General features: G+C 61.5%; 58 protein-coding genes and 2 pseudogenes (1 of these 60 cut by a window edge). 27 read left to right on the forward strand and 33 right to left on the reverse strand.

What is annotated here, in order from left to right; genetic code table 11:
- Window positions 1-111: 111 nt before the first annotated feature.
- The 4 genes from AC1DUP_RS22350 to AC1DUP_RS22365 are packed head-to-tail and all read right to left on the reverse strand — an operon-like array spanning window position 112 to window position 2777.
- Complete coding sequence (locus AC1DUP_RS22350; RefSeq protein ID WP_477834508.1) at window positions 112-687, reverse strand: DoxX family protein; 576 nt, start codon at window positions 685-687, stop codon at window positions 112-114.
- Window positions 680-1501: an HvfC/BufC family peptide modification chaperone gene (locus tag AC1DUP_RS22355; RefSeq protein WP_477834510.1), complete on the reverse strand. Its 822-nt coding sequence runs from the start codon at window positions 1499-1501 to the stop codon at window positions 680-682. Before AC1DUP_RS22355 ends, AC1DUP_RS22350 begins: the two co-directional genes overlap by 8 nt.
- Window positions 1488-2414 carry an MNIO family bufferin maturase gene (gene bufB / locus AC1DUP_RS22360; protein ID WP_477834512.1) on the reverse strand — a complete coding sequence of 309 codons (927 nt, stop codon included), beginning with the start codon at window positions 2412-2414 and terminating at the stop codon, window positions 1488-1490. The genes AC1DUP_RS22355 and bufB overlap by 14 nt, the downstream gene beginning before the upstream one ends.
- A 48-nt stretch (window positions 2415-2462) precedes the next feature.
- Window positions 2463-2777 carry a BufA1 family periplasmic bufferin-type metallophore gene (locus tag AC1DUP_RS22365; RefSeq protein WP_113299292.1) on the reverse strand — a complete coding sequence of 105 codons (315 nt, stop codon included), beginning with the start codon at window positions 2775-2777 and terminating at the stop codon, window positions 2463-2465.
- 235 nt (window positions 2778-3012) lie between these two features.
- Between AC1DUP_RS22365 and AC1DUP_RS22370 the strand changes: the two genes are divergently transcribed.
- The gene (locus AC1DUP_RS22370; protein ID WP_477834515.1) at window positions 3013-3345 is read left to right on the forward strand and encodes a low molecular weight protein tyrosine phosphatase family protein; all 333 of its coding nucleotides are present in this window, start codon (window positions 3013-3015) and stop codon (window positions 3343-3345) included.
- A gap of 74 nt (window positions 3346-3419) precedes the next feature.
- Here AC1DUP_RS22370 and AC1DUP_RS22375 read toward each other — a convergent pair whose 3' ends face one another.
- Window positions 3420-4160, reverse strand: a complete 741-nt coding sequence (locus AC1DUP_RS22375; protein ID WP_477834517.1) for a carbon-nitrogen hydrolase family protein — start codon at window positions 4158-4160, stop codon at window positions 3420-3422.
- A 248-nt stretch (window positions 4161-4408) separates the two neighbouring features.
- Between AC1DUP_RS22375 and AC1DUP_RS22380 the strand changes: the two genes are divergently transcribed.
- Window positions 4409-5314: a LysR family transcriptional regulator gene (locus AC1DUP_RS22380; protein WP_113299382.1), complete on the forward strand. Its 906-nt coding sequence runs from the start codon at window positions 4409-4411 to the stop codon at window positions 5312-5314.
- Here AC1DUP_RS22380 and AC1DUP_RS22385 read toward each other — a convergent pair.
- Window positions 5303-6253: an alpha/beta fold hydrolase gene (locus tag AC1DUP_RS22385; RefSeq protein WP_477834519.1), complete on the reverse strand. Its 951-nt coding sequence runs from the start codon at window positions 6251-6253 to the stop codon at window positions 5303-5305. The genes AC1DUP_RS22380 and AC1DUP_RS22385 overlap by 12 nt on opposite strands.
- A 261-nt stretch (window positions 6254-6514) precedes the next feature.
- On the opposite strand from AC1DUP_RS22385, the gene AC1DUP_RS22390 reads away from it, so the two are divergent.
- The 3 genes from AC1DUP_RS22390 to AC1DUP_RS22400 all read left to right on the forward strand — a co-directional run bounded on the left by AC1DUP_RS22390 (window position 6515) and on the right by AC1DUP_RS22400 (window position 9194).
- Window positions 6515-6955: a VOC family protein gene (locus AC1DUP_RS22390; protein ID WP_113299289.1), complete on the forward strand. Its 441-nt coding sequence runs from the start codon at window positions 6515-6517 to the stop codon at window positions 6953-6955.
- Window positions 6956-7039: 84 nt separating this feature from the next.
- On the forward strand, window positions 7040-8353 hold the full coding sequence (locus tag AC1DUP_RS22395; protein ID WP_477834521.1) for an epoxide hydrolase family protein: 1314 nt from the start codon (window positions 7040-7042) through the stop codon (window positions 8351-8353).
- An 85-nt stretch (window positions 8354-8438) separates the two neighbouring features.
- On the forward strand, window positions 8439-9194 hold the full coding sequence (locus tag AC1DUP_RS22400) for a hypothetical protein (RefSeq protein ID WP_477834523.1): 756 nt from the start codon (window positions 8439-8441) through the stop codon (window positions 9192-9194).
- A gap of 69 nt (window positions 9195-9263) precedes the next feature.
- Here the strand turns inward: AC1DUP_RS22400 and AC1DUP_RS22405 are convergent, their stop codons facing one another.
- From AC1DUP_RS22405 to AC1DUP_RS22415, 3 genes are read right to left on the reverse strand one after another with little or no spacing between them, the layout of a single operon-like run.
- The gene (locus AC1DUP_RS22405; RefSeq protein ID WP_113299287.1) at window positions 9264-10016 is read right to left on the reverse strand and encodes an ABC transporter ATP-binding protein; all 753 of its coding nucleotides are present in this window, start codon (window positions 10014-10016) and stop codon (window positions 9264-9266) included.
- On the reverse strand, window positions 10010-11080 hold the full coding sequence (locus AC1DUP_RS22410; protein WP_113299286.1) for a FecCD family ABC transporter permease: 1071 nt from the start codon (window positions 11078-11080) through the stop codon (window positions 10010-10012). Before AC1DUP_RS22410 ends, AC1DUP_RS22405 begins: the two co-directional genes overlap by 7 nt.
- A 5-nt stretch (window positions 11081-11085) precedes the next feature.
- Window positions 11086-12222 (reverse strand): ABC transporter substrate-binding protein, encoded by a 1137-nt coding sequence (locus AC1DUP_RS22415; protein ID WP_477834526.1) that lies wholly within the window; start codon window positions 12220-12222, stop codon window positions 11086-11088.
- Between the two features lie 115 nt (window positions 12223-12337).
- Between AC1DUP_RS22415 and AC1DUP_RS22420 the strand changes: the two genes are divergently transcribed.
- From AC1DUP_RS22420 to AC1DUP_RS22430, 3 genes and pseudogenes are all read left to right on the forward strand, one after another.
- The gene (locus tag AC1DUP_RS22420; protein ID WP_113299284.1) at window positions 12338-13126 is read left to right on the forward strand and encodes a class I SAM-dependent methyltransferase; all 789 of its coding nucleotides are present in this window, start codon (window positions 12338-12340) and stop codon (window positions 13124-13126) included.
- A gap of 377 nt (window positions 13127-13503) precedes the next feature.
- Window positions 13504-14436: a hypothetical protein gene (locus AC1DUP_RS22425; protein ID WP_477834528.1), complete on the forward strand. Its 933-nt coding sequence runs from the start codon at window positions 13504-13506 to the stop codon at window positions 14434-14436.
- A gap of 24 nt (window positions 14437-14460) precedes the next feature.
- A pseudogene (locus tag AC1DUP_RS22430) lies at window positions 14461-14637 on the forward strand (SAM-dependent methyltransferase); the annotation flags it as partial.
- Window positions 14638-14660: 23 nt separating this feature from the next.
- On the opposite strand, the gene gstA reads toward AC1DUP_RS22430, so the two are convergent.
- Complete coding sequence (gene gstA, locus AC1DUP_RS22435) at window positions 14661-15296, reverse strand: glutathione transferase GstA (protein WP_477834530.1); 636 nt, start codon at window positions 15294-15296, stop codon at window positions 14661-14663.
- Window positions 15297-15420: 124 nt separating this feature from the next.
- Between gstA and AC1DUP_RS22440 the strand changes: the two genes are divergently transcribed.
- Complete coding sequence (locus AC1DUP_RS22440; RefSeq protein ID WP_477834532.1) at window positions 15421-15747, forward strand: winged helix-turn-helix transcriptional regulator; 327 nt, start codon at window positions 15421-15423, stop codon at window positions 15745-15747.
- 217 nt (window positions 15748-15964) lie between these two features.
- On the opposite strand, the gene AC1DUP_RS22445 is transcribed toward AC1DUP_RS22440, so the two are convergent.
- The 4 genes from AC1DUP_RS22445 to AC1DUP_RS22460 all read right to left on the reverse strand — a co-directional run bounded on the left by AC1DUP_RS22445 (window position 15965) and on the right by AC1DUP_RS22460 (window position 19427).
- Complete coding sequence (locus AC1DUP_RS22445) at window positions 15965-17824, reverse strand: ABC transporter ATP-binding protein (protein WP_477834534.1); 1860 nt, start codon at window positions 17822-17824, stop codon at window positions 15965-15967.
- A 153-nt stretch (window positions 17825-17977) separates the two neighbouring features.
- Entirely contained in the window at window positions 17978-18394 is a 417-nt protein-coding gene (locus tag AC1DUP_RS22450; protein ID WP_113299279.1) for a GFA family protein, read from the reverse strand.
- Window positions 18395-18648: 254 nt separating this feature from the next.
- On the reverse strand, window positions 18649-19122 hold the full coding sequence (locus AC1DUP_RS22455) for a VOC family protein (protein ID WP_477834537.1): 474 nt from the start codon (window positions 19120-19122) through the stop codon (window positions 18649-18651).
- A gap of 95 nt (window positions 19123-19217) precedes the next feature.
- Window positions 19218-19427: a DUF1127 domain-containing protein gene (locus tag AC1DUP_RS22460; RefSeq protein ID WP_477834539.1), complete on the reverse strand. Its 210-nt coding sequence runs from the start codon at window positions 19425-19427 to the stop codon at window positions 19218-19220.
- 99 nt (window positions 19428-19526) lie between these two features.
- Here AC1DUP_RS22460 and AC1DUP_RS22465 point away from each other — a divergent pair, with 99 nt between their 5' ends.
- Entirely contained in the window at window positions 19527-20399 is an 873-nt protein-coding gene (locus AC1DUP_RS22465) for a LysR family transcriptional regulator (protein ID WP_477834541.1), read from the forward strand.
- Between the two features lie 19 nt (window positions 20400-20418).
- Here AC1DUP_RS22465 and AC1DUP_RS22470 read toward each other — a convergent pair whose 3' ends face one another.
- The 3 genes from AC1DUP_RS22470 to AC1DUP_RS22480 all read right to left on the reverse strand — a co-directional run bounded on the left by AC1DUP_RS22470 (window position 20419) and on the right by AC1DUP_RS22480 (window position 25078).
- Window positions 20419-21411, reverse strand: a complete 993-nt coding sequence (locus AC1DUP_RS22470; RefSeq protein WP_477834543.1) for an SDR family oxidoreductase — start codon at window positions 21409-21411, stop codon at window positions 20419-20421.
- A 117-nt stretch (window positions 21412-21528) separates the two neighbouring features.
- The gene (locus tag AC1DUP_RS22475; RefSeq protein WP_477834837.1) at window positions 21529-23601 is read right to left on the reverse strand and encodes an ATP-binding protein; all 2073 of its coding nucleotides are present in this window, start codon (window positions 23599-23601) and stop codon (window positions 21529-21531) included.
- Window positions 23570-25078, reverse strand: a complete 1509-nt coding sequence (locus AC1DUP_RS22480) for an ATPase domain-containing protein (protein WP_113311069.1) — start codon at window positions 25076-25078, stop codon at window positions 23570-23572. The genes AC1DUP_RS22475 and AC1DUP_RS22480 overlap by 32 nt, the downstream gene beginning before the upstream one ends.
- 170 nt (window positions 25079-25248) lie before the next feature.
- Here AC1DUP_RS22480 and AC1DUP_RS22485 point away from each other — a divergent pair, with 170 nt between their 5' ends.
- Complete coding sequence (locus AC1DUP_RS22485) at window positions 25249-25950, forward strand: class I SAM-dependent methyltransferase (RefSeq protein ID WP_477834545.1); 702 nt, start codon at window positions 25249-25251, stop codon at window positions 25948-25950.
- On the opposite strand, the pseudogene AC1DUP_RS22490 reads toward AC1DUP_RS22485, so the two are convergent.
- From AC1DUP_RS22490 to AC1DUP_RS22520, 7 genes and pseudogenes are all read right to left on the reverse strand, one after another.
- Window positions 25922-26717 (reverse strand): annotated as a pseudogene (locus AC1DUP_RS22490) (ABC transporter ATP-binding protein). The gene AC1DUP_RS22485 and the pseudogene AC1DUP_RS22490 overlap by 29 nt on opposite strands.
- Before the next feature lie 8 nt (window positions 26718-26725).
- Entirely contained in the window at window positions 26726-27760 is a 1035-nt protein-coding gene (locus tag AC1DUP_RS22495; protein WP_477834547.1) for a FecCD family ABC transporter permease, read from the reverse strand.
- Complete coding sequence (locus AC1DUP_RS22500) at window positions 27757-28761, reverse strand: FecCD family ABC transporter permease (protein WP_477834549.1); 1005 nt, start codon at window positions 28759-28761, stop codon at window positions 27757-27759. Before AC1DUP_RS22500 ends, AC1DUP_RS22495 begins: the two co-directional genes overlap by 4 nt.
- A gap of 19 nt (window positions 28762-28780) precedes the next feature.
- Window positions 28781-29698 carry an ABC transporter substrate-binding protein gene (locus AC1DUP_RS22505; protein WP_477834839.1) on the reverse strand — a complete coding sequence of 306 codons (918 nt, stop codon included), beginning with the start codon at window positions 29696-29698 and terminating at the stop codon, window positions 28781-28783.
- A gap of 138 nt (window positions 29699-29836) precedes the next feature.
- A complete protein-coding gene (locus AC1DUP_RS22510; RefSeq protein WP_477834551.1) occupies window positions 29837-31000 on the reverse strand; it encodes a M20 aminoacylase family protein in 1164 nt (387 codons plus the stop codon).
- 3 nt (window positions 31001-31003) lie between these two features.
- Window positions 31004-32242, reverse strand: a complete 1239-nt coding sequence (locus AC1DUP_RS22515) for a hydantoinase/carbamoylase family amidase (RefSeq protein ID WP_477834553.1) — start codon at window positions 32240-32242, stop codon at window positions 31004-31006.
- Entirely contained in the window at window positions 32239-33438 is a 1200-nt protein-coding gene (locus AC1DUP_RS22520) for a diaminopropionate ammonia-lyase (protein WP_477834555.1), read from the reverse strand. The genes AC1DUP_RS22515 and AC1DUP_RS22520 overlap by 4 nt, the downstream gene beginning before the upstream one ends.
- 101 nt (window positions 33439-33539) lie before the next feature.
- Between AC1DUP_RS22520 and AC1DUP_RS22525 the strand changes: the two genes are divergently transcribed.
- Both AC1DUP_RS22525 and AC1DUP_RS22530 read left to right on the forward strand, forming a co-directional pair.
- A complete protein-coding gene (locus tag AC1DUP_RS22525; protein ID WP_477834557.1) occupies window positions 33540-34004 on the forward strand; it encodes an Lrp/AsnC family transcriptional regulator in 465 nt (154 codons plus the stop codon).
- Window positions 34005-34197: 193 nt separating this feature from the next.
- On the forward strand, window positions 34198-34719 hold the full coding sequence (locus AC1DUP_RS22530) for a P-loop nucleotide/nucleoside kinase family protein (protein ID WP_477834559.1): 522 nt from the start codon (window positions 34198-34200) through the stop codon (window positions 34717-34719).
- Window positions 34720-34781: 62 nt separating this feature from the next.
- Here the strand turns inward: AC1DUP_RS22530 and AC1DUP_RS22535 are convergent, their stop codons facing one another.
- The gene (locus tag AC1DUP_RS22535) at window positions 34782-35372 is read right to left on the reverse strand and encodes an SMI1/KNR4 family protein (RefSeq protein ID WP_477834561.1); all 591 of its coding nucleotides are present in this window, start codon (window positions 35370-35372) and stop codon (window positions 34782-34784) included.
- Between the two features lie 143 nt (window positions 35373-35515).
- Between AC1DUP_RS22535 and AC1DUP_RS22540 the strand changes: the two genes are divergently transcribed.
- Complete coding sequence (locus AC1DUP_RS22540; protein WP_113311062.1) at window positions 35516-36325, forward strand: pirin family protein; 810 nt, start codon at window positions 35516-35518, stop codon at window positions 36323-36325.
- 11 nt (window positions 36326-36336) lie between these two features.
- Here AC1DUP_RS22540 and AC1DUP_RS22545 read toward each other — a convergent pair whose 3' ends face one another.
- Window positions 36337-37098 (reverse strand): sulfite exporter TauE/SafE family protein, encoded by a 762-nt coding sequence (locus AC1DUP_RS22545; RefSeq protein WP_477834563.1) that lies wholly within the window; start codon window positions 37096-37098, stop codon window positions 36337-36339.
- Between the two features lie 237 nt (window positions 37099-37335).
- Here AC1DUP_RS22545 and AC1DUP_RS22550 point away from each other — a divergent pair, with 237 nt between their 5' ends.
- Together AC1DUP_RS22550 and AC1DUP_RS22555 are read left to right on the forward strand one after the other, a co-directional pair.
- Window positions 37336-38064 (forward strand): carbonic anhydrase, encoded by a 729-nt coding sequence (locus AC1DUP_RS22550; RefSeq protein WP_477834565.1) that lies wholly within the window; start codon window positions 37336-37338, stop codon window positions 38062-38064.
- 57 nt (window positions 38065-38121) lie between these two features.
- A complete protein-coding gene (locus AC1DUP_RS22555; RefSeq protein WP_477834567.1) occupies window positions 38122-38928 on the forward strand; it encodes a class I SAM-dependent methyltransferase in 807 nt (268 codons plus the stop codon).
- Window positions 38929-39065: 137 nt separating this feature from the next.
- Here the strand turns inward: AC1DUP_RS22555 and AC1DUP_RS22560 are convergent, their stop codons facing one another.
- Window positions 39066-39575: a hypothetical protein gene (locus tag AC1DUP_RS22560; RefSeq protein WP_477834569.1), complete on the reverse strand. Its 510-nt coding sequence runs from the start codon at window positions 39573-39575 to the stop codon at window positions 39066-39068.
- A 321-nt stretch (window positions 39576-39896) separates the two neighbouring features.
- On the opposite strand from AC1DUP_RS22560, the gene AC1DUP_RS22565 reads away from it, so the two are divergent.
- Complete coding sequence (locus AC1DUP_RS22565) at window positions 39897-40106, forward strand: DUF805 domain-containing protein (RefSeq protein WP_477834571.1); 210 nt, start codon at window positions 39897-39899, stop codon at window positions 40104-40106.
- A gap of 109 nt (window positions 40107-40215) precedes the next feature.
- Here the strand turns inward: AC1DUP_RS22565 and AC1DUP_RS22570 are convergent, their stop codons facing one another.
- Complete coding sequence (locus tag AC1DUP_RS22570; protein ID WP_477834573.1) at window positions 40216-41559, reverse strand: NAD(P)/FAD-dependent oxidoreductase; 1344 nt, start codon at window positions 41557-41559, stop codon at window positions 40216-40218.
- A gap of 278 nt (window positions 41560-41837) precedes the next feature.
- Here AC1DUP_RS22570 and AC1DUP_RS22575 point away from each other — a divergent pair, with 278 nt between their 5' ends.
- The 5 genes from AC1DUP_RS22575 to AC1DUP_RS22595 all read left to right on the forward strand — a co-directional run bounded on the left by AC1DUP_RS22575 (window position 41838) and on the right by AC1DUP_RS22595 (window position 47240).
- Window positions 41838-42572 (forward strand): glycosyltransferase family 25 protein, encoded by a 735-nt coding sequence (locus AC1DUP_RS22575; protein ID WP_113299378.1) that lies wholly within the window; start codon window positions 41838-41840, stop codon window positions 42570-42572.
- A gap of 312 nt (window positions 42573-42884) precedes the next feature.
- Window positions 42885-44027 (forward strand): glycosyltransferase, encoded by a 1143-nt coding sequence (locus AC1DUP_RS22580; protein WP_477834575.1) that lies wholly within the window; start codon window positions 42885-42887, stop codon window positions 44025-44027.
- Window positions 44005-44937, forward strand: coding sequence for a glucosamine inositolphosphorylceramide transferase family protein (locus tag AC1DUP_RS22585; RefSeq protein ID WP_477834577.1), 933 nt, complete (start codon window positions 44005-44007; stop codon window positions 44935-44937). The genes AC1DUP_RS22580 and AC1DUP_RS22585 overlap by 23 nt, the downstream gene beginning before the upstream one ends.
- A gap of 120 nt (window positions 44938-45057) precedes the next feature.
- Entirely contained in the window at window positions 45058-45822 is a 765-nt protein-coding gene (locus AC1DUP_RS22590) for a sugar phosphate isomerase/epimerase family protein (protein ID WP_113299256.1), read from the forward strand.
- 170 nt (window positions 45823-45992) lie between these two features.
- Window positions 45993-47240: a glycosyltransferase gene (locus AC1DUP_RS22595; protein WP_477834580.1), complete on the forward strand. Its 1248-nt coding sequence runs from the start codon at window positions 45993-45995 to the stop codon at window positions 47238-47240.
- A 14-nt stretch (window positions 47241-47254) separates the two neighbouring features.
- On the opposite strand, the gene AC1DUP_RS22600 is transcribed toward AC1DUP_RS22595, so the two are convergent.
- The gene (locus AC1DUP_RS22600) at window positions 47255-47521 is read right to left on the reverse strand and encodes a hypothetical protein (protein WP_477834582.1); all 267 of its coding nucleotides are present in this window, start codon (window positions 47519-47521) and stop codon (window positions 47255-47257) included.
- Complete coding sequence (locus AC1DUP_RS22605; RefSeq protein ID WP_113299376.1) at window positions 47518-47757, reverse strand: hypothetical protein; 240 nt, start codon at window positions 47755-47757, stop codon at window positions 47518-47520. The genes AC1DUP_RS22600 and AC1DUP_RS22605 overlap by 4 nt, the downstream gene beginning before the upstream one ends.
- 217 nt (window positions 47758-47974) lie before the next feature.
- Between AC1DUP_RS22605 and AC1DUP_RS22610 the strand changes: the two genes are divergently transcribed.
- On the forward strand, window positions 47975-48376 hold the full coding sequence (locus AC1DUP_RS22610) for a GFA family protein (protein ID WP_113506777.1): 402 nt from the start codon (window positions 47975-47977) through the stop codon (window positions 48374-48376).
- A 191-nt stretch (window positions 48377-48567) separates the two neighbouring features.
- Here AC1DUP_RS22610 and AC1DUP_RS22615 read toward each other — a convergent pair whose 3' ends face one another.
- Together AC1DUP_RS22615 and AC1DUP_RS22620 are read right to left on the reverse strand one after the other, a co-directional pair.
- Window positions 48568-48729: a RagB/SusD family nutrient uptake outer membrane protein gene (locus AC1DUP_RS22615; protein WP_162747189.1), complete on the reverse strand. Its 162-nt coding sequence runs from the start codon at window positions 48727-48729 to the stop codon at window positions 48568-48570.
- A 225-nt stretch (window positions 48730-48954) separates the two neighbouring features.
- Window positions 48955-49161: a hypothetical protein gene (locus AC1DUP_RS22620; protein WP_113318943.1), complete on the reverse strand. Its 207-nt coding sequence runs from the start codon at window positions 49159-49161 to the stop codon at window positions 48955-48957.
- Window positions 49162-49699: 538 nt separating this feature from the next.
- Here AC1DUP_RS22620 and AC1DUP_RS22625 point away from each other — a divergent pair.
- Window positions 49700-49855: a hypothetical protein gene (locus AC1DUP_RS22625; RefSeq protein ID WP_477834585.1), complete on the forward strand. Its 156-nt coding sequence runs from the start codon at window positions 49700-49702 to the stop codon at window positions 49853-49855.
- Between the two features lie 465 nt (window positions 49856-50320).
- Here the strand turns inward: AC1DUP_RS22625 and AC1DUP_RS22630 are convergent, their stop codons facing one another.
- Window positions 50321-51109 carry a class I SAM-dependent methyltransferase gene (locus AC1DUP_RS22630; RefSeq protein ID WP_477834587.1) on the reverse strand — a complete coding sequence of 263 codons (789 nt, stop codon included), beginning with the start codon at window positions 51107-51109 and terminating at the stop codon, window positions 50321-50323.
- A 454-nt stretch (window positions 51110-51563) separates the two neighbouring features.
- Between AC1DUP_RS22630 and AC1DUP_RS22635 the strand changes: the two genes are divergently transcribed.
- The 3 genes from AC1DUP_RS22635 to AC1DUP_RS22645 all read left to right on the forward strand — a co-directional run.
- The gene (locus AC1DUP_RS22635) at window positions 51564-53381 is read left to right on the forward strand and encodes a methyl-accepting chemotaxis protein (protein WP_113311170.1); all 1818 of its coding nucleotides are present in this window, start codon (window positions 51564-51566) and stop codon (window positions 53379-53381) included.
- 187 nt (window positions 53382-53568) lie between these two features.
- Window positions 53569-53871: a UBP-type zinc finger domain-containing protein gene (locus AC1DUP_RS22640; RefSeq protein ID WP_113299248.1), complete on the forward strand. Its 303-nt coding sequence runs from the start codon at window positions 53569-53571 to the stop codon at window positions 53869-53871.
- An 8-nt stretch (window positions 53872-53879) separates the two neighbouring features.
- Window positions 53880-54253, forward strand: partial view of an FAD-dependent oxidoreductase gene (locus AC1DUP_RS22645; RefSeq protein WP_113311051.1) — the start only. The gene runs 1321 nt beyond the window's last position; only the first 374 of its 1695 coding nucleotides appear in the window; it begins with the start codon at window positions 53880-53882; the stop codon falls past the right edge of the window.

A 54253-nucleotide genomic window follows, 5' to 3' on the forward strand; every position in this document is an offset into this window, starting at 1 on the left:
TTTGCGTTCCGTTGTCCAGCGTCGCCGCCGGACGTCACCGATCATCAAGTCAACCTGTCGAAACTCGTTAGACATAAGCTTATCCTCAAGCCTGTGCTTGAGCCTTCCTGCTTATGCTGAGTGTCCGGTCGAAAATGGGGGCAGTTCAGACACCGATTGCTGTTTCTGGGCAGCGCCTGAGATTCTCGCGATCAGATGGTCGAGTGACAGGCGGCCTGGCCCATAGCGCATGATGGCCAGCGCCATCGCCGCCCAAGTGATGTGGATCGGCCAGCCGTCGGGAACGGTAAGCTCGACCACCAACGTCATGAACAGCAGGCCGAGGCCGGCAAAGCGGGTGGCGAGGCCCAAGACGAGAAGCGTCGGGAAGATGATCTCGCCGCAGCCGGACAGGAAGGCCATGACGGCGGGTGCGGGGAAGGGATAAGGCCCGCCCGGCAGATGCAGCATGAATTCCTGGGTGAAGAGGTCGATTGCCGTATCGTTCAGCTGCAGGAAGCCATCCCATTTCAAGATGCCGGAGCGCCAGAACGGAACGGCGAGCGCCACGCGGATGACGGCCTGGACAAGATCGGGCTGGGCGACGGCCCGGACAAGTCCGTCAGCCGTCGCCACAAGCCTCGCCAGCGGGGAGAGAGCGCCGTTGCGAGGCCCATTGCGAGAAAGCGAGCCAAGCGTATCAGACATCGGAAATCTCCAGTTCGATGGCGGAAAAGGCTCTGATATTGGAAAAGGCATGGGCCTCAATCATCTCGCCGATGGCGGCAGAGAGATCGAAAGCAGGCCAGGCATCGAGGCCTGCCGCGACGGCGGCCGCAAGGCATTCGCCCGATAGGAGCGCGTTGAAAAAGGCAGCTCCGCCTGGCGGCAGAAGACGCACGGTCACCTCGTCGTCGATGCGCGTGATCAGCCCGTCTTCCGGGCGATCCTCGACGCGGCCGACCGGTTCTGAGCCGCGGTTCATGGCGAAAATGGTGACGGCGGGATGAACCGATGAAAGCATCCGCGTTGCCGGATGCGGCCGGAATGTCACCGCGCCCAGATCCTCCTGCGGCACGGCCGCGAGCGCGGCGGCGCTCAGCGCCGGTGCATCGGCGGCGTGATAGGCATCCAGCCAGGCGCGCTCGATGCGCGCCACATCCGACAGCCAGGGCATGTCGGCCGCATATTCGTAGTGGTCGATGAAATCAGGGAAGTCCCGGCCATATTCGAAGAGCAGTCGCGAGGCGGGCGGTGTTTCGCGCACATGAAAGCGAGCCATGGCGCGGAAGAAATCCGTCCCGGTGATGCGCTCGACCGCCGGAAAGATTGATGACAGCGCCGCAATCAGGCTGACGGTGACATTGTTGCGGTAGACATCGTAGCGTTTCTCCACCCGCTTGCCGCGCGGGCCGGTGACCAGATCAGGCGCCGGGGCATCAGGGGAAAGCAGGGCTGCCGAGAACTGGCCGGCGAAATCGGGTTTGGACCGGCGCATGGGCACTATGTCAGCCGAGCGCATGGGAGGTCTCCCGGTCGAGAGCGTGCCGATCGAGGATCGCCTGCGCGGCCAGCGCTTCGGCGCGCAGTACCGGCCAGTCGGGGATCCTGCTGTCCCATTCGATGAGCGTCGGGATCGGCCCGCATCTGGCAATGACGATCTCATAGAGCTGCCAGACGGCATCGGCGACCGGTCCGTCATGACTGTCGATCAAGAGAAGCTCGCCCTCGTCATCCTCCTGTTCGGCATGGCCGGCGAGGTGGATCTCGCCGACTTTGGCGAGCGGAAAGTCGCGCAGATATTCCAGCGCCGAAAAGCCGTGATTGGTGGCGGAGACGAAGACATTGTTGATGTCGAGCAGCAGGCCGCAGCCGGTGCGCCGCGATATCTCGCGAATGAAATCCGTCTCGCCAATCGCCGATTCCGCAAAGAGCACGTAGGTGGAGGGGTTTTCCAGCAGGATCGGCCGGCCGATGGCATTCTGCATCTCATCGACGTGATCGCAGACATGGGCAAGCGTCCGAGCCGTATAGGGCAGCGGCAGCAGGTCGTTCAGGTAGGTATCGACATGCGTCGACCAGGCAAGATGTTCGGAGACCAGCGCCGGCTCGTAACGGTCGACGAGGGCCTTGAAGCGCTGCAAATGCTCCTGGTCGAGCGGCTGCGGGCCGCCGAGCGACATGCAGACGCCATGCAGCGAGACCGGGTGGTCGCGGCGCACGCGTTCCAGCATGCGATGCGGTGGGCCGCCGGCGCCCATGTAATTCTCGGCGTGGATTTCGAAGAAGCCCTGCGGGCCGGTCTCCGCGGCAATGGCTGCAAGATGCTCCGGCTTGAAGCTGGTGCCGGCCTGGCCGGCTACGGGAAGTGTCGGAAAGCGGAGGGGGCTTTCCGTCGCCATGGGAAGGTTGGTCGTCACGGTGACGTTGGCCATGTTTGCCTCCGCTTTCCTGATTTGGTTTTATGCTCTGGTTTCGGGTGCTTAGATGTCGCGCGTCAGCGGCTTCAGCGAACCATGACGATCGCCCGGCAGATCAAGCGAGGCGCAGGTGCCGCCCTGGACGAATTTCCACGAGTTGCCCTGGAAGTCCTTCACCGAAGTGCCCTGGCATGTCGTGCCCGGGCCGCCAGCGCAATCGTTCTGGCCCTTCAGGGCGACGCCGTAGCACTTCTCCTTGTGGGCAGCGGTCGCAGCCGCGGCCTCGGCCTTTGTCAGCGGGGCAGCACTTGCCATCGTGGCGAGTGCTGAGGTGATTGCGCCGGCAAGAAGGGCGGTGCTGATGGAAGTCTTCAACATTGATAGTCTCCGTTGCTCGTAATGCCCCTGTTTCAGCGGGGCACGTCGGGGTATTCGCAAGGAGAGGGCTGGTTGTTACAGGCGGGGAGGTAACGAACGCGTGATGGCGTTTGGGCGCGCGGAGGCGGCCTTTCCCGCGCTATTCCGGCAACGGAATCTGCTTTGCCGGGCGCGATGATGGTGCTTATGCTGGTGCAATCATGCGTTCGATCCTACTTTGCGGACAGGCTTCGATATGTCGATCAAACCTCGAAACGTGCTGTTCGTGTGCAGCCAGAACAAGCTGAGAAGCCCGACCGCCGAGCAGGTGTTTTCCGTGCGCGAGGACATCGAGGTATCGTCGGCAGGAACGAATAATGATGCCTGCAATCCGCTCGATGCGGAACAGGTGGGGTGGGCCGACATCATCTTCGTGATGGAGAAGGCGCATCGCGCCAAACTCACCCGCAAATTCCGCAAGTCGCTGAATGGCAAGCGCATTATCTGCCTCGACATTCCCGATGATTTCGAGTTCATGGACCCGGTGCTGGTCAGCCTTCTGGAGCGCAAGGTTCCGAGGTATTTGTGAACGCGTTGCGCCGGCAAGGCGCATTGGTGCGAAGTATATTCCGCTTGAGGTCGGCACCAATTCTGCTGTGGCGACTACAGTTCGCCGGCGATATCGAAGACCAGGAGGCCGGGAGATTCAAGGGGGAGTTGGGCTTCCACTTCGCCCGCCGGGTTCAGGACCGCCGTCGGCCCCCACGAAATGCGCCCATCGCGTTCTCCCGTCACGTCAGCGGATATGAGCCAAAGTCCGGTTTCCCGGCAGCGCTCGCCTCTGGCGGCATTGTGCATGTCCCGGAATTTCTCGGCATTGGCGCGCGGCATCATATTGTTGGCGCAGCAGACGAGGAGAGATGCGCCTGTAAGTGCGACCTTGCGGGCGGCCTCGGGGAAGCCGGTGTCGTAGCAGATGTTGATGCCGAACCGCAGGTCATCGACCGTGAAGACAGGCGTCTCGGTGCCCGGCTGGAAGAAGCTTTCTCCCTTGAGCAGATGCGCCTTGCGATATCGGCCGATCAGCTTGCCTCTTTCGATAACGACCGCAGTGTTGAACAACGCTTCGCCTTGCACCTCGATCATGCCCATGACGATCATGGGGCCGGCATCTGCGAGCCTGCTCATGACGGCTGCGAATGCCTGAGATCCGAGATCCATCGCAGCTCGTCGTGCCGCTTCGTATTCCGTCAGGTAGCCCTGCAGAAAACCTTCCGGAAAGCAGAGGAGGCGGGCGCCTTCCGCTTCGGCCTTACGGATCATGTGGAGCGCGCATGTCAGGGCGGCCTCGACATTTTCGCGATATTCCAGGGTTTGGGCGGCGGCGATGCGGACGGTTTTCATTCAGGGTTCCGGTTGCTCTCGCTATTATCCGTAGCCGAGCAGATGAACATTCGTCCACCACGATCATCCATGATCGCCTCGTCGAAATAAACACCGGCCGCGCCACAGAGCAGGCCAGGCCGAGGGGGATCGTTTCCGGGGAACGGGTGAAGCTGGTGGCTTGGCCGCGATGGACATGGATCATCTATCGGTCAGAGTTTCGAAGGTTTAAGATTCTCCGCGGGAAAAGCGGGATGAAGGCGGCAGGGATGGATCGGCTGGATGCCATGCGCGTGTTGCTTGCCGTTGTCGATGCCGGCAGTTTGTCGGCGGGCAGCAAGCGGCTGAATGCGCCGTTGCCGAGCGTCAGCCGCAAGGTCGCGGAGCTGGAGCGGCTGCTTGGCGCCAGCCTTATCATCCGCACCAGCCGGAACCTGCAGCTGACCGATGCCGGGCGTGACTATGTCGAGGCTGCCCGCAAGATCATTGCTGACATGGAGGAGGCGGAGCGGCGAGCCTCCGGCGAATATCAGCGGCCGAGGGGAATGCTGACGATCACCATGCCGGTGGAGTTCGGCAATCGCTATGTGCTGCCGATCGCGCTTGGCTTTCTGGCGGAGCATCCGGAGGTTTCCCTGAACATGCTGTCGCTCGATCGCACCGTGCATCTCGTCAGCGAGCAGGTCGATATCGCCATCCGGCTAGGCGCGCTGGCGGACAGCTCTCTCTATGCGGTGAAGGTTGCCGAATTCCGGATTCTGACCTGCGCGAGCCCCGATTATCTCAAGCGCTGCGGATCTCCGCAGCATCCGGGCGAACTGGCCGATCATGACGGGATCATCTTCAACAGCAGGACTTTCTTCTGGACCTTCGATATCGATGGCCGGCCGTTCGAAGTGGTCCCGCGCCGTCGCATCGAGGTCAATACGGCGGCGAACTGCGTTGCTGCCGCCGTGGGTGGGGCGGGCATCGCGCGGCTCTTCGACTACCAGATCCCCGACGAGCTTGTATCGGGTGCTCTGGTGCCTGTTCTCGGTGATTATGCGGGAGCGCCGCAGCCGATCCATATCGTCTATCCGCGGCAGGGCTTTCTGGCGCTCAAGGTGCGCTCCTTCATCGACTGGACGCTGCCGCGGCTGAGGGAGGCCTGCCGCAGCTACTGCTCAATCGAGTGAAGCGCGGATCTCCGCGACGACGCGTTCCGGCGCCTGCAGATGCGGATAGTGGCCGATGCCGGGCAGTATATCGAGCGTGGCGCCGATCCTGCCTGACAATTCCAGGCCCATCCGCTTGTCGATATAGATGTCCTTCTCGCCCCAGACGATCTTCACCGGCGTCGTGAGCCTGCCGAGGTTGGCCTCCAGGAAATCCTGATCCCGCGTGAATTTCGAATAGTAGTGGTAGAAGGCATCGGCGGGGGTGAGGGTGCCGTGGCTCCAGCCGCGGATCATGTCTTCCTTCACGTCGGCAGCGAGATCGAACTGCTTATCGTCAGGCAGGCCGCGCCTGTAGGTGTTTTCGAGGATCTCGTCGCTCGTCTGGTTCATATAGGCGCGGGTTCTGGAGGCAGAGGGCTCCGTCTTCAGGTTCTGCAGGCTCTCATACATGTAATCAGGCCGGTTGAACGGGGCGAAATCGCTGACGATGATGCGCCGTGCGATATCGGGTTCATCAAGGGCGAGAAGCAGCGCGGGCAGGGCGCCGATATCGGCGGCATAGATCGTCAGCTTCGATCGGTCGATGCCGGCCGTGTCGATATAGGCCTTCAGCACATCGCCATAATCACGCGGTGAATAGGAGAAGTTTTCGGCTGATGGCCTTGAGGACTTGCCGTATCCCGGCCAGTCGAAGGCATGCACCTCGAATTCGTCGCCGAGCGCGGCTGCGATATTGCCCCAGACGGCAGAGGTTTCGGGAAAGCCGTGCAGGAAGAGCACGGTGCCTTTCGGCGCTGGATTGTGCACGACGAGCCGCCGCAGGGTGATATCCCCGCCGATGGCGATGGTGCCGGTTTCAGGCTTTGCGGCTTCAGTCGTGCCGGCGCTTACCGGGGTAAGCGTGGTGCCCGTGATTGCGGCGGCTGCGAGCAATGTTCCAAGTGAGGATGTCAGCATGTCCGTTGTCCTTCCTCTCCGGCGGCCGTGTCTGCTGTGGAGCCTGATGGCCGCGATCGGGGTGAATTCTCGACGATAGAATCGTGCATCGCGCCTGCCGTCGGCAGAGGGCAGTCATGAGAGCCTGCCTCTCACTTTCCCTCAGTACCGGGCGATCGGCACGCGCCGTACATCATCTCCATCCGCGGTGCCGGGGAATGGCCCGCGTCCAACGCAGGCAGCAGGCAGAGACCGTGCTGCCCCATGAAAGGACGATGAAACATGAACGATATGACCGTAAATCTGAAAATCGCCCAGCCCGAGAGGGTGCGTGGCCTGCCGGGGCATTCCACCGTTGGTACCGGAAATCTCGAGGCTGCGGGCGAATTCTACGACAAGCTCATGGCCGTCTTCGGCATCGGCCGTTTTCTGGTGCAGCCCGGCCGGGCGGTCTACTACGGCGAACGCACGCTGGAATTCGGCGTGGTGAAGCCCTTCGACGGCAGGCCGGCGAGTGTCGGTAATGGTGGCATGGTGGCCTTCGAGGCACGCTCGCGCGCAAAGGTGCGCGAGGCCTATGCAACGGCGCTGCGGGCCGGCGGCTCGGATGAGGGCGCGCCGGGGCCGCGCGGGGAGAATGGCGAGGGGCCTTACTGCGCCTATTTCCGCGACCCCGAGGGTAACAAGTTCCTGGTCTATCGCGCCGGGCCGGACGAGGTCTGACAATCGCATCGGGCGGATTTCAGGCGCATAGTGTTCCGCGTCTGAAATGCGCCTGCGAATCTTCCGATGGAAAGGATGCATGTCATGATATCAGAACAATCAATCGAGAGACTAAGGATGTCACGGCGTTCGCTGTTGTTTGCGGGCACGGCAGCGGGGCTGACGGCGATGCTTTTGTCACCTGCGGCTGCGGCCGATCCCGTCGATGCAGGCGCGCTCGGCGGCGAGATCCGCCCATTTCGGTCCGAGGTTCCAGAGGCCGCACTTGCCGATCTCCGGCGGCGGCTTGCGACCACGCGCTGGCCTGATGGAGAGACCGTGCGCGACCGATCCCAGGGTGTGCAGCCCGAGAGGCTGAAGGCGCTGGTGGACGAGTGGCAGTCTTCCTACGACTGGCGCAAGGCCGAGCCGAAGCTGAACGCCTTTCCGCAATTCGCGACCGGGATCGACGGCGTGGATATCCATTTCATCCATGTGCGATCGCGCCACGAGAATGCCCTGCCGCTGATCATGACGCATGGCTGGCCGGGATCGGTGTTCGAGCTGCTCGACGTGATCGGCCCGCTGACCGACCCGACCGCGCATGGCGGTGCGGCTGACGATGCGTTCCATCTGGTGATCCCCTCGATCCCCGGATTCGGCTTTTCCGGCAAGCCTGCGGAAACGGGCTGGAACCCACGGCGCATAGCGGCTGCCTGGGATGTGCTGATGAAACGCCTCGGTTACACCAGCTATGTCTCGCAGGGCGGCGATTGGGGCGCGATCATCAGCGATGCGCTGGGGCGGCAGGCGCCCGAGGGGCTGCTCGGTATCCATGTGAACAGGGTCGAGCGAGCCACGACCTTTCCGCCGGATGCAGCGCAGGCGCTGATGAGCGGGGCACCGGCGCCCGACAGCCTGTCGCCGGAGCAGAAGGTCATCTTCCAAGAGGCGCGGGATTTCCTCAACAATGGTTTCTGCTATGCGGCGATCATGGGAACCCGGCCGGAAACGATTGGCTACGCGCTTGCGGATTCCCCCGTGAGCCTGGCGGCCTGGCTCTATGACAAGATCGCCGACTGGGTGTTTACCCGCGGTGACCCGGAACAGGCGCTCGGCAAGGATGCCATTATCGACAATATCACGCTCTACTGGCTGACCAATACCGGGCCTTCGAGCGGGCGCATCTATTGGGAGAATGTCGCCGCCGGCGCGAAGCTGGAACCCGTCAAGGTTCCGGTCGCCGTCACGGTCTTTCCAGGCGAGGTCTACAGGCCGCCGCGGCAATGGCTCACGAAAGCCTATCCGCAGCTCGTCTACTACAATGTGGCTGCAAAAGGCGGTCATTTCGCCGCCTGGGAGGAGCCTGATCTCTTCGCCGAGGAGGTCCGGGCCGCATTCAGGACGGTACGCTCATAAGGAGATCCGACTTCCGGAGATAAGTGCGGAACATCGAGCTTGTTCGTCCGTTTGCGGAGAGGAAAGACCTCAAGGAGGAATCCCAATGAGCAATCTCTATAACGACGGCGCCCCCGAATTCTCAGGGGGCGACGGCCACAGCACGCTGACTGCTTTCTTCGACAGCCGTAACGATGCCGAGAGCGCGATCGACCGGCTGAAGAATTTGGGTGTCACCGATATCAGAATGATGCCGGGATACGAAGCCGATGGCGACAAGGCCGGCGTTGCCGGCGACGACCGTGGTGGGTTCTGGTCGAAGCTGGAGGACTGGCTGTTTCCCGATGAGGACCGCTCGGTCTATGCCGAAGGCCTGCGCCGCGGCGGCTTTCTGGTCTCCGTCGGAGTTGACGATGCGACCTACGGTATCGCCCACGACATTCTCGACGACGAAGGCTGCATAGACATGGACGAGCGCGCGGACCTCTGGCGGGCGGAGGGCTGGGATATCAGCAAGTCGAACGAGGCCCTCGTAGCATCGCGATATGATGCAAGCTGGGCTCGTGACGATGACGCAGAGCGTGCCCGGCAGGCGAGCGCTGTGCAGGACGATATCTTTGCAGCCGATGTGGCCGGCGTAGCGCAGCCGATCGGGCGTCGAGGCGATCCGGCCTTGCCCGGAGCTCGTGCCGAGGATCTCGATGAAGGGGCCCCGCTAGATCAGGAACTGCGCGACGACATCCTGCCGACCGGACACCACCGCACCGTGGAAGAATCCAGGGAGCGTGCGGAGCGCGAGCTTCGCCAGGCGCAGGACGTCGACGGGATGCGGCAGGACCAGACCTTGCCGCGCGGGCTATAAGAGTTTGGTGCCGATGACATTTTGAAACGGAAAGGCGCGTCGGTCTACGGCGCGCCCTTTTTGATGCTGTCAATGCGCCGTGCCGTCGACGATGACGTGGTCGTGATCCCTCGAGCATTTCTCGATGCGGGCGTGGATCTTGTAGACCTCGCGCAGCATGTCGACGGTGACCACATCGCGTGGCTCGCCGCAGGCGCGCATGCGGCCGTTCTGGATGACCAGGACCTTGTCGGCAAAGCGCAGCGCCTGATTGAGATCGTGGATGGCGATCAGCACGAGCATGCCGCGCTTGCGGGCCTGGCGCTGCATGAAATCAAGTACTTCCACCTGCCGGTGAAGATCGAGCGCGCTGGTCGGTTCGTCCATCAGCATGATCTCGGGCTCGCGCACCAGCGCCTGGGCGATGGAGACGAGCTGGCGCTGGCCGCCGGAGAGTGCACCGAGATCACGGAAGGCGATTGCCTCGATGTTCAGCGCCTTCATGATGTCGTCGATCAGCCTGAGATCCTGGTCGCTGACGCCCCAGGACTGGCCCTGCTTGCGGGCCAGCAGGATCGATTCATAGACCGTCAGCACCGCATTGGCCGATGTATCCTGCGGCATGTAGCTGATGGCGTTCCTGCTTTTTGCGCCTTCGACCAGCACCTTTCCCGGCCCTTTCAAGAGGCCGGTGATGCGCTTGAAGAGCGTCGACTTGCCGGCCGCATTCGGGCCGATGACGGCGACGACTTCACCCGATTTCAGCTTCGGCGTCGATACGTCTTCGACGAAGAGCTTGCGGCCGTGATAGGCGCCGACCGATTGCAGCTGAAGTGCTACCATGAGCGGCTCCTGTTCGAGAGAATGAGCGAGAAGAAGAAGGGTACGCCGACCAGCGCCGTGATGATGCCGATCGGGAAGACGACGCCCGGAATGATAGACTTCGAGACGATCGAGGTGACCGACAGCAGCAATGCGCCTGACAGAATCGAGCCCGGCAGGAAGAAGCGCTGGTCTTCGCCGAGGATCATGCGGGCGATATGCGGGCCAACGAGGCCGACGAAGCCGATCGTGCCGACGAAGCTGACGGGAACGGCGGCCAGCAGCGAGATGATCAGCATCGTTTCCAGCCGGATGCGACGCACATTGACGCCGAAGCTCGCCGCCTTGTCCTCGCCGAGGCGGATCGCCGTCAGCGCCCAGGCATGGCGGGCAAAGAGCGGCAGGGCGAAGAGCAGCACCGCAAGCGTGATCCAGATCTTCGGCCAGGTGGCCTTGGTAAGACTGCCCATGGTCCAGAAGACGACGGCCGACAGCGCCTGTTCGGAGGCGAGATATTGCAGGAAGGCGAGGGCCGCATTGAAGGTGAAGACCAGCGCGATGCCGAGCAGTACGACGGTCTGCACCGAAACGCCGCGCGCCTGCGAGATGAAATGGATGAAGAGTGTCGCGACCAGCGCCATGATGAAGGCATTGACCGGGACCAGCAGGCCGGCGGCAACCGGCAGGATCGGCACGCTGGTGACGATGGCGAGCGCGGCGCCGAAGCTTGCGGCGGCTGAAATGCCAAGCGTGAAGGGGCTGGCCAGCGGATTGGCAAGGATCGTCTGCATCTGCGCACCGGCAACCGAGAGCGAGGCGCCGACGACGATCGCCATGACAGCGACCGGCATGCGGATATCCCAGACGACGGCGCGGATCTGCGCCGAGACGGAGTCGGGGTCGAGGAGGGCGGCCACCACCTCGTCGAGGCCGTAACGCGCCGGCCCCCAGGCGAGATCGATGGCGAAGGACAGGCAGAGCGCTGCCGTCATGGCAAAGAGGATCATCAGCTTGCGGCGGGCGAGGGCGCGATAACGCGCCCTGCCTTCCTCAGCTTCGATCGGCATGGCGGCGATCTCTGCCATGGTGCTTACTTTCCGGCCTTGGCGTCGACCCAGTAACCCGGCTGATAGGCAACCGGCAGGAACTTCTCGTGGAATTCCTTGAAGGTCGCATCCGGGTCGAGATCGGCAAAGAGATCCGGGTGGAACCACTTGGCCATCTGCTGCACGGCGACGAACTGGTAGGGGCTCGTGTAGAACTGGTGCCAGATCGCGTGAACATTGCCATCGGCAACCGCCTTGGAACCGGTGAAGGCCGGGTTCTGGACCAGGGCATCCAGCGCCTTGCGGCTGTCGTCGATGGTGGCGGCAGCGGCCGGGCCGACATTGACGAAATCCTTGGCGTCCTTGGTCTGGCTCCAGTTCGAGCCTGTCACGACGACGACGTCAGGATTGGAGGCGACGACCTGTTCGGCATTGATCGAGCCGGTATAGCCCGGCAGGAAATCAGAGCCGAGATTGTGGCCACCGGCCCAATCCACCATCAGGCCGAAATTGTCCGGGCCGAAGGTGCCGCAGCACTCCACGAGGCCGGCGGCGCGATACATGAAGACGTTGGGCTTCTTGGGGTTGGCTTCCTTCAGCTTGTCGGTGACGCGTGCCATCTGCTGCTTCCAGTAGGCGGCGACGGCTTGCGCACGGTCTTCATGGCCGAAGAGTTTGCCGAGGATCTCCAGGCTCGGCTCGGTATTGGCAAGGATGTGCTCGCGGAAATCGATATAGACGATCTTCACGCCGATCTTGTTCAGCATGTCCTCGAGCTTGACCTCGTCTGCGGCCTTCTTGTTGCCGATCGGCAGCAGCAAGAGGTCGGGGTGGAGCGCCACGACCGTCTCGGTCTGCAGCGTGCCATCCGTCAGGTTGCCGAGGAAGGGCAGGTCCTTACCCCTCGGGAATTTCTCGACATAGGCGTTGAAGCCATCCTTGTCTGTTGTCCACAGGTCGTTGCGCCAGCCGACGATCTTGGCGAAGGGATCGTCCTTCTCGATCGGGGCGACGGCATAGAGCATACGGCCTTCGCCGAGAATCACGCGTTCGACCGGCTTGTCGAAGGTGACTTCGCGGCCGGCCACATCCTTGATGGTGAAGGAATCGGCCAAAGCCTGGAGCGGCAGCAGGGCTACAACTGCAACTGCGGATAGTCTAAGAAAATTCGTAATATTCAACTGGAAACTCCCCCGGTCCTTGGTAATGTCCTGAGGCATAGAAAAACTGACTTTTGGAATCAAGTTTTATGTTTTAGAGCATTTCCAAAGTAAGTTCGGCGCCAGGGTGCAGATGATGAATACGATGAACACAAATTACTCCATTCGCGATGAAATCCGGGACTTCTGGTCGGAACGCGCAGCGACGTTCGACGAGAGTGTCGGTCACGAAATCTTTTCCGAAGCTGAGAGAAAAGGCTGGCAACGGCTGATCCGCAAGCATCTCGGCGAGGGGCAGGGGCGTGCGGCGCTCGATCTGGCCTGCGGCACGGCGGTGATTTCCCATCTCATGCATGGAGCAGGCTTCAAGGTGACCGGGCTCGACTGGTCGGATGCGATGCTGGCGCAGGCGCGCGCCAAGGCGAAGAAGCGCGGCACCGATATCCGCTTCGTCTCTGGCGACGCGGAAAACACCATGGAGGCAAAGGCGAGCTACGACGTGATCACCAACCGGCATCTCGTCTGGACGCTGGTCGATCCGCCCTCGGCCTTCCGTGAATGGTTCTCCGTGCTGAAGCCCGGCGGCAAGGTGCTGATCGTCGACGGCAACATGGGCAAGGAAACCTGGGTGAAGGGTCTGCAGAAATTCTGGACGAAGCTGACCGGCAAGGCGCCGGCGAGCCACATGAAGCCCGAAATGATGGCCCGCCATCAGGCCATCCGCGCGCGCGTACATTTCTCCGAGCAGATGCCGGCTGAGGCGATCGTCGAGCTGCTGCGGCAAGCCGGCTTCGACAATATCGTCGTCGACCGCAAGCTCTCCGACATTCACTGGGCGCAGGCGCGCAAGATGCCCTTCCTGCGCGGGCTGGAGCGCATGGTGCAGGATCGTTTTGCGATCTGTGCGACGAAGCCGGTGGCTTAAGCCTTCACGAGCCCTTCGGCCCGAAGCGCCTTTTGAACCGACGGGCGGGATTGCACCCGCTCCTACCTGGCCTGCCGGTTCGACGGGCTCTGTGGGCTTGCCTCGGAAGAGGCAAGGCGACGGTGCGGCATTTCGATCAGCCATGCTACAAAATCGCTCCCGATCGGATGGATGGCTATATTTTGCAATTCTATTTTAAGGGACATAGTGCAGCAGGAGATGGCCGACTGCTGGCGCAAGAAGCTGGCGATGTCGATATGCCCCGCGTGCAGGAAAGGTGGAAACTTGCGAGCGCGACGGCATAACCAACGCCGTGAGGGCAAGCGTAGGTCGCTCAGCCGTAGCTTGCCCAATTCAAACCTGCCTGGAGAGATCCGTTGACTCCGATATCAACCGCAATGCGCTCCGCCGCTGACGCAGCGAAGGTTTTGACCGTCGAAGCCATTGTGGAAAATCGCCTCTACCCGCTCGCTTTGAAAGATGCTGCGCTGAAGCTTCTTGCCATGCACGATGCCGCGCCGCGTATCGTCCGCTATACCGCAGATATGAAACGATGGCTGCTGACGCAGTCAATTCTGGCTTTCCATTTTCAGCGCGTCACGTCGCCGTCTCATCCGGGCCTTACGGCCGCCAACCTGAACGCCTTCATCGCTAACAGCAAGGTTGCCAGCAAGAACACGGCGTTCGCGCATCTTGCAGAGATGCGCAATTACGGTCTCCTGGTCGATACCGGTGAAAGCGGGGACAGGCGCATTCGCCAGCTTAGAATTTCCGAGACTGCCGAAACCTTGATACGCGAATGGTTCAACGAACATCTGAAATCACTCGACATGCTCGATCAAGGCACGCGGCTCTCACGATCATCGGCCGATCGGCGCTTGCTCTGGTATGCGCAGCCGAGAATGGCCCAGAGCCTCTTTCACGATCCAGACTGGACCAGCCCTCCGCAGACGGTGGAGACTTTCGTTCGAACTGGTTCGGGCAGCAACATCCTGCACGACCTGATGTCTCGATTGTCGCCGGAAAAAGAGCTGGAAACGCGCATGCCTATCGGTCCTTTGCGCATCGGAGAATTCTTCAAGCGCTACGCCATCTCGCGAACCCATGCGCGGCGCCTTTTCGAGCGTGCCCATGTGCTTGAGGCTGGTGGATGGGACCTCTCCGGTGACAGCGGTGATTTCTGGCTTTCAGCGGAGCTGATCCTTGACTATCGACATTGGCAGGCGGTCAAGTTTGCCGCGATCGACGAGGCGTTCGAGTGGGCCTGTTGTCAGGTGCCCGAGCCGACTGGCCGGCAACGAGAGGATTGAGCTCGTGGCGTGGTCGTAATTCGCGGCGGCAAGGTGCTGATCGTCGACGGCAACACGGGCAAGGATACCTGGGTCAAAGGTTTGCAGAAAGTCTTGATGAAGCTGACCGCCAAGGCGCCGCCCAGCCACATGAAGCCCGAGATGATGGCCCGCCATCAGGCCATCCGCTCGCGCGCTCATTTCTCCGAGCAGATGCCGGCGATCTGTGCCACCAAGCCGCTCGCTTAAACCTTCACTAGCCCTTCTGCCCGAAGCGCCTTTTGAACCGACGGGCGGGATTGCACCCGTTCGTACCAGGCCTGCAGGTTCGACAGGCCGTCAAAATGGATGTCGGCCCTGTAGTAGGAGGCGAGCCAGGGCGCTTGTCCCCAGCCGGTGAGTGCGAAAAGATAGGCGTCGGCAACGGTGAAGGTATCGCCCGATATATAGGGGCGGGTGGCGAGTTCGGCGTCGACATGGGCGTAACGTTTCTCGAGCTTCGGTCTGGCCGTTTCGACATAGGGGCCGGCAAGCCGCGCATAGAGCAGCGGAATGAAGCCCTTGTGGATTTCCGAGGACAGGAAGTTCAGCCATTGCTGCAGCCTGTAGCGCTCCATCGTGCCATTGGCCGGCGCCAGGCCGAGTTCAGGTTTCAGGTCGGCAAGGTACTGGACGATCGCCGGACCCTCGGTGAGAACCGCGCCGCCATCGAGTTCTAGGGCGGGAACATAACCAAGCGGGTTGACCGCCTCGAAATCCTCGCCATCGCCGAATCTGTGCGTCTTGTTGTCGACAGGCACGAGCTCGACATCGATGCCGAGCTCGTTGAGCACGATGTGCGGCGAGAGCGAGCAGGCGGCTGGCATATAATACAATTTCACGAGTTTTCCTTTTCGATTGCCACCAGAATTCTGGTTCGTGGCCAATCTAGAAAGGGTGGGATATTTTTTGAAGAAGGCACTATATTGTGGTGTAGGTACATATTTTATACCGGGAGAATTCCGCATGAAGGAAAGTATCACCAACTGCACCGTCGAGGAGGCGATGCGGCTGCTCGGCGGCCGATGGCGGTTGCTGATCGTCTACTTCCTGCTTGATGGTCCCAGGCGCTTCAACGAGCTGCGCCGCTGCGTGCCGGGTATTTCGCAGCGCATGCTGACGCTGGATCTGCGGGCGTTGGAACAGGCGGGGCTGATCAGGCGCACGGTGTTTGCGACGGTGCCGGTGACGGTCGAGTATCAGCCGACCGAGGATGGGAAGCGGCTCGTTCCGGTGGTGAAGGTGATGCAGGAGTTTGGGACGTGGCTGCTGGAACGGGAGGCGGCTTCGTAACGGTCTTGGTCTCGGTCGTTCTTGCCAAGGCAAGGATCCGCCGGCGCGTGTGGCCCCCTCATCCGCCCTTCAGGCACCTTCTCCCCAAGGGGAGAAGGGATATGCCGCACCGTTTCCACGCTCTCGAAGGCGTCGTGTGGCAGTCCCCTCTACCCAGCGGGGAGAGGGCTAGGGTGAGGGGGCCACACGCTCCAGCTTTTCTGCTGGAAGGAGGCAATTATTCCGCCTCGATCTCCTCCGGAATAAACCCACCCGTCTGCCGCCTCCAGAGCCGCGCAAACAATCCGTCGCCTTCGATCAACTCCTCCGGCCGGCCTTCCTCGATGATACGGCCGTGGTCGAGCACGACGATGCGGTCCATTCTCGATATGGTCGACAGGCGGTGGGCGATGGCGATGACGGTTTTGCCTTCCATCACGAGATCGAGCCGTTCCTGGATGGCGGCTTCGGATTCGCTGTCCAGCGCCGAGGTTGCCTCGTCGAGCACCAGGATCGGCGCGTTCTTCAAGAGCACGCGGGCGATCGCCACGCGCTGGCGCTGGCCTCCCGAGAGCTTGATGCCGCGGTCGCCGACAAAGGCTTCGTAGCCCTTGCGGCCTTCGCTATCGGCAAGATCGGCGATGAAGACATCGGCGCTCGCCATTTTCGCGACGGCCTCGATCTCCTCCTTCGGGGCTTCCGGCCGGCCGTAACGGATGTTGTCGCCGACCGAGCGATGCAGCAGCGCGACATCCTGGGCGATGACGCCGATGGCGCGGCGCAGGCTCGATTGGGTCACCGTGCGGATATCCTGGCCGTCGATAAGGATCGCGCCATTCTCGATGTCGTAGAAACGCAGAATCAGGTTGGCGAGTGTGGTCTTGCCGGCACCCGACAGGCCGACGAGGCCGACCTTTTCGCCGGGGCGGACCGTCAGCGACAGATCGTCGATGACGGACCTGCCGGATTTATAGGCGAAGCGGACATGTTCGAAACGGATTTCGCCTGATGTCACCGCAAGCTCTTTCGCATCCGGCCGGTCGGTGATGGTGGGCGGCGTCGTCATGACGGGCATGGCATCCTTGATCGTGCCGATCGCCTGGAAGATCTGCGAACCCATCTGCAGGAATGTAAACGTGTGACCGGACAGGCGGGTCAGAACATAGACGGCACCGGTGAATTCGCCGATCGTGACGAAGCCGTCGACGAGCCCTGTAAAGCCGATCGACAGAATGGCCAACCAGTGCATCATGTTGAGGACGACAACGATGAGCTCCGCGGTCCGGTAGATGCGCTGTTCGCTTTGCTGCGCCTTGATCGCCTTGCCGATGATGCCGCGGATGGCGCCTGCCTCGCTGTCTTCGGCAGCGAATTGCTTCACCATCTGCATATTGGCGTAGAGATCGGTGATGGCTCCGGAAATCAGGCTGCGTCGCTTGGCGGAGAGGCGTGCGCGCTCGGTGAAAACAGGAGCCAGCCTGACGGCGAACAGGACGTTGAGCGTGATCCAGATGATGGTCGGCAGGGCGAGTTGCCAGGATAACGCGCTCAGAAGGATGACGGAGCCCACCATCTGCATCACGAAGCGCGGGATGGACTGGAAAGCCGAGATGACCTGCTGCTGGACGGCGGAAGCCACCTGCTGCAGGCGCGAGGCGACCTGGCCGGCATAGAGATCGTGGAAAAAGGCGAGGTCCTGACGCTCCACGGCCCTGTGGCCCTGCCACTGGATGGCGGCAGGCATGCCGATGCCGAGCGTGTGCGAGGTCAGCGTGTTGACGAGGAAGGAGGCGACCGGAATGGCGGGGAAGAGCATCAGACCGAGAAGGGTCAGCAGCCGCCAGTCGTTTTGCAGGAAAGCGCGGGCGCCCTGCTGCGTTACGCCGTCGACGATGACCGACAACCCCCAGACGATCGTCAGATTCATGGCCTCGATCGCCATGGTGGAAAGGGCCACCGCAATCAGCACGCCGCGAAACATCGAGATGAAGTGCAGAAGCACAGTCACAGGTCCCTTGGACGGCAGCGGCCGGTAGGGGATATCGAGCGGTTGGATCAGGCGTTCGAAGGGGCGGTAGATCGCATCTGAAATCGACATAATCGACGTGAAGCCTCTTGGATCTGACATCGGAGAAGGGCGGGCGTATCAGGCGACGCAGGCCGCATGGAATCATCTTCCGGCTGCAATCTCAATTAGAAATTTAGGAAAAGTGTGGGCGGAGGGAAGTGTGTTACCTGCGGAAGCCACGTCTCAACGCGACTGCGCAACGCTGCCTTGCTGGAAGTGCTCTCCGACTTCGTCGATCTGCACCCAACGATGCTTCGACTGCTCGAAGATCGATTTGGCGGGCGCCGGGAACTGGCTGGCGTCGGTTAGCGCTCCCAGCGCCACGCCGATCATGGAGGGCAGGTTCTCGGCCTTCCAATAGACCGACGAGCCGCAGTTCGGGCAGAAATGGGAATGCACCTTTCCTCCGCTTGCCGCATCGCGCGTGTATTGCTTGGCCGTTCCGGAGATGGTGACGGCTTCGGCCGGGTAGAAGGCACCGGTGCCGAAGGGGGCGCCTGTTCGTCTCTGGCATTCGATGCAATGACAGGCGATCACCGCACTTGGTTTATCCGGTAGCGTCAAGGTGAGCGCGCCGCAGCTGCATCGGGCGTTGGCCATCGGGATACTCCTGTTTCCTGAGGGGATTGAAATTCGGGATTTTTGGGAAGATGCCGGATGTGCCCCTGGCTGAATTCGGTCAGCATGAAAAGGCGGCAGGCGCCATCCGTGAGCGGAAGGATCAAGCTGGAATAGGCAGACTGTATTCGAAGCGCGTTACGCTCGCAAAGCCGATGCCTGTGGAACAGGCCCGGCTGTTGTTCGAGGGATCGGACCGGTCAACTGCCCCGGCGTCGCGATCTGTTGCAGTTGCCTCAGCCGCGGCGGGCCGCTTCGATGGCTGCGACGTCGATCTTGCGCATGGTCATCATCGCGTCGAAAGCGCGCTTTGCCTCGGCTCCGCCTGCCTGCATCGCTTCCATCAGCACGCGCGGGGTGATCTGCCAGGAGACGCCCCATTTGTCCTTGCACCAGCCGCACTCGCTTTCCTGGCCGCCATTGCCGACGATGGCGTTCCAGTAGCGGTCAGTCTCTTCCTGATTTTCCGTCGAGATCTGGAAGGAGAAAGCCTCGCTGTGCTTGATCGACGGGCCGCCATTCAGGCCGATGCAGGGGATACCGGCAACCGTGAAGTGAACGACCAGCACGTCTCCCTGCTGTCCGGACGGATAATCTCCGGGCGCGCGGTGAATAGCGTCGACCGTGGTGTCCGGAAAGGTCTCGGCATAGAAGCGGGCGGCTTCCTCGGCGTGCTTGTCATACCAGACGCAGATCGTATTCTTGTTCATTGCGCGGTCCTTTGCTGTTTTCTCCCTGATGGCAGTGACATAAGAGGCAAACGGGTTTTCTCCAGCCCAGGCACGTTATTTAAAGCCAGCGGCGGCTATCCCCAAAACCATGATTTGTTGAACTCGGTTCTCGCCTCGGAAGGGCTGACGCCGATATCGCGAAGCTGATCGTCGGACAGGCATGAAAGTACCAGCCGCTCGCGGCGCTTGCTGAAATAGAGATTGAGGTGCATCAGGCAGCGCCGCGCAATGCTGCCGCTTGGGACGCGATCCATTGTCGTTGGCAATTCCACATCAGTCGTCATCGAGCATCTCCAGCATTCGTCTCGGATGCCTCAAAATGCACTGGCGCGTTCCCGTGAGGAAGCTTATGGTTTTTATGCAATCCATAAGGAATTCTTTTGATGCTGAATCTGGACCAGCTCGCCGCCTTCGTCAGCGTCGTCGATCTCGGCAGCTTTACCGCCGCTGCCGAGAAGGCTGGGCTGACGCAGCCTGCCGTCAGCCTGCAGGTCAAGCTTCTGGAGCAAAGGATGGGGGTGCGGCTGATCGAGCGCGTCGGCCGCCGGGCGCAGCCTTCGGCTGCGGGTGTCGAACTGCTGGCCCATGCGCGCCGGATTCTCGGTGGATGCGCGGCGGCCGAGGAAGCGATGGCGCCCTACAGGGAAGGGGCCGTGGGCCGCGTGCGGATCGGCAGCGGCGGCACGGCCTCGATCCATCTGTTGCCGCGGGCGATCGCTGCTGCGAAGAAGCGCATGCCGGGCCTGGAAATCCTGGTGCGTGTCGGCAATACCGATGAGATGGTGCGCGATCTCGAAACCAACGCCCTTGATATCGCCGTCGTCACGCTGCCGGTGTCCGGCCGCTCCATCGAGATCGAGCCCTTCTACGAGGACGAGCTTGTCGCGGTGGCGCCCAAAGGCAGTGTCATGCCGGAGGGCGGGCCGACGCCTGATTTCTTCAAGGACAAGATCATGATGCTCTATGACGGCGGCAATACGCGGCTGGCGACCGACGGATGGTTCGAGGCCGCCGGCATCAGGAGCCAGCCGACTATGGAGTTCGGCAGCGTCGAGGCGATCAAGGAACTGATCGCCGCGGGGCTCGGATGGTCGGTACTGCCGGGGCTTGCCCTGAAGCGCGACCGGGCCCGGTTCGTGACGTCACCCGTTCGGCCGCCGCTGGTGCGCCAGCTCGGCATGGTCATCCGACGCGACAAACATCTGACGCGGGGACTGCGCGAGGTCATGAAGTGCCTGCGTGCGGCTGAGGCGTAACGGGCTGTTGCCTAAGCTGTCATGCGGCAGCGCCGAGGGCGCTTTGTTCGGCACAGATGCGATCGACCAGAGCATCGAACTCGCCCTTCGGAGGACGGGCTTTGGCGAAACGCTGCTTGAGGTGCATGATCGGCTCGGCCAGGATTTCGTCCAGGCTTTCGGCGCAGGTGAAGTCGCCGGCGACGCTCTTGACCTTGGAATTATCGAAAATCGCCGTCCACGCCTTGTCGCCGGTCAGCGGGCCAATCCATTCCGGATTGTACTTGACGAGCGTGTCCGTCGGCACATGGACGATCTTTGCCTCGACGCCCAGCAACCTTGCGATCGCCTTCTGGATATCGTCCCAGATGTGGGCGTGGTCGTTGGTGATGTGGAAGATATCGCGTAGCGCCTTCTGCTTGCCGAACAGGCCGACGAAGGGCACGGCGAAATCGACCGAGCGGGTCAGCGTCCAGGGCGTATGACCATCACCGGCGACAATGGTCGGCTCGCCGTCCAGCATACGCCGCGCCATGACATCGCTGTCGCCCATCATGATCGGCAGGCCGGTGCGGACCGTGTGGCTGGGGCGGACGATCGTCCAGACGAGGTTGTCGGCCTTCTTCAGCAGCTCCTCGCAGGCGATCTTGGCCTGACTGTAGGGCCAGTAGGGATTTATCGCCGGTGTCTTCTCTTCCGATATCACATAGTGGCGTGCCGGCTTCTCATAGACCGAGGCTGACGAGATGAAGATGTACTGGCCGCAATGGCCTGAGAAGATCTCGATATCGCGGGCGATCTGATCCGGTGTGAAGGCAATGAACTGGGTGACGACATCGTAATTGGCCTTGGCAAGATCCGCGTAGGCCGATGATCCGAGCTCGCCAACGATGGAGGTCACGCCCGCGGGCAGCGGATCGCCCCTCAGGCCGCGGTTAAACACGCTGACTTCATGGCCTTGAGCCACGGCGCGCTCGACGCAGGGATAGGAAATCTGGCCGGTGCCGCCGATGAAAAGGATCTTCAAAGCCATGAGGGGATCTCCGTGTCGGATGAGGCAGGATTATCGATAATCTTCATAGCGCGAAAGAGAGGGGCCGTCTTCTGCAAAATGGCGGCCGCCTGTTATGACGCAGCAGGCGTGAATGTGTCAGTGAGCGACCATCAGCTTGCCGATCTCCTGTGCCAGTTGATCCTGGGTGTAGGGCTTTCCGAGCTTGGCGACGTCAAGGTCGAGTCCGGGCGGGAGTTCGGCATATCCTGATGCAATGAGGATCGGCAAGCCGGGGGCTATCGTGCGGGCGGCTTTGGCGAGGTCTCCGCCGGTCATGCCGGGCATGGAATAATCGGTGATCATCAGATCGAAGCCCGCGCCGTTGCCGAGGCACTCGAGAGCTTCTTTCCCCGAATGGGCCTCGACCACTTCATGACCGAGATCGGCGAGCATATCGGCCGAGCTCATGGCGATCAACACGTCGTCGTCGACAAGCAATATGCGCTTCGGCCCCGAGACCTTGTCTGCGTCCACCGGCATGACGTCCTCAGGTTCGATATGGACGCTGGCCGACGTGGAGACGGGGATCCAGAGTTCGGCCGTCGTGCCCTTGCCGGGCGTACTTTCCAGTTTCAGGTCGCCCTTCAATTGCAGGGCCAGACCATGGATCATGGAGAGCCCGAGGCCAGTTCCCTTTCCGAGCTCCTTTGTCGAAAAGAACGGCTCGATCGCCTTTTGAAGCGTCTCCTTGTCCATGCCGGAACCCTCGTCGGCGACGGTCAGGACGACGTAGCTTCCGGCAGCGAGTTCATCGGTCGGCACAATCTGCTCCGCCTGCTTCAGCGCGATGCGGATCGCGCCTCCGTCGGGCATTGCGTCGCGGGCGTTGACGGCGAGATTGAGCAGGGCCAGTTCGATCTGGTTGGCATCGGCCGACACGAGAGGAAGATTATCGGGAACCGTGGTTTCGATCAGGATGGTGGAGCCGACGGAGCGCTTCAGGAGGTCCGTCATGCCGTGTACGAGGGAGCGCATGTCGACCGGGTCGATGTGCAGGTCCTGTCGCCGCGCAAAGGCAAGCAGTCTCTGGGTGAGGGAAGCGCCGCGCTTTGCCCCCTGCAGGGCGCCGTCGATCAGGCGAGTGGCCCTGATATCGTTTCCGACATATTTGCGCAACAGTTCGAGATTGCCGAGGACGGCCATCAGGAGATTGTTGAAGTCGTGCGCCACGCCGCCTGTGAGCTGGCCGATCGCCTCCATTTTCTGGGCCTGGCGAAGCTGCTCTTCGGCGCGCTCGCGCTGGGTGACTTCCGCCATCACGTTGGCATGGGCCTGCTCCAGCTCGCGCGTGCGCTCGGCGACCTTTTCCTCCAGTATTTCATTGAGCTGCCGCTGGTGCTCCTCTGCCTTCAGCCGCGCCGTGATGTCGGCGGATACACCCACCATCTTCATCGCCTTGCCGGAGCGATCCTTGTAGAGCTGCGCGTGGATTTCAGCCCAGTGAACGGAACCATCGCTCCAGATAGTCCGGTATTCGATGGAATAGTCCGCGCCGGTTTCGATGGTCCTGCTCACGGCGGCCTGCATGCGCTTCCGGTCTTCGGGATGAACCGCGCTCAGCAGATCCCTGTAGGTAAATGGGTCTTCGGGACGGCGGCCGAAAATAGCCTTGCAGGTGGACGAGGTCGTCAACGCGTCCGACGCGAGATCGAGCTCCCAGGCGCCGAGCCGCCCGGCTTCGAGCGCTGTCTGCAGCCGGCGCTCGCCTTCATCGAGGGCCTCGATGCGCGTGCGCGCATCGTACTGCCGCCGGCGTCCGCGCATGGCCGAGCGGGCAACGCTGATGAAGGTGGTTGCGTGGAACGGACGTTCGACGAAGCTGACATTGCCAAGGACCTCGGACAGCCTGGCGGCTGCGGGATTGCGCTCGGGACCGCCGCCTCTGTTTGTCAGGATGATGAAGGGCAGGTCGGACCAGCTTGGCTGCTGTTCGATCCAGGCGGAGATGGCGCGCAGATCGGCGGAACGCAACGCTTCCTCAGTGACGACGGCAAAAGCGACGTCGTCATCAAGGGTTTCGACGAAGGAGGATAGATCGGTCGTCGCTTTTGGTTGTACGCCTGCTTCCTGCAGGAGTGACGCTGCAATCTGCGCATCACGCCCGATGGGAGCGAGGATCAGGCCGATGGCATTGCTTTTAGGAATTGTCGCCGTCCTCGTCTGAGGTATGAAGGAGCGGCTGTCTTTCGCCGACGAATGTCGGAACGCCGCGAAGCACGCCCTGGAAACCGGAAAGCGGGCCGCCAAGCTTCAACCCTTCATGGGTGATGCGGAATTCTCTGATCGTGTCTTCATGCATGCCGGTACGCTTCTTGATGACGGAAACGGCGCGGCGCACTTTGCCAAGGGCCTCGAAATAGCGCAGCAGGATCACGCTATCGGCGAGATAGGTGACATCGACGGGTGATTTCATGTCGCCGACGAGGCCATGCTGGGCAACCGTGAGGAAAGTATTGGCGCCCTGGCGGTTCAGGTATTGGAGAAGCTCATGCATATGCAGGATGAGCGCGTTTTCCTCCGGCATCGATGCCTGATACCCGTTGATGCTGTCGATGACGACGGTTTTGGCATCGTAGCCGGCGACCCGGTCCCTGACGCGTTGCGCAAACTCTCCAGGCGACAGCTCGGCCGCATCCAGTTGCTCGATATGGATCAGCCCGTCGTCGTGCATCTTCTCGAGATCGATGCCCATCGATTTCGTGCGCGAAAACAGCAGCCCAAGCTCTTCATCGAAGATAAAAATGGCCGCCTTTTCGCCGCGCTCGACCGCCGCGACGACGAATTGCAGCGTAAACAGGCTTTTGCCTGTGCCCGCCGGGCCAATCAGCAGCGTATTGGAACCTCGCTCGATCCCGCCGCCAAGCAGATCATCCAACGCCTTGATGCCGCTCGAGAGGGTCGTGCGATCAAATTCGGTCTTGTGCTCGATCGCGCGCAATCGAGGAAACACCGCCACTCCGCCGGTCTTGATAAGGAAATCGTGGTATCCGCCGCGGAACGTCTGGCCGCGATATTTGAGGACCCGGAGCCGCCGTCGTTCCGAACCGTAATCGGGCGCAAGCTGTTCCAGATGGATCACGCCATGCACGACGCTGTGAACGGTCTTGTCGAGATTGTCTGACGTCATATCGTCGAGCAGCAGGACGGTCGCATCCGAGCGTGAGAAGAAATGCTTCAGCGCGAGGATCTGTCGACGATAACGCAGCGAGCTTTGCGCCAGCAGCCGGATTTCCGAAAGGCTGTCGATCACTACTCTCTGCGGTTTTACCCGCTCGAAGGCCTCGAAGATCAGCTTGGTCGTCTCGCCCAGTTCGAGATCCGATGAATAGAGCAGGCTCTGTTGCTGATCGGCATCGAGCAGGCTTTCGGGCGGCACGAGCTCGAAGATTTCTATGGCGTCGCCGAGTTCCATTCCGTGCGAGGCGGCACTGTCGCGCAACTCTTCTTCGCTTTCGGAAAGACTTATATAAAGGCAGCGCTCGCCGAGATCGGCGCCTTCAAGCAAAAATTGCAGGGCAATCGTGGTTTTTCCGGTGCCGGGCGAACCTTCCAACAGGAATACATGACGACGTGTAAAACCGCCGAACAATACATCGTCCAGTCCTTCGACTCCGGTCTGTGCCTTCTTGTTCAAAACTTGGTCCATACTGTCTCCTAAATCAGTCAAGGAATTAGGGCAGGAGGTTTGAGGAACAAGACTGCTGATGACGTTAGTGCGAAACGTCATTCGAGCCGGAGCGGGAAGCAACTGACCTTTTCACACCGTCTTCGCCGCTTTATGAACTCCTCATTCGAATGAAACGCGTCGGAGAAACAATGAGCAATGATGCCCGCAAAACCATAACTACCTGGTATGTCGATCCCGACGCAGAAGACCGGATGGCGGATGGGCATGCGCCGATCTGGCGACACCTCATCGACATCATCACCGAGCGCGACCTTTCGGAAAAAAGCGTCCTGGATTTCGGCTGCAATCAGGGCGGTCTGCTACGGCACCTCTATGCCATCCGGCCGTTTCGCAAGGCGCTGGGCATCGATATCGCCGAGCAGTCGGTCGCCAAGGCCGAAGCGCTCAAGGGCAACCTTCCTGTGCAGTATGCGGTCGGCGGAACACTCGACGGATGGGTGGAGGAGTTCGATCTGGCGATCAGCCACGAGGTCATCTATCTCGTCGAGGACATCGATGCGCACGCTGCCGATATCTGGAAGTCGCTCAAGCCGGGCGGCGTCTACTATGCGGTGACCGGGTGCCATACCGACAATCCACTTTGGCCGAAATGGCGTGAGCTTGTCGCCAAGCGGACGAACACGGTGGTGCAGGATCGCTCGATCACCGACTACGGACGCGCATTTGCGAAGGCAGGCTTCCAGGTCTCCGGCAGGAAGCTGGAATATGACGGTTTCATCCCCTTCGTCGAGGATGGCTGGACACCCGATTTTGCCGATGCGCTGGATTATTACACCCAGACCAAGATCGTCTTCCGGCTCGTCAAGCGCCCGGACGGGCGAACCGCGTAAGCTCGACGTCGAAATGCGGCGGCTTGTCGGGATCGACCTCGACGAACCGCCCTTTCCCGGAACGTTTTTTCGATCAGGCCGCTTTCTGCGAGCGCTCTTGGCTCACCATCGAAGCGCAATTCTCCCCGCTCGAGAAGTGAAATGCGGTCGCTGACGGCGATGGCCTGATTGATGTCGTGGATCGCCATGACGATCGTGACGCCCTTTTCCCGGCTGAGGCGGTGGATGAGATCGAGGATCTCCACCTGATAGCCGATGTCGAGGAAGGAGGTCGGCTCGTCGAGGAGCAGGATGCTGGCTTCCTGTGCAAGGGCCGCCGATATCCATGCCCGCTGGCGCTCGCCTCCGGACAATTCCCGCAGCGCCCTGTCCGCCAGGCTCGTAAGGCCGGTACTGTCGAGCGCCCATTCGATGGCTTTTTCGTCCTTGCCGTCATAAGAGCGAAACAGGCCGACATGGGAAAACCGTCCCTGACGCACGAGTTGCGCAATGGTCATCTCGTCAGGGGCCGAAGGCTGCTGCGGCAGGAAGGCAAGCTTCCTGGCGATGGCGCGCCGTGACATCGAAGCGACGGCCACATCCTCGATCGCAGCAGATCCTTCCGCCGGTTTGATCAATCCGGCGAGCGCCTGCAGCGCGGTGCTCTTGCCTGAGCCATTGGGGCCGATCAGCGCGCGGATTTCGCCTTTTTCCATGGAGAGCCGAAACCCGCTGAGCGCCTTTCGGCGGCCATAGAGAACGGATAGTTGCGAACAGCTCAGCGGCATGGGCGATCTCAAGGAACTTTGCGGAGAAGGGCAAGAAGAACGGGCACCCCGAGGAGTGCAGTGACCACGCCGATCGGGATTTCTTCGGCGTGCCCGACGAGGCGGCCAACGAGATCGCCGAGCGTGACGAGAACCGCGCCGAGAACGATCGTCAAGGGAATGACCAGCGGGAAGTGGCGTCCGGCCAGGAAGCGGGCGAGGTGGGGAACGACAAGCCCGATGAAGATGATCGGGCCGACTGCGCCGACCGCGCTTGCCGCAAGGATGCAGGACACCAGAAGCACCAGGGAGAATTGCCTGCGGTAAGAAAGACCGAAGGAGGCGGCGACCGAGGCATCCAGCTGCAGCAGGACCAATGGGCGATAGATGAAGGGCAGGACGGCAAGGCCTGCTATCGTGAACGGCAGGAGAAAGAGCGCGTGATCCCAGGTGCGGGCATAGAGACTGCCTGAGAGCCATTCGAGGATGATTTCTATCCGCGCCGAGCCCCAGCCCGCGATCAATCCAATGGCGAGTGCATGCAGAACCGCTCCGATCGCAATGCCGCAGAGGGTGATCCGGAGAGGGCTGAGATCGAGCCGGAAGGCCAGCAGATAAATGATCCCGCCTGCCGCCAGACCGCCTGCCAGGCCTGCCGTCGGCAGCCATGCGATCGGCAGTTCGGCGAGCGTGTTCGAGCCCGGGTTGAAGATATAGACGGTAAACAGCAGGAATATCGTCACCGTCAGCGTCGCACCTTGCGAGACACCCATCAGGGAAGGGTCGGCAAGAGGGTTCCGGGTGATGGTTTGCAGCAGGAGGCCTGCGGCGGCGAACTGAATGCCCGCCAATATGCCGGTGACGATCCTCGGCAGGCGGATATCGATGATGATCGAACGGGCTTCCGGGGATCCGTGCCCGGTCAGGGCGGCGACGATATCTGCGGCAGGAATATCCACCACGCCCAGAAAGACCGCGGCGGCAAGAGACAGGACGACGAGCGCAAGGCCTGACGGCAGCAGCCAGGCGGTCGATCGCGTCTGTGTCGGGGACGCCATCGTCATGCGCTGTCCCGCTGGAAGTCGAGGCGGCCGCGCTGGATCAGGTAGACGAAGACCGGCCCGCCAAGGAGCGCGGTAATGATGCCGACCGGCAATTCCTTGGGAATGGCGATCGTTCGGGCAACCAGATCCGCACAGGTGACGATGAATGCTCCTGTTGCCGCCGTGAGAGCGATCTCCCAGACCGCGCCCTGGGGCTTGAGAAGACGAGCGATGTGCGGCGCGGCAAGTCCGACGAAGGCGACCGGGCCGGCCACCGGGGCGACGCCGGCCACGGGACAAATGGCGAGGATCAGCAGAACGGGCTTCCAGACATCGAGCTGCAGGCCCATGGCCGCGGCCGCGTGCTCGCTCAGCGCAAACATTGCGATGACCCGGTGCAGCAACAGTGCTCCGATGACGCCGATGCCGATCCATGGGAGCATATGGATGAGGTGCGACCATGTGCGGCCCTGGAAGCCTCCTGATAACCAGAAGAGAAGGGCGGTCGACTGCGGGCCCGCGAGCAGCAGGACATAGATCGTGATGGCGCCAAGGAAGAGCGAAACGCTGACGCCGCCGAGCGCCAGGTGCAGGGGGCGTCCGTTTCCGCCTCTGGCTACCCAGAAGGTGACCGAAGCAGCAGCGAGCCCGCCGGCGAGGCCAATGAAGGGGTAGTAAGCGGACGAGATCCAGGGCAGGAGAACGAAGCTTCCGACGATCGGCGCGACAGCGCCGGCAGTGACGCCGGTGATGCCGGGATCGGCGAGCGGATTGCGCGTCAACGACTGCAGAAGATAGCCCGACACGGCAAGACCTGCGCCCGCGACGGCGGCCGCAAGGCTGCGCGGCAATCTCAAGGTCCAGACGAGGATCGAGTCGATCTTTGCATCCGGGGCAAAAAGCACGCGCAGCACGGTATCGAAGGAGAGCATCTTTGCGCCCGGCAGCAAGCCTACCAGGACAATCGACAGTGTCGCGGCGACGACGAACCCAATGGCAACAGAGGATTTGCGAGCGTTCATCGTCGTCGCGATCAATTCGTTATTTCTGTGCTTCGGCCGGAATGATCTTGGCGGCTTCCGCCCGCACGTCGACTGCCGGGAACGTCTCCGGATAGAGATAGTGAGCCGCTTCGCGCAGCACGACCTCGCGGGCGATGGGGCCGTTCGTTTCGACCCACTGGTCGCCGACATAGAAAACCCGCTTGTTCTTCACGGCAGTCAATTCCTGCCAGATCGGGTTGTTTTCATGCGGCCGGTCGGGACCTGAATCGTAGATGAAGAGCACTTCCGGGTCCTTCTCCAGCATGGTTTCCAGGCTGAGATCGATGCCGAACTCACCGCCCGGCGTCATGTTGCCGGCGATATTGTCGCCTCCGATGGCTGCCAGGATCGAGGCGGAGGTATTTTCGGTGTGGAATGCGAACGGTGTTTCACCACCCCACATGATCGCGAAACGCGGATGGACATCCTTCGGGGCCTTGGCGGCATAGTCCGCGAGATGTTCCCGGAATTCCTTGTTCAATTGAACGCCGCGCGCCGGATTGCCGAGGATTTTCGAAAGCTCGGCGATCTCGCGGTCGCTCCCGTCAAGCAGTTCCATATTGTAGGCGACATAGGGGGCGATCTTTTCCAGCTGCGGCGCGTTGCCCACTGTGTAGCGGCGGATAGCCACGATCAGGTCGGGCTTTGCTTCGGACAGAAGTTCGAGATTGGGTTTTGCCCGCTGGCCGATCTGCTTCATGCCGGCAGTCAGGCCGAGAAGAAAGTCCGGCTCGCGCCCTTTTGTCATGTAGGTGCTGGCCACGGGCTTGATGCCGAGAGCAAGGGCGACGTCATCTGCGAAATAGGAAATCGCTGCGATCCGCTTGGGCTGGACGGGAACCTCGACCGTGACGCCGCGGTCGTCGGTTACCGAGAAGGTCTTACCATCCTCGGCGAACACGGGCGCGCTCACCATCACGGACAAGAGGCTGATGAGAGTTGCAAATTTACGGACGTTGGGCACCATTGCGTATCCTCCATAGACTAGGCGAAGTCGCTTTAGGCGTTAAAGAGGAGTTCGGCAATCCACTTTTAATCCGATGCCCACAATTCGTTATTTCCGGTCAGCGTGTGGAAGGCGACGGCGGACGATGCTCGCATGGAAATTCGCACCGTAGAGAAGGCCATCGTCGTTGAAATCGAAGGTCGGGTTGTGCAGGGGGGCGGAGTTTCTGCCATTGCCGAGAAAGACGAAGCAGCCGGGGATGGTATCGAGGAAGCGGGCGAAATCCTCCGATGCCGTCATCGGCTCTTTTCGGATTTCGATGCTGTCGGGCTCGAAGACGTCGCGGGCGGCTGCGAAGGCCTCTTCAGTAAGGGCGGGGTCGTTGAGCAGGGGGATGAATTCCCTGGTGTAGGTGACTTCTACGGAGAGATTGTAAGTGAGCGCCGTGCCTGCTGCGATCACCCGCATCTGCTTTTCGATTTCGGCGCTGACTTCGGGGTGGAAGCTCCTGGCGTCGCCGAGGATACGGGCGAGGCCGGGCAGCGCGTTGCGAGTACCGTCGGTCAGCAGTTCGGTGACGGAGACGACGCCGATATCGGTCGGGTCGAGGCGGCGGGAAACGATGGTCTGCAGGTTCAGGACAAGGGCGCAGGCGGCGACCAGCACTTCGTTTGTCGCGTGCGGGCGGGCGGCGTGGCCGCCGGTGCCGCGCAGGACGATCTCGAAATTGTCCTCCGCCGACATGAAGGCGCCGGGGCGGGTCTGGAAATGGCCGACGGGAAGGCCCGGCATATTGTGAAGCCCATAGATCTCATCGAAAGGAAAGCGCTCGAAAATGCCGTCCTCGATCATGGCGAGTGCGCCCTTGCCCCATTCCTCGGCGGGCTGAAAGATGAAGCGCACCGTGCCGTCAAAGCCGTTGTCTTCGGCAAGCATCCTGGCGGCGCCGAGCAGCATGGCGGTGTGGCCGTCATGGCCGCAGGCGTGCATGACGCCGGGGTTGCCTGAGGCATAGGGCAGGCTTGATTGTTCCAGAATGCGCAGGGCGTCCATGTCGGCGCGTAGCGCAATCGAGCGGTTGCCGCTGCCGCGCTTCAGCGTGCCGACGACGCCGGTGCCGCCGACACCTTCCGCGACATCGTCGAGCCCGAATTCGCGCAGCTTCCCGGCGACGAAGGCGGAGGTCTGCCTTTCCTCGAAGCCGAATTCCGGGTGGGCGTGGAGATGGCGGCGCCATTGCCGCATGTCGGAGACCAGTCGATCGAAATCCATCGGCTATTCCTCTAGCGTCAACTTGCTCGTCACATCGAGCAGGATGTCGGCGCCGGCGATGATATCATCATCGGCGGTGAATTCCCTGGGATTGTGGCTGATGCCGCCCCGGCTCGGCACGAAGATCATCGCTGCAGGCGCAATGCGGGCGATCATCTGCGCATCATGGCCGGCGCCTGATGTCATGCGCCGGCAGGGAAGCGCACGCGCCTTGGCTGCCGTTTCGATTTCGGTGACAATGCGCTCGTCGAATGTGACCGGCTCGAAGCGGGCCAGCCGCTCTACCGTAACGGTCACGTCCTCTTCGGCGGAGAGCATTTCGAGGAAGCGGGCAAGGGCTGCCTCTTCCTCTCTCAGCCTCGCCTCGTCGGGATCGCGCAGATCGACGGTGAAGATCGCTTTCGAGGGGATGACGTTGATGGCGTTGGGCTGGAATTCCATGCAGCCGACTGTCGCGACCGTCGGTGTGTTCGAGGCCCTGGCGCGCTCACGCAGGAAGGTGACGACGCGGGCAGCCGCATGGCCGGCATCGCGGCGCATGGAGATCGGCGTCGTGCCGGCATGGTTGGCGTCACCCTCGATCGTCACCCGCTGCCAGGAAATGCCCTGCAGGTTTTCCACTGCGCCGAGGGACAAGCCTTCGCGCTCCAGCACCGGGCCTTGCTCGATATGGAGCTCGATATAGACATGCGGCGTCAGGAAGCCCGGCTCCTTGTCGCCGGCATAGCCGATGCGTTTGAGTTCGTCACCGAGCAGTGACCCGTCGGTTCCTGTTGTTGCAAGGGCTGCATCGATATCGAGCCCGCCGGCATAGATGAGGGAGCCCATCATATCGGGCGCATAACGCACGCCTTCCTCATTGGTAAAGGCGGCAACGACGATGGGGCGGGCGGGAATGAAGCCCGCCTCCTTCAGCGTCTCGATGACTTCGAGGCCTGACAGTACGCCGTAACAGCCGTCATAGATGCCGGCATTGATGACCGTATCGATATGCGAGCCGAGCATCAGCGCCGCGCGGCCGGCCGTGCCTTCGGGTGCCCAGATGCCGAACATATTGCCGATCCGGTCGATGGCGAGTTCGAGACCGGCCGCCTCGATCCAACGGCCAAGCCGGTCACGGCCCTCTCTGTCCGTATCGGATGCGGCAAGGCGCACCAGCCGGCCATCGGCATCGCGGCCGATGCCGCCGAGTTCGCGGAGCCGGCCGAGCAGCCGGACGCTGTCTACGGAAAGGTTGCTCATGCTGCACCTCGCGCCCTGATGTCTTCAGGCGAAAGCCCGACGATTTCCCGGTATTTGCCGGGATCGGTGGCGCCCTCGGTGTTGACGACGAAGATGCGGGAGTCAGGACCGATGGAAAGGGCGGCCTTTATCGTGGGATCGGCAACCGCCTTCAGAAGACCGGCAAGGCCGACGCCGCCGCTTTCGCCGGCAATGATGACGGGATCGCCGCCGACGGGATCAGCAAGGCGCTTCATGATGGCGACGGCATCCTCCTCATCGACAGTCATGAAGGCATCGGCAACGCGCGAGAGGATGCGCCAGGCGACCAGCGACGGCTCGTAGCATTCGAGCATCGCCATGACGGTCGGTTCGCCATGCGGCAGGGCGACGGGATGGCCGGCACGTGCGCTCTCGAACAGGCAGGCGGCGCGGGCGGGATCGACGACAGTGAAGACAGGGCGCTGATCGCCGAGCGCGACGGCCAGATGACCAGCGATGGCGGCGGCAATGCCGCCAACGCCGGATTGGATGAAGACATGGGTCGGTGGGGCCGGCAGCTGCCTGAGCGCTTCGCGCACCAGTGCCGTATAGCCCTGCATGACGAGGCCGGGGATGCGCTCGTAACCCGGCCAGGAGGTGTCTGATACGATGGTCCAGCCTCGCTCTTTCGCCACGCGCGCGGCTTCCTTCACGGAGTCGTCGTAGCTCCCCGCCACACGGATCATCTCGGCCCCGAAGCGGGCGATAGCCGCAACGCGCTCCTCGCTGACGCCGGCGTGGACGAAGATTGCCGACCGCGCGCCGACGAGCCCGGCGCCTTGGGCGACCGAGCGGCCGTGGTTGCCATCGGTGGCGCAGGCAAAACACATAGTTTCGGCAATTTTCCTGACGTCGGGAGACTGCAGCTCGGCCATATCGACCGGCCGCCCGAGCCTTGCTTCGGCTTCTTCGAGAACCATGCGGATGACGGCATAGGCGCCGCCGAGCGCCTTGAAGCTGCCGAGCCCGAGGCGGTGGCTCTCATCCTTCACATGGATGGCGGCTACACCCGCTGCGGCCGCGAGGGCGGGCAGGGCGGTGAGCGGCGTTTCGGCGTGGTTCTCGCGAAAGTGCAGGTGGCGCTCCACGCTTTCCGCTGCGGCGAGGCCGAGCGTTGCCGCATCGCCCGTTACGAGCGGGCGTCGATAGTCCGCATTGCTGTTGAGGATAAACATCGTGGCCTCGCTTGCTGTCTGGTGGAAACATATTGCAGCGGGCACGAAAAAGGCGCTGATATTCGGCGCCTGTTTTGCAAGTTTGTTTCGTGGAGCCTGCCATGCCGGCACAACTCGATGCCTTCGACCGAAAAATTCTCGAGATCCTGCAGCGCGACAATACCACGCCGCAGCGCACGATCGGCGAGGCGATCAATCTTTCGGCCCCGGCGGTCCAGCGGCGCATCAAGCGCATGACGGAAGAGGGCGTGATCCGAGCCAATGTCGCCGTCATCGATCCAGCCGCCGTCGGGCAGGCGATCACCATCTTCGTCGAGGTCGAGGTCATCAGCGAAACGACGGAACAGATCGAGCAGGCCAAGCGCGAATTCGCCGCATCGCCGGAAATCCAGCAGTGTTATTACGTGACGGGCGAGGCCGATTTCGTGCTCGTCATCGTCGTGCCCTCGATGGCCGATTACGAGGCGCTGACGCGGCGCCTGTTCTTCGGCAACAACAATGTGAAGCGGTTCCGGACGTTCGTTGCGATGGACAGGATCAAGGTGGGGCTCAGCGTTCCCACCTGACGGGGTTCCGGGCCAGCGGCTGGTGCACCAGGCCCGGAAGTGTTTCTCACTTGCTTCATCACGCGAGAGCGGCCCTCGCGGCCTCATTCTCCGGACATGATGGGCGCCGGCAAAAAGATCGGCCGGATATTCCAGGATCACGAATCTCCTCTAGGATCCACGGGGTTCATCAGCAAGCGGGAGGTGCCTATTCATGCTGATCATTTTCGGCGGTTTGCCCGGCTCGGGGAAGACGACGATTTCGCGCGCCCTGGCGAGGGAACTCGGGGCCGTATATCTGCGCGTCGATACGATCGAACAGAACATACGGGCTTCGGGCATGTTGAGCTCGCAGGTCGGTCCGGCAGGCTACATGGTCGGATACGGGGTCGCCGAAGACAATCTCACGCTCGGCAAGATTGTCGTTGCGGACTCCGTCAATCCCTTGAAAGTGACACGGGATGCCTGGCTGTCGGTCGCAGTGCGATCAGGCGTGCCGGCCGTTGAGATCGAAATCATCTGCTCGGACCGGGATGAACATCGTCGACGGGTGGAAACGCGCGCAAGCGATGTTCCGGGGCTGGTAAAGCCTCGCTGGGAAGACGTAACCGCACGCGATTACGAAGATTGGGGACAGAGCCCCATCACTATCGACACTGCGAAGCAGGGCGTGGATGAGGCCGTCGTCGCGTTGCTGTCGAAGCTTGAAACTGACCGGTATCAGAAAACGCGTTAGGCCTGATATCGGCCGCCTGACCGAACCCTGTCAACGAGATTGCCAATGATCGGCGCGAAGCCTCAGCTCAGCCGGGCGTATTTTTCGAAGAGGTCGGAGAGGTTCGTCGCGATCGGATAGTAATAACCGTTCTCGATGAAATCATCGATCGCTTCGTCAGCGGATTTTCCGCCGATGCCATCGCTGCGCATGCCATGGAAAAGCTCGCCATCGGTGTACATGATCGCGCCTGCATGTTTGCCTTCGGTGATTTCGACGAGGGTGGAGAAGTCGCCGCCGAGGCCGATGACATGTGCGAAGGCGGTGAAACCGTAGTCGTGGAAATCCATGTCCGGGGCGAGTTCCTCGAGATCGAAATAGGGATGTCCGTTGCCGATGCCAAACAGCGTATTGATGTCCCAGAGAACGAAGGCATCGCTCTGCGCCTCTGCGGGCAGCGTGGCGATGGTGGTGTGGGGAATGTGATAGTCGAGGCCGTTTTCCCGCATCAGGAAATCGCGATAGCCTTCGGACAGACTGATCTCGTGGCGCGTTTCGAATGCCGCGAGCCGCGCTTCATCTGCGCCGCCATAGCGGGCTGCGACGAGAGGGGACTTCGCAAATCTGGCGAGCGCGTCAGGGCGCCGGAACGGGATTGTGTTGTCATTGCTCACGATGGGTTTCCTTGTTGCGCGTACGGCGCAGGCATTTAAGGCCGGGGCGGGACAGGTCAATGGCAGGCCGCTTGATTGACCTCTGATGGGATCGGGGCGCTAATGGGCGGGTATCGTCACTGCTTGCAGGCAAGGAGGATGCGATGCTGCTCAAGGCGGAACGAACCTTCGTCGTGCGCGACATGGGAGGGTTTGTCGTGCATATCAACATGCCGGGATGGGTAAAGCCGAAACCTGGGGATCACGGGCATGGGCCGCTGGCGATGGTGGTCGAAACCGTCCTGCATCCGGGCCGGCTGGTTGCCATGCACGAGCACCGCAACGATGAGATCATCTCCTGGGTGCCTGATGGCGTGATGCGCCATGAAGACAGGGCGCGCGGCCGGCTGGTTTGCGACAGCGGGCATCTGATGGTGATGAATGCCGGGCGCAGCTTCTGGCATTCCGAGGAGACGCTGGCCTCCGATCCGCCGCTGCGCATGCTGCAGATCCTGGTGCGACCCGATGCGGTCGATCTCGAACCCGGCATCCAGCATGGGGTGATGCCTGACAGCGCGCCCAATCGCTGGCGGCACCTTGTCGGGCCGGAAGGGGGCGATGCGCCTTTCTTCGTTCGCAACAGGATCGATTTCTTCGACATCCGGCTGGAGGCCGGCGTGCGGGTGGACTTCCCGTTTAAGCAGGGGTGCGACCTCTATTTCTATGTGTTCAGCGGCGCGGTTCGCGCCGGCGGGCAGGCATTTGGTGAAGGCGAGCAAGGGCTGCTGCTGTCCGAGGAGATATTGGCCGCAGAGGCGACGAGCGCCTGCGTGATGGTGGCCTTCCTGCTGGATCCCCGAGCGCCTGTGACGCGGCAGGGGACGATTGCCGACCACAGGAAAATCCCGCCGCCGATCGTGATCCGTCTTCTCAAACGGTGGCAAGGGTTGAAGCGGCTGTGGCGGCCGAGATGAAGGAGAGGGGCTCAGCTCCAATATTTGACAGCATAGACGACGGTCATGGCTGTCCCGGTGACGATGACGAACCAGCGGACCACGCCTGCCGGCAGCACGCGCACAAGATAACCGCCGAGATAGCCGCCTGCGAGTGCGCCTGACAGCATCGTCAACGTCTCAGGCCAGTGGACGGCGCCTTCAGCGATGAAGATGACGATGGCTGCCATGCTGACTGACGTCGCGAGCAGATTTTTCAGCGCCTTGACGCGGCGGATATCGTTGGGATCGGCAATCGAGAGAACTGCCGTCAGGATGACGCCGAGGCCGGCGCCGAAGAAGCCGCCATAGATCGACGAGAGGCCCAGCACGGAAAGGCCGAGACCGCGCGACGGCTCGGCATCGCCGCGTCTCGCCTCCGCCCAGGCGGCGATGCGGGGCGAGAAGAGGAAGAGTAGAGTGGCGATGCCGATCAGGGCTGGAACGGGGAGAACGAAGAGCCGCTCGGGCAAGGCGAGCAGCAGGAGCGCGCCGACGGCGCCGCCGATGAGGCAGACGACAACGGAAGCACCGAGCTTCCCGTCAAGCGGCAGCACCTTGCGGCGATCGGCGAGGACGGCGAGCAGATGGCCCGGCACGATCGCCACCGCATTCGAGGCATTGGCGGTCACCGGCGGCAGGCCGGCGGCAAGCATGGCGGGGAAAGTGAGCAGCGTGGCGCCGCCGGCGAGCGCATTGATCACCCCGCCGGCTATGCCCGATACAAACAGCAACAGGATGATGCCTAGTGTCATTGGCTTGCCCCATCTCCCCGACGTGTCTTTCGATGCATCAGGTGCCGGTGGGAGGACAAGCCATCGATGGCCTCAAGGTGTTCGCGTCGCGAAATATTCCGGGAAATGGGGCGTGCGATGCGCGGGCAAAGACCGGTTCGCACCTCACCCGTTTGGGCGACTTGCGCAAGGCGGGCGCTCGCGTTGCCATGTGGGAACAGGGCTCGGGTTGGGCATTGTCGATTTTGGGAGGGGAAAATGCACGGTTTTATGCAACATCCCGGCGTGGCTTGCGGCTGCGGCGGCTGTCCTGATGCAACAGCGGACCAGGGACGGCGCCGCTTCCTGTGCAGCGCGTTGGGAGGTGCTGCGCTGGCGGCTGCCGTCTCATCGGCCGGGCCGGCATCGGCGCAGAGCACAATCGCGCCCGATGATGCGCTGAAGGCGATGATGGATGGAAACAGGCGCTTCATCGACGGGCGTCTCCAGTCTCTCAATGAAGACCTTTCCATCCTCAAGGCGAAGACGGCGGAGAAGCAGGAGCCTTTCGCGGCGGTGCTCTCCTGCGCCGATTCACGCGTGCCGGTTGAGTTCGTCTTCGACCAGAGCATCGGCCAGCTCTTCGTGGTGCGTGTCGCGGGCAATATCGCCACGCCCGAGATCATCGCCAGCCTCGAGTATGGCGTTGCCGTTCTTGGCGCCCGGCTTCTGATGGTGCTCGGCCACAGCAATTGCGGTGCGGTGAAGGCGACCATCGACGGCAAGGCCGTGCCCGGCCAGATCGGTGCCCTCTATGCGCCGATCTGGCCGGCGGTGAATGCGGCAGGGAACGATCTCGACGCGGCCATCGATGCGAATGCCAGGATGCAGGCAACGCTGATCAGCCGGAGCTCGACCGTCATTGCAGGCGCCGCCAGGGAAGGGAAATTCAAGGTCGTCGCGGCGCGCTATGATATCGCCAGCGGCGTGGTGTCGCTGCTTGGTTAACGGGTGCGCTTTCCTGCCGAATGGGATAGGACTACGCCGATCAGCGCGGAGATCGTCATGTCCGGTGATACCCTTGCCCGTTCATTTGGCCGGGAAGCCTTTGGACTTAGCCCCGAAAACTATCAGTTAGCCCGGCCACCTTATCCGCCGGCGGTGTGGGATGTGTTGCGGCAGCGTGCCGGATTGCGATCCGGTATCTCGATACTGGAGATCGGCGCGGGAACCGGACTTGCCACGGAACATCTTCTGGACCATGGGCCGCAGCAGCTGCTCGCCATCGAGCCGGACAGGAGGCTTGCGGAATTCCTTCGCGCCCGACTGCATCGCTCCGAGCTGGAGGTGATCGAGCGACCCTTCGAAGAGGTGAACGAGGCGCCGCAATCCTACGATCTGGTGGTCAGTGCGACGGCATTTCATTGGCTTGATGCCGTTCCGGCGCTGCGGCGTATGCATGCGCTGCTTCGCGATGGCGGTGCTGTGGCGCTGATCTGGAACGTCTTTGGCGACAATATCAGGCCCGACCCCTTTCATGAGGCGGGCACGCATCTCTTTGCCGGGCATCGCGCAAGCCCGTCCGGTGGAGGGACGACGCTGACGCCTCACGGGCTCGATAGCGAGGCCCGGCTCAGGGATTTTGAGGAGGCCTCGTTTCAGTGCGAGCCGCCTGTCATGTTCGAGTGGACGCTGACGCTCGATCCGCCTGCGGTGCGGCGACTTTACGCGACCTATTCGAATGTCGTGGCATTGGAAGCGGAGAAGCGCGAAGAGCTGCTGAATGCGTTGGAAGAACTGGCAAGGGCCGATTTTGGCGGTGTCGTCACCAGGAATATGACGACGTCGGTTTTCATCGCGAGGCGGAGGTAGGGCTGAAGCGTCCTCGACTGCAAGGGCGAGGGAAGACAGGCAGGCGCGCTGCTACTCGGTGCCGAGCCTGCCGAATTGGCCGGGCTTGCGCTTGACGACCACGCCGGTAGTGCTTATTGCCCGCCACCTCATCATACTCAGGGCAAGCTCTTTGAAAGCTTGACCAAGCGAGCGGCACCGACAAGCGCCCGCACAAGCAGCCACCCGATCGCAAACAGCACTAATGGTGGAACCAAAGCGACGAACGCCGCTAATTTCGTGTGAAGATAGGGATCGCCGTTGAATTGCTGCGACCACTCCAGCGACTGATACAATTCGGCGGACAGGTCAGCGAGCGGCATACCCTTGTATTCGGGCCATAATGCTCTGAAATGCTGTTCGTTGTACCAGCACGCATGTGAAGGTGTTTCGTAATTGTCGCGGTTCCATGGTTCGGCGGCCTCACGCGTCCAATAGTCAAGATGGACCGTTCCACGAGCTTCCTCGCATCGCACCGGCAATTCAGCTGATCGGTACTGTTCCAGCTGACTGCTGTCTGCCCATCCGTAATCCATCATGACCATTGGCCAACTGATCACTCCGAGAACCACAGTCCAGAGAAAGCTGATCAAAAGCCAGAGACGGAAAAGCCAGTGTCTCGCATTCATAGACGACCCCTAAGCAACAGGATTGTGCAAGCCGCTGTTTCGTCTTCTACCCGATCGACCGTCGCACTAGCTTGCATTCGATTGCACAATTGCTTCTGAACAAAATAAATGCATAAGTTGCAAATGGCGATATGGGGACCATAAATGCATTACTTCACTGACGTTTACAAAAATGGTTTGCAGTTTTCTGGACGACTTGGTCGAAAAGCCTATTAGCTTTTTGTCCTCATAAGCCTTGTGATCTCTCTGGTCATTGGTTTTACATTGGGTGTCATTTGTGGAGTTCTCAGATTACCTGAATCGGCACCGATCTACTCTTAGTTGGTCGTTTATGCGGTATTCTTTCTGATACCGAGTATCAGCGCAATTGTGCGTCGGTTACACGATGCGAATTTTCGAGCATGGTGGCTTCTGATCACGCTGATCCCTTACATCGATGGATTGGTGCTGACGATCCTGTTGCTTTTTCCATCGAAGCCCGATGGTGCCAGATTTGATCGGGACGCTGACCTGAGCCTAATTTTTAGCTGAAACTCAAGTGGCCGAAGTCGGCCGAATGCGGTCATCCAAAGGCCATTGAAGCGGCGGCAGCAGCTACCGCAGATCGTTCACGACTTATTGGTGTCATGCTGAAGGCGGCTCAGATCGCCGGCCCCGGCCGGATGCGGCTGCCGTCGCTGAAGCGCGAGAGCCGGAAGCGGTTGAGATCGTGGCCGGGAGCGTTGCCTTGGATCAGGTCGGAGACCACGCGGCCGATGCCCGGGCCGATGCCGAAGCCGTGGCCGCTCATGCCTGTGGCGACGAGGAGGCCGGTAATGGCCTGCACGCGGTCGACGATCGGCACGATGTCGGGCATGGCGTCGATCATGCCGGCCCAGGTCGCCTTCAGGCGCACGGTTGCGAATTGCGGGAAGAGGCGCTGAAAATTGCGGCTGATCGCATCGAGACTGGATTGTTCGGGAGCGGGGTTGATGACGCGCATCCGTTCGAAGGGGCTCTCGGCATCCGCTGTCCAATTGCGCGGGGTCGACCAGCTGTCCGGGAAGCCTTCGGGGGCTGCGGGCGAATAGCGGGTGCCGAAGGGGTGGGCCATGAGCGCCGGCATATATTTCGTGGCGTGGCGGAATGCGTCCGGCCCGAGATAGAGGCGATGGCTTGCCGGCGCCAGCGTGTAGCCGCCGTCCTGCCTGCGGCGGAAGGCGACATCGGCTCCGGCTGCGGCACCGGCGTGAATTTCAGCCAGAGGTTCGGTTGCGGCGACGGTGGCGCGGACAGCAAGCTGCGGAATGGAGACGCCGTGGTTTCTGAGGAAGAGCGACGACCAGGCGCCGCCGGCGACGAGTACTGTGGATGTCCCGATGCGGCCGGCCTCGGTCCATACACCGCTCACTTTGCCGGCCGATATATCGAGGGTTCGCGCCGCGCAGTTTTCGATGATCGTCACGCCGAGCCTTGCGGCGAGCCGGGCAAGCGCGGGGACGGCGAGCCACGGTTCGGCGCGCAGGTCCGAGGGCGTCGTCATCGATCCCGCAAATTTGCGGGACATGCCTTTGAAGAGGGAGGCCGTCTGGCCGCTGTCGAGCAGGCGGGTGTCGAGGTCGTAGGTGTTCGCGAGCTTCATAAAGGTTTCGAAGCCGGCCATCTGCTTGTCGGAGTTGGCGAGATAGGTGACGCCGGTCTCGGTAAGGCCGATATCCTCGCCGCATTCTGCCGCGAACTCCTTCCACAGGCGGCAGGCCTCGATGACGATGGGCAGCTCGTCGCCATCGCGGCCCTGCTTGCGGATCCAGCCCCAGTTGCGCGAGGATTGCTCTGCGGCGATGCGTCCCTTCTCGATGAGCGTCACGGAGATATTGCGCTTGGCCAGAAACAGCGCCGTCGTCACACCGATGACGCCGCCGCCGATAATGACGACTTCGGAGGTTTTCGGAAGCGGGCCATGATGCTGGATGGGATCGTTTAAGGAGAAGGGGAATGCGAGCAAGCTGTGCGTCCTGAAGGGCTGATCAACAGGTGAGATTGCTAGAGACTCTCGGCCGGCAATTCAAGCCGATGTCATCGACGTGCGTGCTTTGCCGACCCCATGATGCGGGTTGCCTCCTGGCCGAATAAGCGAAATTCGTCGCTGACGTTGCCGCAATGCCGGAACGGCAGGTTGCACAACTGGCGGGGGAAGTGCTAGGCGAGCATTTTTGACGGAAAGCGTAATCCCGATGCAGGGCGCCCCATGGCGGCCTCGAGCAGCAGAACCTTGGTTGGACGATGAGCATCAATATTTATGTGATCAATCTGGACCGGTCCACGGATCGGTGGAATGCTCTCTCCGATCAGGCCAGATCCTTGCAATTCGACCTTGTTCGCATTGCCGGCGTCGATGGGCGAGAGGTTGCCGCGGATCAGCGCGTGGCCTGTGATGAGCGCGCCTTCCAGCGCAACAATGGCCGGACCATGCTGCCGGGCGAATATGGCTGCTACCGAAGCCACCTGAAGGTGCTCTCGGCCTTTCTGGAAACGGGTGAAGCCGCCTGCATCATCGTCGAGGACGATGTCATTTTGTCTGCCGATCTCGTTGCGCGCGCCGAGGCCGCACTCGCGGCGATTCCCGGCGCCGATGTGATCAAGCTCTTGAATCACCGCACCGTCGGCTTCAGGCCTGTCGCCACCTCGGCGGCGGGCGATGAGATCGGCCGGGCGACGCATGGTCCTCAAGGGTCGGCCGCCTGCTATGCGGTGACGCGGATGGGCGCCCTGAAGCTCCTCAAGCAGATCGCCGTCATGCGGTTTCCCTGGGATATCGAATTGGAGCGGGGCTGGGCATCCCGAGCGCGGATCTATACGACCCGTCGAAATGTGGCCGATGTGAAAGAGGGCGGCTCGAATATCGGCACACGATCCGTCTACAGGGAAACCAAATTTCCCTGGTGGAGGCGGTTGCCGACCTATGCGATCCGCATCGCCGAGACGGTCCGCAGAATCAACTACGCATTGAAAAAATAAAGTGCCGGACCGAAGGTCGGGTGTGAGGGGGCGGCTTTTGTGTTGTCCGCAAAGTTTGTCTCAAGACTTTTTTGGCACTTTAGCAGGCTGTTTCATCGCTGTTTCAGTCATGCATAATACTGCCGCAATTTTTTCAGAGCTACTTCAGCAAGTTACCCCAAAAATGGTTGTTCTGTGGCGTAAAAGCTTACGATTCTGTATGCTTAGCCAGTCTTGTCGGTAGTGCTTCCGCAATGTAGATCATCGCCAGAAGCTATCGAGCAGTGTTCGGCAAACATCTCAACTCGATCGGCCATCGGTCTGAGGTGTATCTTGAGCGCTCGAAATGATTTCGTGGGTGAGTTGCACCCGCGTGCCTATACGGCTGCCGATCCGGTAGCATCTCCCAAGTTGAAAATTCTGCATGTCTTGTTCTCCTCCAGAGTTGCGGGATCGGAACGATACTGCGTTGACCTCGCCAATGGGCAGGCTGCTCTTGGGCACGAGGTGCACGTTGCCGGGCGATACGGCTCGCCGATGGCGGGGTTGCTTTCCGAGAAAGTTATTTTCCACGGATTTTCGATGCCGTTCCTGCGTGGTCTCAGGATCAGGTGGCTGGCTGGGCGGACAGGGATCGAGATCGCCCATGGGCATCTCAGCCATGGCTGCAAGGCGCTTGCCGCAGCGCCCGACAGCGTCGCCCGGATCGCGACCCTGCATGTCGGCTACAAAGCCAAACAGCATGCCCGTCTCGACGGGGTGATCTGCGTCAATGCCGCCCAGTCGACGCGGCTTGGCAAATATGACGGCCAGTCGGCGCTGATTTCCAACTGGCTGCCCGACGTCAAGTCCGCCGAGAGCATCGACCTGCGTGCGCAGTTGAATTTGCCGCGCGAAACACGGCTTGTCGGCAGCGTCGGACGCCTGCATCTCAGCAAGGGATATGACGTGCTGGTGTCGGCCTTCCGGAAGGCGGCACCCGCCAATGCCGCTCTTGTCATCGTCGGCGAGGGGCCGCATCGCGCCGCGCTGGAAAAGCTTGCCAAGGGCGACAGCCGCATCCATCTGCTCGGCCATTGCAACAATGTTCCGGGGTTCCTGCGCAATCTCGATCTCTTCGTCTCGCCGTCCCGCGAAGAATCGGCGGGGCTTGCCATTCTCGAAGCCATGCATGAGGGGTTGCCGATCATCGCGACAGCCGCCGAAGGCCCGTCGGAATATCTGCGCGAGCATCCGGTGACGCTGGTCGCACCCGGCTCGATCGAGCAGCTTTCCGAGGCGCTCGGCGATGTGATGCGGGAAGAATCCGTTGTCCGCCTGTCGCGCGTAGGCTACGACTTGGCTCCTTTCTCTCGTTCGGCAGGTATCGCCAATGTTCTCGATTTCTATTCCCGGGTTGCCCGCGGAGCGGCAGTCCAGGCTGCACCCGACATCGATCAGCCGCGGTTGATCTATGCGTCTGAAGCCCAAGAGTGATTTCTGGCAGGTCGGCATCGTCCCGGCCCCTGCCGAGGCGCTGCTCGATGCCGAAACTTTGGCGGACTGTTCTGATCGTATCACATGGCTGCCCGATCCCGGCCCCTGGCGATATCTCGCAGACCCTTTTGCCGTGAAGCGCGGCGACAGCCTGCACGTCTTCGTGGAGGCCTATGACTACCACACCAAGCATGGCTTCATCGAGCGCCATGAACTGGTGGGGCCGAACCTGCAATGGAGCGGCAAGGCGGTAGCGCTCACCATGCCTTTTCATCTCTCCTATCCCTTCCTGATCGAGCAGGATGGAGAGGTGCTGATGATGCCGGAAAGCCATAAGGCGGGGGAGGTCGCACTGTACCGTGCCCGCTCGTTTCCCGATGGCTGGGTGCGGGAAACGGTGCTGCTGGCCGGTGTGCCGGCTGCCGAGGCCTGTCTCATCGAGCATCAGGGCAAGTGGTGGATGTTCTACACGCTTGTCGGGGCCGGCGCGCGCGACCAGCGCGAGCTGCATATCGCTTTTGCCGATCGGCTGACCGGCCCGTGGAAAACCCATCCGCAGAACCCGATTCTGGTGGATCGCTCCGGCGCCCGGCCGGGCGGCACGCCCTTTATCGGTGCTGACGGCCAGATCATCCTGCCGGTTCAGGATTGCAGTGTCAGCTATGGTGGCGGCCTTCGCTTCCTGCGCTTCAGCCTGCTCAGCGAAACGCATGTGACCTGCGCGCATCTGCCGGCGCAGTTGACGGGCGATCTCGCCACTGCCGATTACCCCGACGGCCTCCACACATTTTCCGCCTGCGGAAACCTGACGCTGATCGATGTGAAGCGTATCGACAGATCCTTCGGCCGCCATATCGTCAATCTCAAACGCAAGCTGCTGCCGAAGCCCGCCTTGTCCGCAGTGGGGTGATATCGGCCGCTTTTGCCCTCGCAATCTGCGCCGACACAGGCGAAACTGTCCTCGGATTCGATACGGAGGAACGGTCGGGATGCCTTGCCGGCGAGGGCGACAATGGTCTGGAGAGCGGCGATGACGAAACCGATGCTTTCGCTGCAGCTCTTTTCGATGCGCGGCCTTGGAGATCTCGGCACGCAGCTCGAAAAGGCGGCTTCTGCCGGTTATGGCGCGGTCGAGCCGCTCGAGGGGCATCTGCGCGATGCCGATAACCTGCAGGCCGGGCTTGTCAGGAACGGGCTGGTGGCGCCATCGGCCCATGTCGGGCTGGAGGCGCTGCGCAGCGAGCGGCGGCGGTTTGTCGAGGCCTGCCAGCAGTGCGGCATCGGGCAGCTCTTCGTGCCGCATCCGGCGCCATTGGTGGCGAAGGAAACGAAAGCCGCATGGCAGCGGATCGGCCATGAGCTCGGCGCGCTCTCGGAACAGATGAAGGCCGATGGCATCGCGCTCGGCTATCACAACAAGACGGCGGGCTTCGAGCGCACCATCGGCGGGCGCTACGGCTTCGAGCTGATGTTCGAGGCAGCCAGGGGCAGTCCGCTTACCTGGCAGGCGGATATTGCGTGGCTCGCGCGCGCCCAGCCCAATGCCATCGAATGGATCAGGCGTTATGCCGGCGTGCTGGTCTCGGTGCATGTGAAGGATCAGGCGCCCGATGACATGGATCCGGACGAGGACGGCTGGGCAAATGTCGGCTCCGGCGTGCTGCTCTGGCCATCTCTCTGGCGGGCGGCGATGGCCAGCGGCGCCCGGCTTTTCGTCGTCGAGCACGACAATCCGCGACTGCCCTTCGAATTTGCGGCGCGCAGCTATGCCTATCTCAGCCGGTTCCTGACGTAAGATCGCAGGGCTGCCTTTGCCGTTTATCGCGCGAAATGAGGGGGAAGAAGCCGGCAGGGTGCGATCACACTCCCTGCTATGCCTATAGATATGGCGCAGGGGGGACTTGTGGCAAGACCCAGGTCGAGGCGTAGAACGCTTATCCTGATCAACAGCATCGGGAGAAGAGCATGCGTGTATTGCTTTCCACGTACGGGTCGCGGGGCGATGTGCAGCCGCTGGCGGCGCTGGCAATGGCTTTGAGGACAACAGGCGCAGACGCGATCGTGTGTGCGCCGCCGGATGCGGAATTTGCAGCCTTGCTGGAACGCTTCGGCGTGCCGCTGGCGCCGGCCAATGCGCCGGTGCGACAGTGGGTCAGCGAGGTGATGAAGAGGAGCGCGGCGGGCAACACGCGGGAGCGTTCCGCCGAAGGCATTTCCGAACGGGCGGCCGTGATCATGGCAGGACAGGTCGAAGCCCTCTCGGCGGCGGCGGAAGGCTGCGATCTGATTGTCGCTGCAGGCCTGTTTCCTTCGATGGCGGCGGCGCGGCTGGTGGCTGACCGGGCTGGCATCCGCTATTTCGGCGCCGCCTTCTGCCCGATTTTCCTGCCATCGGAGCATCATAAGCCGCATGCTTTTCCGGGCCGGCCGCATCCGCCTGGGGTGACGGATGTCAGGGCGCTCTGGGATTACGATATCGAAACCAAGAATGTGATGTTCGGTGGGGCCTTCAATCGTCTGCGCGCCTCGATGGGCCTTTATCCGGTTAAGAATGTCCGCGATCCCGTCCTGACCAGACGGCCATTGCTTGCCGCCGATCCGATGCTCGGGCCTTTGCTCAAGACGGATCTGGTCGATGCGGTGCAGACAGGCGCGTGGATGCTTGATGACGACCGGCGGCTGCCATCGGCACTGGAGGCCTTTCTCGATGCCGGCGAGCCACCCGTCTATGTCGGTTTCGGCAGCATGCCGATGCATGCGTTGAGGGATGCCGCCAGCCTGATCGTTGCTGCTATCCGTCAGCAGGGGCGGCGGGCGGTGCTCTCGCAAGGCTGGGCCGGCCTGGTGCCCGATGATGGCGGAAGCGATTGTTTCGTCGTCGACGAGGCCAATCATCAGGCGCTCTTTCCGCGGGTTGCGGCCATCGTCCATCATGGCGGGGCAGGCACGACGGCAGCGGCGGCCCGAGCCGGCGTGCCGCAGGTCGTCGTGGCGCAGATAGCCGATCAGCCCTACTGGGCATCCCGCGTTGCAGCGCTCGGCATCGGCGTGCCGCATGAGGGGACAACGCCGACGCTTCAGAGTTTTTCCGGTGCACTTTCAGCAGCGCTGCAGCCGGAGATCCGCCAGCGTGCCTCGGCCTTAGCCCCTGAGATCCGCACCGACGGGGCAATGGTAGCGGCGCGGCTGCTGCTTGCAGAGGCCGGCACGTAGAGCGGGGATCGCGGTCAATCGCGCGGCAGCCTGCCGAGAAGCAGCTGGTTTCCCGAGCGATTGCCGCAGCCGTTGCATTTCAGGCGAGGACCGATCCTGGCAAGGGTTATATTTTTGCCGGAACGATGGGCGAGCTCGCGCCGGTCGATCATCGTTTCGTGCTGGCAGGCCGGGCATCGCGCGTGGATGACATACCATTGCGGCAGGGTGGAGAGCGTCTCCCTGTCGATCTCGACCACCTCGTGGCCGGCGACGAGATCGACGCTGCGGCGGTGTTTCATCTGCGTTCAAAAAGAGGGCGGTCGAAAGATGGCCGCCAGCCGCGCACCATGCCCCTGCTTATCGCGCCCTCGGCCAGAGCAAGCTGGCTGCGCAGGTGGCGGCAGTCCTGCAGAAGCGTGGCGATGGCCGCCTTGGCATCCTCGTCGTGCCAGGAGAGAACGGCCTCGACCTCCCAGCTCAGGTCTTCGTTTTCAGTCACATCACTATCAGTTTTGGGAGCCAATTGCGGACGCATGTTCTCATTCTCCTTGCAGAGCATTTCAGTTTCATATTGTCGGGATGGCGGCCGAGACGCCAAGGATGTTCTTATTATGTTCTCATTTCGGTGGGAGTCAAGGGCGGCGATCGAGCCCTGAGCGCGGGGAGGAGCATCGGATCGGGCGCCGTTTGCGGATATCACGGGATTGGGGCAGGATACGCTATCGGAACAAGCAGGATGGAACGGTGCGCTGATGCTGATCGGCTCATGTCATTGCGGCAAGGCGGGCTGGACGCTGGAAGGCGATCCGGGCTCGATCACCGCATGCAACTGCACGCTCTGCCGGCGTTATGGGGCGCTCTGGGCCTATGATTACGAGGGCGGGCGTATCTCCATGAAGGGCGAGACCGGCTCCTATACGCGAACCGGCCGGGAGACGTCGTCGCTGGAAATATTGTTCTGCCCGACCTGCGCCTGTGTTTTGAGCTGGCGTGGCCTGAGGCTCAACAAGGATGGGCGCCGGCGCATGGCGGTCAACTTGCGGCTGGCGCCGCCGGACCGCGTTTCCGACCTGCCAATCGATCATTTCGACGGCCTGGAGACGTTCGAAGACCTTCCTTCCAAGGGGCGGTGCGTGCGCGACCTCTGGTTCTGACGGAATAGCCCGCAAATGCGGGAAGCCACGACTTACCATGACGAAGGTCACAACCAGTCGCACTTACGAAAGCCTGTCGCAATCTTTCAGATTGATCGCAGACCCGCCACACAGTTGAGCGACATGCTTGAGCGCCGCAGCCGTTTTCCCCATCTCAGGAAGGGCGGGGTGATCTCGTTGTCGTTCGTCGCTTATGTCAGCGTGATGAGCCCGGCACCCAGGACAACCGTGATCAGCGCAACCCAGGGCCAACCCATCGGCCGCCGTTGCTGCGGCCGCTTGCCCTGAAAGCCAAACTCGCGACGATCTTCCACGAATCTGGAAAAGACATCGTCGTCTTCTACATGTGCCATCAAACCCTCCCGACCGATGTGGCGAGCCGAAGCGTTGCGTGATGTGCAAGCCCGCGCCACAAGGTCACCGGAATGCTACCTCGTGAACCGGCGATGGCAATTCATTCAATAGTTGTAACCCGATGACCCTATCATCATCCGATGGGCAAACGGCCGCTGCCGGCCGACAGGTTCGGTCGGCGGCGGATACACGTCCGCCTGCATTCTTGACAGTCCCTGGCACCATTACTGAGGAAGAACGACGGTGACCTCGGTGTCGATCCTGGTTGATGTAACCGTTATGAGCCCGGCGCCCAAAACAACCGCGACAACCGCAAGAAACTGCCAGTTTATCGACCGCCGTCGCTGCGGCGGCCGGTCGCCCCGAAAGCCGAGCTCGCGGCGCTCCTCCACGAATCTGGAAAAGACTTCATCTTCATCCCAACGTGTCATCATACCCCTCCCGAGCCGCGACCACCTTAGAGCATTCTAATATGCATACTAAAAGAGATATGACGCCAGGGCTTTAGTCCGGAGTGGTTAACGATCAGATCTTTACGGCTATTTCTCCCTCATCCGATAGGAGAAGCCGCCGCGGCCAGCCAAAGCCTGTCGGCCGGACATGACAGAAAAGATGGGCGCCGGCACAGGGCGGCCGATTTGCGGCAGGCGCCGCCGGATCCGGTTTCCGACCCGCCATTTCGACGGGCTGGATACGATTGACGATCTTTCTTCCAAGCGCCGGTGCATGCGCGATCGCTGGTTCTGACGGGAAGGTGACGTCGCCAGAGGTAGGCAGAAGTATAATTCTTTTTATACCTCATGATTTCACCCATTCGGGTTATTATGTCACTTTTTATGTTGTGATAGCTTCAGTAATAACACGGTTAATTTTGCGATAAAGCTAAGATCCTGAGATTAAGTTCCGGATGTACGTGAAGATTAGTTTTGGATCTTTGGCGCCGTTAAACGCTAGTCCCGAAGGGAAGTCATGAGGATTTACTTCTATTTCATCGCTTTTCAACTCAGTGTGCTGATGTGGGGTGGCGCCTACTATAGTGTTCGGGAAATCTATCAGAGCCTGAATGCTTCCCAGTCGCTTGATATTTCCTTCGTTTCACATGAGGGTCGCGGCGACCCGAACTAACGCACGATCGCGATAACCCCATCCCAGGTGCGGCGACCTGGATCGCCCCCCAACGTAGAAACCCGAAAACACCACCACCGTGAAATCGCTGCATTCCCTCCTGATCGTCTATCTTGGCCCGCCGCTGTTTGCGGCCGCGGCTCTTCTGCTCATCGTGTCGTGGTTCAGTGATGCGCAGTCCGACCCACGAACGAATGCAACGACCGGCGTGCGAAAAGGCGGCAGGATCGGCAGCCAGAGCGAGACGTTTCGGTGATTGCGTAACCCGCCATCATCAGCGGGAGATATAAGAAGGGCCACCAAGTGGGGCCTGGCGACCCTTCTCCTGCTGGTAGGTGCAGCATCCAGCGAGGGCAAAATACAAGCGGTGGATGTTTCCGATAGTGACCGCGGTCACAATGCGACAATTTATTCTCGCGGAAGCTGAGGGATGCTGGTCCGCCACCACATGACAGGGCATCCCACCTAGGGGCGCTCGGCCATGACGAGCAGGAGGAATGCGGCGAGGTCGCGCCAGCGGGCAAAACGCTTGTCTTCGCAAGCTTGCGCGCTCGGTTGTGGCTCACCGATCCTGCCAATGCGGAATCCGGCCGCGACAATGCCATTCAGATATTCGCTCATTATGCGCGGGAAGCGGGGGACGGCGAAGGGCTGAACGATCTCGTCCGCCGGGCGGCTGCCGAACCGCCATTCTTCGGTGAAAGTGCTGCGGTCGAAATAGCGCGAGACGCAGAGCGCTGTCGCAATGCCGGCCTCGTTCTTTTGCCAGGCGAGGCCCGGAGTGATGAAGCAGGGGTGCAGCACGCTGAAGGCGAGGAAGCCGCCGGGGCGGACGAGGCGATAGGCCTCCCGCATGGCGGCATCGAAATCCGGGCCATCCATTAGCGCCATGGTGGAGATGACGGCGTCGAAAGAGCCGTCGGGGAAGCCGGTATCGGTGCTGTAGGAGGAGACCTTGTAGGTGATGCCGAGGGGATGCTTCTCTTCGGCGTTCCGCGCATGACCGATCATCCGCTCGGAGAGATCGATGCCGGTCATGCGGGCGCCCATTTCGGCGAAGCGGCGGGTGTTCGTTCCTTCGCCGCAGCCGAAATCGATCACATCGAGGCCGGCAAGCGGCGGCAGGAAATCGATGAAGGCGGGCAAGGTGAAGAGCTCGCGGTACGCGTCGTAGCCGTTGCGTACGTCATGCGTCCATTGATCGGCATTGCCATTCCATCGCGCGGCCACGCTCTGTAACACGTCGTCGGTCATCGTGCCTCCCGTTGTCTGTTCGATTCGTGCTGCGGGAGGATAGGATGGTTTGCCGTCCTGGCAATGACGGCCGGTCGAACATTCCGGCGGGGCCGAAGCAAGAGAGACGATCTCAACCCGTCGGCGGGATTGCGTGCGAAGGCGGAAAGCGGCCCTCGGCCAGGTAGGGTTCTTCTTAGGGTGTCGAGGCCTGCCCAGCGGCTTTATTATGGGATGGCCCACTCTTCGGGGGATATCGAGTATGATTGACCTTCTTTGAAGAAAGAGAGCCAATTCTCTGACGATATCCGTGCCCACCATAGGGAAGAATAGTTGTAGCGTTGTCGGCGTCAAAGATAATGGCTCTTTTGATACTATTTCTTTACCATAAAATATTAGAGTTCATGGAATGTGCTCGGTCAGAAGGCAGGCCGAGTGTCTAAACGCGGGCGTGCCGCTTTTCCAGGGATCGATGATGAAGCTCACCATTGCAAGAAATCTCGCCGCTGTGGGCATCGCCGTCTCCGTCGGCATGTTCGCTTCCTTCGCGCTGCAACAGACCGCACTCGAACGGCTCAAGGTCAACGGACCGATCTACGAGCAGATCGTCTATGGCAAAGACCTGATTGCCGACATCCTCCCGCCGCCGCTCTTCGTCGTCGAATCCTACATGCTGTCGCATGAGGCCAACGACTTTCCCGATCTGATCGATGCCAATCTCGCCAAGATCGCTACTTTGAAGGCAGCCTATGAGGATCGCCGCGGCTATTGGCAGACAACGCGCCTGCCGCAGCCGCTCAAGGACGAGCTCAACAAGGAAGTGCTGGCCAAGGGCGACCTCTTCTGGAAGGTGATGGAAGAGGACGTCATCCCGGCACTCAAGACCAGGCAGGCCGGCGCCGCAGCCGAGCCGATGGTCAAGCTCAGGACCGCCTTCCACGAACATCAGGATGCGGTCGAAAAGCTCGTGGTCAATTCCGATACCTATCTCAAGGGGCAGGAGAAGAATGCTGCCGATGAGATCATGACATGGACCTCGGCGGCTGCAGTGGCTTCACTTGCGTCCTTCCTGCTGCTGCTCGCCGGGCTCTATTTCTTCCGCCGCCGCGCCGTCCTGCCGATCGATGGCATGAGGCGTTATATGAGCGGCCTTGCCAATGGCGACTTCTCCGAAGACGTGCCCTATGCAGAGCGCAGCGATGAGATCGGCCAGATGGCGCAAGCCGTTGTCGTCTTCCGCACCAATTCCCTTGAGCGCCGCGAAGCGCACCTGCGCGAGGCGGGGGCCAAGGAAGCCGAAGTCACCCGCGAACGCCAGTTGGCCTCCGAGCGCGTTGCCGAGGAAGCCGCGCGTGACGAGGTGATCCATTCACTCACCCGCGGGCTCGATGAACTGTCGCGCGGCAATCTCGGCTTCCACATCGATACCAGGTTCTCATCCGCCTACGAACAGCTCCGCGCCGCCTTCAATTCCAGTGTCGACACGCTGTCCAGTTCGATCGACGCCGTCTCCGGCGCGACAAGCACATTGCGCCATTCTTCACATGATATCGCCGGCGCCATGGAGGCGCTGTCGAAGCGCACCGAGCAGCAGGCAGCAACCATCGAAGAGACATCGGCCGCACTCACCGAGATCACCGCCGCCGTCGGCAATTCCTCGTCGCAATCGGGCGAGGCAAGCCGGATGACGAGCGAGACCAGCAAGGCTGCGCTGCAATGCACCGACCTGATGCGCGAGGCAATCGCGGCAATGCAGCGGATCGAGGGTTCGTCGGACCAGATCGGCTCGATCATCAACGTCATCGACGACATCGCCTTCCAGACCAACCTTTTGGCGCTCAATGCCGGTGTCGAAGCAGCCCGCGCGGGCGAAGCCGGCAAGGGGTTTGCCGTCGTGGCACAGGAAGTGCGCGAACTTGCTTCCCGCTCGGCCAATGCCGCCAAGGAGATCAAGGTTCTGGTCTCGACATCTTCGGACCAGGTCGGCTCGGGGGTGGCGCTGGTCAACCGCACTGGCGAAGCGCTCTCCCATATCGAAACCAGGGTGCAGCATGTCGGCCAGTTGATCCAGGCCGTGGTCACTTCCCTGAACGAGCAGTCCTCGGCGATCGGCGAGATCAACAGCTCGGTCCATGCGATGGACGAGGTGACCCAGCGCAATTCCGCCATGGCGGCGGAAACCAACTTGGCCTGCAAGGGACTGAACGAGCAGGTCCTGGCGCTCGAAGAGATTGTTTCGCGCTTCCGGATCGCCGCTGCGCGGCCTGATGTAACGGCATCCCGCGCCGCCTGAGCCGCGCAAGGATTTCCGGACCAAGCCATCCTTGGCGACCACCGCCGACCTGCCACTTGGAATTTTCTCCAGAATGAGCCGGTCGGCGAGGAGACGATTTTATCCTTGCGTATAGGATACAGAGAACCGTTTCGTGATCTATGTTTCCCGCCAGGGACATAGACTTCAATTGCCACCGGAGGTTCAGATGTCAGAATGTAAGCATGTTGCGGCCGTTCGATCCGTCGAGCCGAGGACGCTTGGTTGCGAGGAATGCCTGGAGGACGGACAGGAGTGGGTCCATCTTCGACTTTGCCGCGAATGCGGCCATGTCGGATGCTGCGATCAATCCATCGGAAAGCATGCGACTGCGCATTTCCACGCCACGGGACATCCCATTATCGAAGGGTACGATCCGCCGGAAGGCTGGGGCTGGTGCTATCTCGACGAGACGATGGTGGAACTGCCCGATCAGACACCGCAGCGCGGCCCGATCCCGCGCTTTTATTGAGCGTCGACATGACCGACAACCTCGAATCCCGCCGATACCAGATGTTTCCGGTGCTGAGCGCCGAGCAGATCCGCTTGGCGACGCGCTTTGCCAGCAGTGGCCCACATACCTTTGCCCCCGGCGAGGTCGTGTCTGAGATCGGTGACCGGAATTCGCCCGCACGGCTGATCCTTTCCGGTCGTCTGGATGTCTTCAGGCATGACGGGCTGTCGATGCCGGAAGCCTTGATCACCGGTCACGGCAAAGGACAGTTTTCGGGAGAGGTCAGTCAGCTCTCCGGAAGGCCGGCACTTGCAGGTGCGCGTGCGGGTCCGGAAGGATGTGTGGCACTGGCATTCGACGCGGCGCATCTGAAGGCTCTGATCATCGGCTCGGCCGATAT

It is taken from the genome of Rhizobium sp. 01L419 (assembly GCF_056400025.1).

Bases quoted from the DNA above. Each gene is read 5' to 3' on its own strand.
- AC1DUP_RS22515 (WP_477834553.1), bottom strand. From the start codon at position 32,242: ATGAGCAACCTTTCCGTAGACAGCGTCCGGCTGCTCGGCCGGCTCCGC.
- AC1DUP_RS22455 (WP_477834537.1), bottom strand. From the start codon at position 19,122: ATGAACAAGAATACGATCTGCGTCTGGTATGACAAGCACGCCGAGGAA.
- AC1DUP_RS22615 (WP_162747189.1), bottom strand. From the start codon at position 48,729: ATGGCACATGTAGAAGACGACGATGTCTTTTCCAGATTCGTGGAAGAT.
- AC1DUP_RS22625 (WP_477834585.1), top strand. From the start codon at position 49,700: ATGAGGATTTACTTCTATTTCATCGCTTTTCAACTCAGTGTGCTGATG.
- AC1DUP_RS22550 (WP_477834565.1), top strand. From the start codon at position 37,336: ATGCACGGTTTTATGCAACATCCCGGCGTGGCTTGCGGCTGCGGCGGC.
- AC1DUP_RS22470 (WP_477834543.1), bottom strand. From the start codon at position 21,411: ATGGCTTTGAAGATCCTTTTCATCGGCGGCACCGGCCAGATTTCCTAT.
- AC1DUP_RS22460 (WP_477834539.1), bottom strand. From the start codon at position 19,427: ATGACGACTGATGTGGAATTGCCAACGACAATGGATCGCGTCCCAAGC.
- AC1DUP_RS22500 (WP_477834549.1), bottom strand. From the start codon at position 28,761: ATGAACGCTCGCAAATCCTCTGTTGCCATTGGGTTCGTCGTCGCCGCG.
- AC1DUP_RS22545 (WP_477834563.1), bottom strand. From the start codon at position 37,098: ATGACACTAGGCATCATCCTGTTGCTGTTTGTATCGGGCATAGCCGGC.
- AC1DUP_RS22610 (WP_113506777.1), top strand. From the start codon at position 47,975: ATGCTGATCGGCTCATGTCATTGCGGCAAGGCGGGCTGGACGCTGGAA.
- AC1DUP_RS22525 (WP_477834557.1), top strand. From the start codon at position 33,540: ATGCCGGCACAACTCGATGCCTTCGACCGAAAAATTCTCGAGATCCTG.
- AC1DUP_RS22365 (WP_113299292.1), bottom strand. From the start codon at position 2,777: ATGTTGAAGACTTCCATCAGCACCGCCCTTCTTGCCGGCGCAATCACC.
- AC1DUP_RS22390 (WP_113299289.1), top strand. From the start codon at position 6,515: ATGAACGATATGACCGTAAATCTGAAAATCGCCCAGCCCGAGAGGGTG.
- AC1DUP_RS22510 (WP_477834551.1), bottom strand. From the start codon at position 31,000: ATGGATTTCGATCGACTGGTCTCCGACATGCGGCAATGGCGCCGCCAT.
- AC1DUP_RS22600 (WP_477834582.1), bottom strand. From the start codon at position 47,521: ATGAAACACCGCCGCAGCGTCGATCTCGTCGCCGGCCACGAGGTGGTC.
- AC1DUP_RS22410 (WP_113299286.1), bottom strand. From the start codon at position 11,080: ATGGCAGAGATCGCCGCCATGCCGATCGAAGCTGAGGAAGGCAGGGCG.
- AC1DUP_RS22380 (WP_113299382.1), top strand. From the start codon at position 4,409: ATGGATCGGCTGGATGCCATGCGCGTGTTGCTTGCCGTTGTCGATGCC.
- AC1DUP_RS22640 (WP_113299248.1), top strand. From the start codon at position 53,569: ATGTCAGAATGTAAGCATGTTGCGGCCGTTCGATCCGTCGAGCCGAGG.
- AC1DUP_RS22560 (WP_477834569.1), bottom strand. From the start codon at position 39,575: ATGAATGCGAGACACTGGCTTTTCCGTCTCTGGCTTTTGATCAGCTTT.
- AC1DUP_RS22420 (WP_113299284.1), top strand. From the start codon at position 12,338: ATGAATACGATGAACACAAATTACTCCATTCGCGATGAAATCCGGGAC.
- AC1DUP_RS22520 (WP_477834555.1), bottom strand. From the start codon at position 33,438: ATGTTTATCCTCAACAGCAATGCGGACTATCGACGCCCGCTCGTAACG.
- AC1DUP_RS22530 (WP_477834559.1), top strand. From the start codon at position 34,198: ATGCTGATCATTTTCGGCGGTTTGCCCGGCTCGGGGAAGACGACGATT.
- AC1DUP_RS22595 (WP_477834580.1), top strand. From the start codon at position 45,993: ATGCGTGTATTGCTTTCCACGTACGGGTCGCGGGGCGATGTGCAGCCG.
- AC1DUP_RS22555 (WP_477834567.1), top strand. From the start codon at position 38,122: ATGTCCGGTGATACCCTTGCCCGTTCATTTGGCCGGGAAGCCTTTGGA.
- AC1DUP_RS22540 (WP_113311062.1), top strand. From the start codon at position 35,516: ATGCTGCTCAAGGCGGAACGAACCTTCGTCGTGCGCGACATGGGAGGG.
- AC1DUP_RS22445 (WP_477834534.1), bottom strand. From the start codon at position 17,824: ATGTCGATTTCAGATGCGATCTACCGCCCCTTCGAACGCCTGATCCAA.
- AC1DUP_RS22375 (WP_477834517.1), bottom strand. From the start codon at position 4,160: ATGAAAACCGTCCGCATCGCCGCCGCCCAAACCCTGGAATATCGCGAA.
- AC1DUP_RS22465 (WP_477834541.1), top strand. From the start codon at position 19,527: ATGCTGAATCTGGACCAGCTCGCCGCCTTCGTCAGCGTCGTCGATCTC.
- AC1DUP_RS22585 (WP_477834577.1), top strand. From the start codon at position 44,005: ATGCGTCTGAAGCCCAAGAGTGATTTCTGGCAGGTCGGCATCGTCCCG.
- AC1DUP_RS22440 (WP_477834532.1), top strand. From the start codon at position 15,421: ATGAAGGAAAGTATCACCAACTGCACCGTCGAGGAGGCGATGCGGCTG.
- AC1DUP_RS22505 (WP_477834839.1), bottom strand. From the start codon at position 29,698: ATGGTGAGCGCGCCCGTGTTCGCCGAGGATGGTAAGACCTTCTCGGTA.
- AC1DUP_RS22590 (WP_113299256.1), top strand. From the start codon at position 45,058: ATGACGAAACCGATGCTTTCGCTGCAGCTCTTTTCGATGCGCGGCCTT.
- bufB (WP_477834512.1), bottom strand. From the start codon at position 2,414: ATGGCCAACGTCACCGTGACGACCAACCTTCCCATGGCGACGGAAAGC.
- AC1DUP_RS22350 (WP_477834508.1), bottom strand. From the start codon at position 687: ATGTCTGATACGCTTGGCTCGCTTTCTCGCAATGGGCCTCGCAACGGC.
- AC1DUP_RS22575 (WP_113299378.1), top strand. From the start codon at position 41,838: ATGAGCATCAATATTTATGTGATCAATCTGGACCGGTCCACGGATCGG.
- AC1DUP_RS22450 (WP_113299279.1), bottom strand. From the start codon at position 18,394: ATGGCCAACGCCCGATGCAGCTGCGGCGCGCTCACCTTGACGCTACCG.
- AC1DUP_RS22405 (WP_113299287.1), bottom strand. From the start codon at position 10,016: ATGGTAGCACTTCAGCTGCAATCGGTCGGCGCCTATCACGGCCGCAAG.
- AC1DUP_RS22620 (WP_113318943.1), bottom strand. From the start codon at position 49,161: ATGACACGTTGGGATGAAGATGAAGTCTTTTCCAGATTCGTGGAGGAG.
- AC1DUP_RS22605 (WP_113299376.1), bottom strand. From the start codon at position 47,757: ATGCGTCCGCAATTGGCTCCCAAAACTGATAGTGATGTGACTGAAAAC.
- AC1DUP_RS22480 (WP_113311069.1), bottom strand. From the start codon at position 25,078: ATGGACCAAGTTTTGAACAAGAAGGCACAGACCGGAGTCGAAGGACTG.
- AC1DUP_RS22635 (WP_113311170.1), top strand. From the start codon at position 51,564: ATGAAGCTCACCATTGCAAGAAATCTCGCCGCTGTGGGCATCGCCGTC.
- AC1DUP_RS22395 (WP_477834521.1), top strand. From the start codon at position 7,040: ATGATATCAGAACAATCAATCGAGAGACTAAGGATGTCACGGCGTTCG.
- AC1DUP_RS22370 (WP_477834515.1), top strand. From the start codon at position 3,013: ATGTCGATCAAACCTCGAAACGTGCTGTTCGTGTGCAGCCAGAACAAG.
- AC1DUP_RS22400 (WP_477834523.1), top strand. From the start codon at position 8,439: ATGAGCAATCTCTATAACGACGGCGCCCCCGAATTCTCAGGGGGCGAC.
- AC1DUP_RS22495 (WP_477834547.1), bottom strand. From the start codon at position 27,760: ATGACGATGGCGTCCCCGACACAGACGCGATCGACCGCCTGGCTGCTG.
- AC1DUP_RS22385 (WP_477834519.1), bottom strand. From the start codon at position 6,253: ATGCTGACATCCTCACTTGGAACATTGCTCGCAGCCGCCGCAATCACG.
- AC1DUP_RS22630 (WP_477834587.1), bottom strand. From the start codon at position 51,109: ATGACCGACGACGTGTTACAGAGCGTGGCCGCGCGATGGAATGGCAAT.
- AC1DUP_RS22485 (WP_477834545.1), top strand. From the start codon at position 25,249: ATGAGCAATGATGCCCGCAAAACCATAACTACCTGGTATGTCGATCCC.
- AC1DUP_RS22355 (WP_477834510.1), bottom strand. From the start codon at position 1,501: ATGCGCTCGGCTGACATAGTGCCCATGCGCCGGTCCAAACCCGATTTC.